The organism is Sulfuriflexus sp. (assembly GCF_032250955.1).
Taxonomy (GTDB): Bacteria; Pseudomonadota; Gammaproteobacteria; order AKS1; family AKS1; genus Sulfuriflexus.
The window spans coordinates 1-57,671 of record NZ_JAVVES010000006.1; the positions used below are offsets into that span (position 1 = coordinate 1).

The 57,671-nt window shown below is 56.1% G+C and carries 51 protein-coding genes (1 of these 51 running past the window's edge); 14 read left to right on the forward strand and 37 right to left on the reverse strand.

Going from position 1 to position 57,671, the window contains the following annotated elements; translation table 11 throughout:
• The first annotated feature begins 179 nt into the window (after positions 1-179).
• A complete protein-coding gene (locus RQ738_RS01625; RefSeq protein ID WP_314161636.1) occupies positions 180-2,264 on the forward strand; it encodes an EAL domain-containing protein in 2,085 nt (694 codons plus the stop codon).
• On the opposite strand, the gene RQ738_RS01630 is transcribed toward RQ738_RS01625, so the two are convergent.
• Entirely contained in the window at positions 2,265-3,506 is a 1,242-nt protein-coding gene (locus RQ738_RS01630; RefSeq protein WP_314161637.1) for a DUF1015 domain-containing protein, read from the reverse strand. It abuts the gene before it with no gap.
• Between the two features lie 517 nt (positions 3,507-4,023).
• On the opposite strand from RQ738_RS01630, the gene RQ738_RS01635 reads away from it, so the two are divergent.
• Positions 4,024-5,571, forward strand: a complete 1,548-nt coding sequence (locus RQ738_RS01635) for an adenylate/guanylate cyclase domain-containing protein (RefSeq protein ID WP_314161638.1) — start codon at positions 4,024-4,026, stop codon at positions 5,569-5,571.
• Positions 5,568-6,659, forward strand: a complete 1,092-nt coding sequence (locus RQ738_RS01640) for a hypothetical protein (RefSeq protein ID WP_314161639.1) — start codon at positions 5,568-5,570, stop codon at positions 6,657-6,659. Before RQ738_RS01635 ends, RQ738_RS01640 begins: the two co-directional genes overlap by 4 nt.
• Positions 6,660-6,909: 250 nt before the next feature.
• On the opposite strand, the gene parC is transcribed toward RQ738_RS01640, so the two are convergent.
• The 6 genes from parC to RQ738_RS01670 form a co-directional block, all read right to left on the reverse strand.
• Positions 6,910-9,123 (reverse strand): DNA topoisomerase IV subunit A, encoded by a 2,214-nt coding sequence (parC, locus tag RQ738_RS01645; protein WP_314161688.1) that lies wholly within the window; start codon positions 9,121-9,123, stop codon positions 6,910-6,912.
• Between the two features lie 107 nt (positions 9,124-9,230).
• On the reverse strand, positions 9,231-11,123 hold the full coding sequence (gene parE, locus RQ738_RS01650; protein WP_314161640.1) for a DNA topoisomerase IV subunit B: 1,893 nt from the start codon (positions 11,121-11,123) through the stop codon (positions 9,231-9,233).
• Positions 11,124-11,156: 33 nt separating this feature from the next.
• Positions 11,157-11,714 carry a CNP1-like family protein gene (locus tag RQ738_RS01655; protein ID WP_314161641.1) on the reverse strand — a complete coding sequence of 186 codons (558 nt, stop codon included), beginning with the start codon at positions 11,712-11,714 and terminating at the stop codon, positions 11,157-11,159.
• Positions 11,715-11,781: 67 nt separating this feature from the next.
• Positions 11,782-12,360 (reverse strand): DUF3501 family protein, encoded by a 579-nt coding sequence (locus tag RQ738_RS01660; protein WP_314161642.1) that lies wholly within the window; start codon positions 12,358-12,360, stop codon positions 11,782-11,784.
• A 22-nt stretch (positions 12,361-12,382) separates the two neighbouring features.
• Entirely contained in the window at positions 12,383-13,720 is a 1,338-nt protein-coding gene (locus RQ738_RS01665; protein ID WP_314161643.1) for a heterodisulfide reductase-related iron-sulfur binding cluster, read from the reverse strand.
• 91 nt (positions 13,721-13,811) lie between these two features.
• Positions 13,812-14,231, reverse strand: a complete 420-nt coding sequence (locus RQ738_RS01670) for a rubrerythrin family protein (protein ID WP_314161644.1) — start codon at positions 14,229-14,231, stop codon at positions 13,812-13,814.
• A 181-nt stretch (positions 14,232-14,412) separates the two neighbouring features.
• Between RQ738_RS01670 and xseB the strand changes: the two genes are divergently transcribed.
• From xseB to folE2, 5 genes are all read left to right on the forward strand, one after another.
• Positions 14,413-14,661, forward strand: a complete 249-nt coding sequence (gene xseB, locus RQ738_RS01675) for an exodeoxyribonuclease VII small subunit (RefSeq protein ID WP_314161645.1) — start codon at positions 14,413-14,415, stop codon at positions 14,659-14,661.
• Positions 14,645-15,553, forward strand: coding sequence for a (2E,6E)-farnesyl diphosphate synthase (ispA, locus tag RQ738_RS01680; protein WP_314161646.1), 909 nt, complete (start codon positions 14,645-14,647; stop codon positions 15,551-15,553). Before xseB ends, ispA begins: the two co-directional genes overlap by 17 nt.
• Before the next feature lie 91 nt (positions 15,554-15,644).
• On the forward strand, positions 15,645-17,540 hold the full coding sequence (gene dxs, locus RQ738_RS01685) for a 1-deoxy-D-xylulose-5-phosphate synthase (RefSeq protein ID WP_314161647.1): 1,896 nt from the start codon (positions 15,645-15,647) through the stop codon (positions 17,538-17,540).
• A 41-nt stretch (positions 17,541-17,581) separates the two neighbouring features.
• The gene (queD, locus tag RQ738_RS01690) at positions 17,582-17,962 is read left to right on the forward strand and encodes a 6-carboxytetrahydropterin synthase QueD (RefSeq protein ID WP_314161648.1); all 381 of its coding nucleotides are present in this window, start codon (positions 17,582-17,584) and stop codon (positions 17,960-17,962) included.
• A gap of 5 nt (positions 17,963-17,967) precedes the next feature.
• Entirely contained in the window at positions 17,968-18,768 is an 801-nt protein-coding gene (gene folE2, locus RQ738_RS01695; RefSeq protein WP_314161649.1) for a GTP cyclohydrolase FolE2, read from the forward strand.
• 173 nt (positions 18,769-18,941) lie between these two features.
• Here folE2 and RQ738_RS01700 read toward each other — a convergent pair whose 3' ends face one another.
• From RQ738_RS01700 to dapA, 23 genes are all read right to left on the reverse strand, one after another.
• Entirely contained in the window at positions 18,942-19,589 is a 648-nt protein-coding gene (locus RQ738_RS01700) for a TIGR02281 family clan AA aspartic protease (protein WP_314161650.1), read from the reverse strand.
• Complete coding sequence (locus tag RQ738_RS01705) at positions 19,589-19,999, reverse strand: hypothetical protein (protein WP_314161651.1); 411 nt, start codon at positions 19,997-19,999, stop codon at positions 19,589-19,591. The genes RQ738_RS01700 and RQ738_RS01705 overlap by 1 nt, the downstream gene beginning before the upstream one ends.
• A gap of 71 nt (positions 20,000-20,070) precedes the next feature.
• On the reverse strand, positions 20,071-20,559 hold the full coding sequence (locus tag RQ738_RS01710; protein WP_314161652.1) for a phosphatidylglycerophosphatase A: 489 nt from the start codon (positions 20,557-20,559) through the stop codon (positions 20,071-20,073).
• Positions 20,556-21,539 carry a thiamine-phosphate kinase gene (gene thiL, locus RQ738_RS01715; protein ID WP_314161653.1) on the reverse strand — a complete coding sequence of 328 codons (984 nt, stop codon included), beginning with the start codon at positions 21,537-21,539 and terminating at the stop codon, positions 20,556-20,558. Before thiL ends, RQ738_RS01710 begins: the two co-directional genes overlap by 4 nt.
• A gap of 37 nt (positions 21,540-21,576) precedes the next feature.
• A complete protein-coding gene (gene nusB, locus RQ738_RS01720) occupies positions 21,577-22,017 on the reverse strand; it encodes a transcription antitermination factor NusB (protein ID WP_314161654.1) in 441 nt (146 codons plus the stop codon).
• A 30-nt stretch (positions 22,018-22,047) separates the two neighbouring features.
• Complete coding sequence (gene ribE, locus RQ738_RS01725) at positions 22,048-22,527, reverse strand: 6,7-dimethyl-8-ribityllumazine synthase (protein ID WP_314161655.1); 480 nt, start codon at positions 22,525-22,527, stop codon at positions 22,048-22,050.
• 21 nt (positions 22,528-22,548) lie between these two features.
• Positions 22,549-23,661, reverse strand: a complete 1,113-nt coding sequence (ribBA, locus tag RQ738_RS01730; protein ID WP_314161656.1) for a bifunctional 3,4-dihydroxy-2-butanone-4-phosphate synthase/GTP cyclohydrolase II — start codon at positions 23,659-23,661, stop codon at positions 22,549-22,551.
• A 27-nt stretch (positions 23,662-23,688) separates the two neighbouring features.
• Entirely contained in the window at positions 23,689-24,360 is a 672-nt protein-coding gene (locus RQ738_RS01735; protein ID WP_314161657.1) for a riboflavin synthase, read from the reverse strand.
• 5 nt (positions 24,361-24,365) lie between these two features.
• A complete protein-coding gene (gene ribD, locus RQ738_RS01740) occupies positions 24,366-25,478 on the reverse strand; it encodes a bifunctional diaminohydroxyphosphoribosylaminopyrimidine deaminase/5-amino-6-(5-phosphoribosylamino)uracil reductase RibD (protein ID WP_314161658.1) in 1,113 nt (370 codons plus the stop codon).
• On the reverse strand, positions 25,478-26,008 hold the full coding sequence (nrdR, locus tag RQ738_RS01745) for a transcriptional regulator NrdR (RefSeq protein ID WP_314161659.1): 531 nt from the start codon (positions 26,006-26,008) through the stop codon (positions 25,478-25,480). The genes ribD and nrdR overlap by 1 nt, the downstream gene beginning before the upstream one ends.
• Positions 26,009-26,052: 44 nt before the next feature.
• A complete protein-coding gene (gene glyA, locus RQ738_RS01750) occupies positions 26,053-27,309 on the reverse strand; it encodes a serine hydroxymethyltransferase (protein WP_314161660.1) in 1,257 nt (418 codons plus the stop codon).
• A 161-nt stretch (positions 27,310-27,470) separates the two neighbouring features.
• Positions 27,471-30,014: a PAS domain S-box protein gene (locus RQ738_RS01755; protein WP_314161661.1), complete on the reverse strand. Its 2,544-nt coding sequence runs from the start codon at positions 30,012-30,014 to the stop codon at positions 27,471-27,473.
• A 159-nt stretch (positions 30,015-30,173) separates the two neighbouring features.
• Entirely contained in the window at positions 30,174-30,620 is a 447-nt protein-coding gene (locus RQ738_RS01760; protein ID WP_314161662.1) for a response regulator, read from the reverse strand.
• Positions 30,617-32,851, reverse strand: coding sequence for a PAS domain S-box protein (locus RQ738_RS01765; protein ID WP_314161663.1), 2,235 nt, complete (start codon positions 32,849-32,851; stop codon positions 30,617-30,619). The genes RQ738_RS01760 and RQ738_RS01765 overlap by 4 nt, the downstream gene beginning before the upstream one ends.
• Positions 32,852-32,871: 20 nt before the next feature.
• Complete coding sequence (locus tag RQ738_RS01770; RefSeq protein ID WP_314161664.1) at positions 32,872-33,735, reverse strand: phosphate/phosphite/phosphonate ABC transporter substrate-binding protein; 864 nt, start codon at positions 33,733-33,735, stop codon at positions 32,872-32,874.
• Between the two features lie 134 nt (positions 33,736-33,869).
• On the reverse strand, positions 33,870-34,436 hold the full coding sequence (locus RQ738_RS01775; RefSeq protein ID WP_314161689.1) for a protein-methionine-sulfoxide reductase heme-binding subunit MsrQ: 567 nt from the start codon (positions 34,434-34,436) through the stop codon (positions 33,870-33,872).
• Positions 34,437-34,480: 44 nt separating this feature from the next.
• Positions 34,481-35,461, reverse strand: a complete 981-nt coding sequence (gene msrP / locus RQ738_RS01780) for a protein-methionine-sulfoxide reductase catalytic subunit MsrP (RefSeq protein WP_314161665.1) — start codon at positions 35,459-35,461, stop codon at positions 34,481-34,483.
• A gap of 236 nt (positions 35,462-35,697) precedes the next feature.
• Positions 35,698-39,588: a phosphoribosylformylglycinamidine synthase gene (purL, locus tag RQ738_RS01785; RefSeq protein WP_314161690.1), complete on the reverse strand. Its 3,891-nt coding sequence runs from the start codon at positions 39,586-39,588 to the stop codon at positions 35,698-35,700.
• A gap of 180 nt (positions 39,589-39,768) precedes the next feature.
• Positions 39,769-41,343, reverse strand: coding sequence for a PAS domain-containing methyl-accepting chemotaxis protein (locus RQ738_RS01790; RefSeq protein WP_314161666.1), 1,575 nt, complete (start codon positions 41,341-41,343; stop codon positions 39,769-39,771).
• A 45-nt stretch (positions 41,344-41,388) separates the two neighbouring features.
• On the reverse strand, positions 41,389-43,440 hold the full coding sequence (locus tag RQ738_RS01795; protein WP_314161667.1) for a methyl-accepting chemotaxis protein: 2,052 nt from the start codon (positions 43,438-43,440) through the stop codon (positions 41,389-41,391).
• 198 nt (positions 43,441-43,638) lie between these two features.
• Positions 43,639-44,400, reverse strand: a complete 762-nt coding sequence (locus tag RQ738_RS01800) for an MBL fold metallo-hydrolase (RefSeq protein WP_314161668.1) — start codon at positions 44,398-44,400, stop codon at positions 43,639-43,641.
• A gap of 9 nt (positions 44,401-44,409) precedes the next feature.
• Positions 44,410-45,573, reverse strand: a complete 1,164-nt coding sequence (bamC, locus tag RQ738_RS01805; RefSeq protein WP_314161669.1) for an outer membrane protein assembly factor BamC — start codon at positions 45,571-45,573, stop codon at positions 44,410-44,412.
• A gap of 14 nt (positions 45,574-45,587) precedes the next feature.
• Positions 45,588-46,472: a 4-hydroxy-tetrahydrodipicolinate synthase gene (dapA, locus tag RQ738_RS01810; protein WP_314161691.1), complete on the reverse strand. Its 885-nt coding sequence runs from the start codon at positions 46,470-46,472 to the stop codon at positions 45,588-45,590.
• Between the two features lie 184 nt (positions 46,473-46,656).
• Here dapA and RQ738_RS01815 point away from each other — a divergent pair, with 184 nt between their 5' ends.
• From RQ738_RS01815 to RQ738_RS01835, 5 genes are read left to right on the forward strand one after another with little or no spacing between them, the layout of a single operon-like run.
• Positions 46,657-47,754, forward strand: a complete 1,098-nt coding sequence (locus RQ738_RS01815) for a DUF4931 domain-containing protein (RefSeq protein ID WP_314161670.1) — start codon at positions 46,657-46,659, stop codon at positions 47,752-47,754.
• 50 nt (positions 47,755-47,804) lie between these two features.
• The gene (locus RQ738_RS01820) at positions 47,805-48,335 is read left to right on the forward strand and encodes a glycine cleavage system protein R (protein ID WP_314161671.1); all 531 of its coding nucleotides are present in this window, start codon (positions 47,805-47,807) and stop codon (positions 48,333-48,335) included.
• Between the two features lie 31 nt (positions 48,336-48,366).
• The gene (locus RQ738_RS01825) at positions 48,367-48,846 is read left to right on the forward strand and encodes a peroxiredoxin (protein WP_314161672.1); all 480 of its coding nucleotides are present in this window, start codon (positions 48,367-48,369) and stop codon (positions 48,844-48,846) included.
• Positions 48,847-48,878: 32 nt separating this feature from the next.
• Positions 48,879-50,285, forward strand: coding sequence for a PhoH family protein (locus RQ738_RS01830; protein ID WP_314161673.1), 1,407 nt, complete (start codon positions 48,879-48,881; stop codon positions 50,283-50,285).
• A gap of 6 nt (positions 50,286-50,291) precedes the next feature.
• Positions 50,292-50,747, forward strand: coding sequence for a hypothetical protein (locus tag RQ738_RS01835; protein WP_314161674.1), 456 nt, complete (start codon positions 50,292-50,294; stop codon positions 50,745-50,747).
• 11 nt (positions 50,748-50,758) lie between these two features.
• Here the strand turns inward: RQ738_RS01835 and RQ738_RS01840 are convergent, their stop codons facing one another.
• From RQ738_RS01840 to RQ738_RS01850, 3 genes are read right to left on the reverse strand one after another with little or no spacing between them, the layout of a single operon-like run.
• On the reverse strand, positions 50,759-51,832 hold the full coding sequence (locus RQ738_RS01840) for an AI-2E family transporter (RefSeq protein ID WP_314161675.1): 1,074 nt from the start codon (positions 51,830-51,832) through the stop codon (positions 50,759-50,761).
• A gap of 18 nt (positions 51,833-51,850) precedes the next feature.
• Positions 51,851-52,198, reverse strand: a complete 348-nt coding sequence (locus RQ738_RS01845; protein ID WP_314161676.1) for a Crp/Fnr family transcriptional regulator — start codon at positions 52,196-52,198, stop codon at positions 51,851-51,853.
• A gap of 43 nt (positions 52,199-52,241) precedes the next feature.
• Positions 52,242-53,150 (reverse strand): LysR family transcriptional regulator, encoded by a 909-nt coding sequence (locus RQ738_RS01850; RefSeq protein ID WP_314161677.1) that lies wholly within the window; start codon positions 53,148-53,150, stop codon positions 52,242-52,244.
• A 145-nt stretch (positions 53,151-53,295) separates the two neighbouring features.
• On the opposite strand from RQ738_RS01850, the gene rnt reads away from it, so the two are divergent.
• Positions 53,296-53,925 (forward strand): ribonuclease T, encoded by a 630-nt coding sequence (rnt, locus tag RQ738_RS01855; RefSeq protein WP_314161678.1) that lies wholly within the window; start codon positions 53,296-53,298, stop codon positions 53,923-53,925.
• 94 nt (positions 53,926-54,019) lie between these two features.
• Here the strand turns inward: rnt and grxD are convergent, their stop codons facing one another.
• From grxD to RQ738_RS01875, 4 genes are all read right to left on the reverse strand, one after another.
• A complete protein-coding gene (gene grxD / locus RQ738_RS01860) occupies positions 54,020-54,361 on the reverse strand; it encodes a Grx4 family monothiol glutaredoxin (RefSeq protein WP_314161679.1) in 342 nt (113 codons plus the stop codon).
• A gap of 138 nt (positions 54,362-54,499) precedes the next feature.
• A complete protein-coding gene (locus RQ738_RS01865) occupies positions 54,500-56,281 on the reverse strand; it encodes an N-acetylglutaminylglutamine amidotransferase (protein WP_314161680.1) in 1,782 nt (593 codons plus the stop codon).
• Between the two features lie 54 nt (positions 56,282-56,335).
• Positions 56,336-56,683, reverse strand: coding sequence for a BON domain-containing protein (locus tag RQ738_RS01870; protein WP_314161681.1), 348 nt, complete (start codon positions 56,681-56,683; stop codon positions 56,336-56,338).
• Positions 56,677-57,671, reverse strand: partial view of a hydantoinase B/oxoprolinase family protein gene (locus tag RQ738_RS01875; protein WP_314161682.1) — the 3' portion only. 553 nt of this gene lie beyond the right edge of the window; the window shows 995 of its 1,548 coding nt (coding positions 554-1,548); the start codon falls outside the window, past its right edge; it ends in the stop codon at positions 56,677-56,679. The genes RQ738_RS01870 and RQ738_RS01875 overlap by 7 nt, the downstream gene beginning before the upstream one ends.

Here is a 57,671-nt window from a genome sequence, read left to right on the forward strand (position 1 = left end):
TCTCCCTCCGGGAGAAGGCCAGGATGAGGGAGTAAATAAAACAATGTGTTATCGAATCTAAATCCCCTCACCCTAACTCTCTCCCGAAGGGAGAGGGAATTAACGGGACAGCAGTGATAGAATTTAATGATTAGCCGGAAAATTATTTCAGAACAATAACAGTTCGCCCAGGGGTGGTAATGGAAAAGGACAATACGCTGCACCTACTCATCATCGATGAGTCATCCAACGATGCCGAGATGATCACAAACATCCTGCGCAATGCCGGGCATGCCGTTCGCGCTACCCGTGTGGAGGATGATGAAGACATGCAGGAGGCGCTGGATGCCCAGAACTGGGATCTGATTATCACCGCTGATAAACTGAGCTATATTGATGCCCACAAGGCTATCGAGTTACTGAGGAAAACCGAAAAAGACATTCCTCTCATTGTCGCGGCCAATGGCAGCGAAAACCTGACCGCCGGCGCGGCCCTGCAAGCAGGCGCCTGTGACTTCTTCAAGAAGGATGCCGAGCCGGAACACCTGCAATATATCGTCAGGCGTGAGATCAAGGCACTCAACGATCGCCGCCAGTTACGCAGGTTCAACAAGGCCGCCCGGGAAAGTGAGGTGCGCTGCCGCAATCTGCTGGACAGTTCCCGCGACGCCATTACCTATGTCCACGAGGGCATGCACCTGTATGCCAACCCCGTGTATATGGAATTATTCGGCTATGACGATCCGGAAGATATTGATGGTATGCCCATCATGGATATGGTCGCACCGGCTGATCACGATGTTTTCAAAAAATTTCTGCGCAAGTTCTCGAATAACCCGAATGAAATGAAGGGCGATATTGAAGTCAAGGGCATGCGTACCGACGGCACAGAATTCAATGCGGTAATGGAGTTTACCCCTGCCTCGGTGGATGGCGAGACCTGTACCCAGATCATTATTCGCAGCGCCTCTGACAAGGACCTCGAACAGCAACTTAACATCCTCAGCAAACAGGATCTGCTCACCAGCCTCTATAACAGGAATTATTTTATTGAGGCACTCGAACAGGGTATTTCAAAAGCGGCCACGGACTCCTCACGGACTGCCATGTTCTATATCGAAATAGATGATTTTGAGGACATCAAGGGAACCCTCGGCCTGGCAGCCAGCGATCTGGTTATCAGTGATGTTGCCAAGGAACTAAAAACCCATGTCGAGGAGCCTGACATCATTGCCCGTTTTGGCGATTACAGTTTTACCATTCTTCTCAAGGAAGCCTCACATGAAACCTCGCAGGATTATGCCCAGAAGTTATGCAAAACGATTGAAGATCATATTTCGGATGTCGGCGGTCAAACTGTTACAACCACGGTAAGCATCGGCGTCTGTCCTGTTGGTGAAAACTCAAGTAGCGCACAGGATGTGCTTACCCGCGCCAGCAGTGCCTGTAACGCAGCGTCAGCTGAAGGCGGTAACCGTGTGCATTTATTTAATCTTGTTGAAGTCGAACAGGCGGATAAGGAACGCAACGCTGCCTGGGTTGAAACGCTTCGTGATGCATTGGCTAACGACCAGTTCTTTCTTGCTTATCAACCGATAGTGAGTCTGCATGGCGACACCAGTGAAAACTACGAAGTCCTGCTGCGCATGCAAAACGCTAGTGGCGAAGCAGTCCTGCCGCATGAATTTATTCCCGCCGCAGAACAAACATCCCTCATGCCGGAGATTGATCGCTGGGTTATCAAACATGCCCTGCAACGACTGGCGGAAGAACACGCCCGCGACAAAAAAACCAGCTTCTTTATCAAGTTATCCGGTTACTCCCTGAATGAGCCCGGCTTGCTGCCCTGGTTGAGTGAGCAAATCAAGGAAAACCGTGTTGCCGGCGACTGCATCGTTTTCGAACTCGATGAATCCAGTGCCTTCATGCACCTGAATGAAGCCAAGGCCTTTATCACCGGCATGAAGCAGCTGCATTGCAAGGTCGTTCTCGATCACTTCGGCAGCAGCCTGAACTCCATCAAGAACCTCAAACACCTGGATGTCGATTTTCTGAAGATTGATGGTGATCTGATTAGCAGTCTGGCCGGCGACAGCCAGCATCAGGAAACCGTGAAGTCGATCATCCAGACTGCCCATTCCATGGGCAAGCTGACGATTGCCGAGTTTGTGCAGGACGCCAACTGTCTGGCCCTGCTCTGGCAGTACGGCGTCAACTACATCCAGGGTTACTTCCTGCAGGAACCCGGCACCGAACTCGACTACGATTTTTCCGGCGAATCCTGATCAATCAAGCACATGTGAAACCAGGCCGTCGGCCAGCTTCGGTTCAAACCAGGTCGACTTTGGCGGCATAACATTGCCTGCGTCGGCCACGGCCATGAGCTGCTCGATGCGGGTCGGGTACAATGAAAAGGCTACGGCCATTTCGCCACTATTAACGCGACGCTCAAGTTCGGCCAAACCACGGATCCCGCCAACGAAATCAATACGCTTATCACGGCGCGGGTCACTGATCCCCAGCACGGGTTCAATCAACTGATCAGCCAACAGGCTAACATCGAGGCTGCCCACGGGGTCATTTGCCAGAATACGGTCGGAATGGATATTGAGCCGATACCACTGACCATCCAGATACATGCCATACTCGCCGTTTTGGCCGGGTGAGACCGGGCTGTCACTCGTTTCCACATCAAAGGCTTCCTTGACCTTTACCAGGTAACTGTCACTATCCAGACCATTAAGATCGGTAACGACGCGGTTATAGTCCAGTATCTTCATCTGGTTATCCGGAAAAATCACCGACAGGAAATAGTTATAACTCTCGTCACCCGTGTGGTCGGGGTTGTTCGCCTTGCGACTGGCGCAAACCCGCGAGGCTGCCGCTGAACGATGGTGACCATCAGCGATATACAGGCATTCCATCGCCTCAAAGGTAGCGGTCAGTTGCTCAAGCAGGCCGGCGTCATTCACCGCCCACAAGGTATGTTTCACGCCATCATCGGCAGTAATGTCTACATCGGGCGCAGCCCGGGTAACCTGTAAGGCAATCTCATCGACCATGGCAGAGTGCCTGTAGGTCAAAAAAACCGGCCCGGTCTGTGCATTCAGGGCCTCGATATTGCGCACCCGATCATCTTCCTTATCCGGACGGGTAAACTCATGCTTGCGAATACGGTTGGTATCGTAGTCCGCCACCGAGGCCACGGCCACCAGCCCGGTCTGTTCATGTTCTCCCATAATGAGACGGTAGAAGTAGTAACAAGGCTGTGCATCGCGCGCCAGCACGCCTTCATCGATCATCCGTTGCAGGTTAGCCGCGCCCTTGGCATAAACCGCATCACTATAGGGATCTGTGCCTTCAGGGAGGTCGATTTCCGGCTTGGAGATGTGCAGGAAACTCCACGGGCGACCTTGTGCACGCTGGCGCGCCTCTTCGGTATTCAGTACATCATACGGTGGTGCAGCAACTTCAGCGGCGCGGCCAGCTACCGGGCGTAGCCCTGTGAAGGGGCGAATCAGGCTCATTCAATTCTCCAGATAGTTATTTCAAGCTCGCGTATTCTACACCTTCTCCGGCTGGCAAACATCTGGCAATCAATGGCTTATCTTAACAACCTGTTAATACTATGTTTTTGAAGGATAAGGGGTCGGAGTCGCGCGTGCGTAGTGATTCGCTGAAGATAAGGGGTCGGAGTCGCGCGTGCGTGGTGATTCGCTGGAACAACGGGCCGCGATGTTGGCGACCAGGTCAAATGCATCTGTCAACAGCGACTCCGACCCCGCTGCGGATTCAGGGGTCGGAGTCGCGCGTGCGTGGTGATTCGCTGGAACAACGGGCCGCGATGTTGGCGACCAGGTCAAATGTATCTGTCAACAGCGACTCCGACCCCGCTGGATTGTGAATATAATTCATGAAGGCTAAATGTGAACCTCTTCACATTTCCCACGATCGAGATGGGTGAATTTAGACGGATCTCGGCGAATTCATTCCAGCATGCTATTCTTTATGGTCACTGACCGAGATATTTCCGGAATTTGCGGCATGATCACAAAAAAACAAACAAGCAAAACAACCAGCTTTCCGGGGAATTTGACGTCATTTCGCCTGCCCGCAGTGGGCCTTCGCCTGCGCGGCTTCTTGCCGCGACAAATACCGATTGCCGTCAAGCTGTCCCTTGCCGTTTCCTTGCTGGTCACCCTGGGGATGGTCTTGCTCGGATCAGTAGTCATCAACAACCAGGAAAAGCTGCTGCGCAAGCAGATCAATGCCCACGGCAACACAGTCGCCATCCAGTTAGCTGAATCCGCCAAGGAGCTCATCCTTGCCGATGACCGGCTCAGCCTCGGCGTACTCACCAGAAACATGATCAATGATAAGAGTATTCTCGGTACCGGCGTATTTGATGACAAGGGTAATGCCCTCGCCAGCGCCGGAATCACTCCACTGGAAAATGGCAATGAACTGGTCAATGTCGCAAGTCCTGTGAATGGCACTACCCACAGTATGGAGTGGCAGTACGAGATAGACGGACAGGTTCAGGATAACCTGGTTTCGTTTCTGCACCCGGTCACCTTTCAGGATGTGCGTGCCGGCTATGTATTGATCACCTTCAGTCGCGCCAGCCTGGATACTGCCGTGCATGATTCTGTCCGCGCCATTACTGCGGCGACTATCCTGATGATCATCCTTGCCATCATCATCTCTTATGCTATGTCACGCAAGGTCTCGCAACCCATCAATTACCTCATGGATGCCAGCAAGGCCATTGACGAGGGTCGGTTGACCTACCGTATTTCAGAACGACGTAATGATGAAATTGGTAACCTGATCAATGCATTCAATTCCATGGCCGATGGTCTGCTCAAAAAAAGCCAGGTAGAAGATGCCTTTTCACGTTTTGTCTCCACCAATGTTGCCAAACAGATCATGAATGATCTCGATAATGTAGAAATTGGCGGCGAGCATGTACATGGAAGTGTACTGTTCGCGGACATTGTCGGCTATACCGATATTTCCGAGAATCTTCCCTCCGAAGAGATCGCTAAATTATTGAATGAATATTTTTCTTATATTGGTGAGGCTACCAAACTTTATTACGGCAACATTGACAAGTTCATGGGTGACTGTGCCATGGTGGTGTTCGGTATCCCGCAAAATGATCCGGACCATGCCTTTCATGCCATAGGTTGTGCCGTACTCATCCAGCGACTGGTTGAGCGTTTGAATACCATCCGTATCGAAAAAGGCCAGTTCCCGGTGCAGTTTCGTCTTGGTATTAATTCCGGTGACATGCTCGCCGGCAACATGGGTTATAACGACCGCATGGAATTCACCGTTGTTGGTGATTCCGTCAATCTTGCCTCACGACTTTGTACTTTTGCAGCGCCCGGTGAAATCGTTATTAACAAGGATACTTATGCCACTGCCGGGATCAGCCAGCAGATTGTTGCCCGGCAGCACAAACCTATCCAGCTGCGTAGCCGTAAACACCCCGTCGCTACCTATGTAGTTACCGGCCTCGCAGCCGAGCATGAGCTGCTTATGGAAAAGCAAATTGAACAAATACTCGCAGGCAAAGCCGCTGCATGAAAACACTCAACATTTTATTTCTGGCGACTCTCCTGCTCTCCCAGTCCGCCTGCAGTGTTCTTGAAGTACAAGGCGGGATTCCGAGCATGGCAAAGATTGATGCCTGGATTGCGGATGACGAGTACGGCCGCGCACTCACCTCCCTTGAGCACATCCCCGCGAATACGCCGGAGTTTGCCGCCTATGTCAGCAAGCGCAAGGAAGTTGAATCACTTGCCGACAAATACGAACAGCAGATCCTCAGGGAGTTGGCAGCGATAACCGACGTGGAAGACTCTGCCAGCAGGATCTCGCTGCTGGACAAGGCGCTGCAAAAATACCCGGGCAGTGATGTCCTGCGCCAACAGCACCGTGTTCATCTCAAGCAACATTTACGGCGTATTCGCAAACTTGATGCCGAGGCGTTACTGGTACGCGCGCAACAACTCTATAACAAGCTACCGCTGCATGAACAGGACGTACGTAAGTCACCGATAAACTTCTCCGCGCACTACAAATTAAAAAACATGCGCGATGAGATCGCGGACATGCATAATCGCCTGATGGCAATGGCCGGCCTGTTACTCGATGATAAAGAGCTGGCCCTGGCAAACCGTTGCGTGACGCAGGCACGACAATTCCCGGCCGATCAGGCCTCCCTTGATAAACTCAAGGTGTTGCAACAACAGATTAATGCCCAACTGCAAAACATTGCAGTACAAAATGTAAAACGCCAGTCCCGGAAGAAACAAAGCGACAGCAAGAAGTTGCAGCACAACATCAATCAGGCCATGGATACTGATGATCTTGCCAAGGCTGGCAAGCTCCTCGCGAGACTCGGCAAACTGGAGCCTGATAGCCCGGCCTATCTCAGACTCAAGCTACAACACCGCGATAAAGTCAGCGTAATCGTCAAGGAAAGCATCACGAGGGGAAATGCGCTATACCGGCAGGAAAATATCTCTCAGGCCAAGCGGGTATGGGAGGATGCGCTCAGGCTCGATCCCCGCAACAAGACGTTGCAGACGAGTATATTGCGGGCACAGCATGTCCTGGACAAACTGAAAAAACTCCGCCAACAACAAAATCAAAGTAGCGGTATCAATTAATATCGCACCCAGAAGTCAGGGGCGGAATGGCAAAGACAATTCTGTAATATCCTCTCCGACAGGATTTTTATAAAAATGATTGTCACTCATCAATCATCAATCATCAATTGCCCTGACTCCGGAGGAGTAGGGTTGCCCTGACGCTGGAAGCGTAGGGTACTAACAATGGAGCCGATAGGATCCTGTGAGACAGCACAACGAACCCGAAGGGTTCTGTGAGCCAGGAAATCATCAATCAGAGGATAGACCGTTATTTGTCGACGGCAATCAGGCTATCGACCTTCTGATAACCTTGCGGCAGCTTCCTGCCCCGGGTACCACGCTCATGCATATAATGCTCGAGATCAGTCTGGCTCAAGGTGACATGCCGCTTGCCCGCTTCGACGCGTAATTTCTGCTCGCCGGTAAGTACGGCCATGGCACTCGTGTATGCCTCACCCGCCTTCAGCTTCGCAGTCGGGATATTCAGCAGCTTGATCCCCTTGCCCTTTGCCATCACAGGTAGTTCAGCGACATCGAGCACCAACAGGTGCCCCTCGTTACTCACCAGGGCCAGCCAGTCAGACTCCATGTCGGATACCCTGGCGACGCCGAGCGCCCTGCCGAACTTGCCGGTGTTGAGTACACTCTTGCCATTCTTGTTCTTTGTATACAGGTCGCCCAGCCTGGTTACGAAACCGTAGCCGCTGGTACTGGCAACCACATACAGGTCATCGGCTTTGCCGATCATGACCCCTTCAAATGTCGCCCCGTCGGGTGGATTAACGCGTCCCGATAATGGTTCGCCCAGACCGCGCGCCGAGGGCAAGGTATGCGTAGTCACGGTATACACCCGACCGGTGGAATCGAGGAATACACTCGGTTCAGTGCTGCGCCCGCAGGCCGCGTCACGATAAGCATCCCCGGCCTTGTAATTCATTTGCAGCGGGTCAACTTCATGACCTTTGGCAGCACGGATCCAGCCCTTCTTCGAGAGCACCACAGTCACCGGCTCAGCAGCAAGCAAGGCGCTCTCATCGATAGCCTGGGCAGCCTCACGTATCACAATAGGTGAGCGGCGATCATCACCGTATTTTTCCGCGTCTTCCTTGAGCTCGGTCTTGATCAGGGTCTTCATTCGCTGTTTCGAACCCAGGGTCTTTTCAATCGCTTCGCGTTCCCGCGCCAGTTCCTTTTGTTCGCCGCGGATCTTCATTTCTTCGAGTTTGGCGAGGTGGCGCAGTTTCAGTTCCAGGATCGCTTCGGCCTGGCGATCGCTTATCCCGAAGCGCTTCATCAATACCGGCTTCGGCTCATCCTCGTGGCGGATAATCGCTATCACTTCATCGATGTTCAGGAAGGCGGCGAGCAGCCCTTCCAGGACATGCAGACGATCTCTCACCTTTTCCAGACGATATTCGAGACGGCGTCTTACGGTCGCGGTGCGGAAGCTCAACCATTCGGTCAGGATCTGTTGCAGATTACGAACCCGCGGCCGTCCATCGATACCGATCATATTCAGGTTAACGCGGTAGGTGCGTTCAAGATCAGTAGTCGCAAATAGATGTGCCATGAGTTCATCGGTATTAATACGATTGGAACGCGGCACAATGACCAGCCGCGTCGGGTTTTCGTGGTCTGATTCATCACGCAGGTCCTCGACCATCGGCAGTTTCTTCGCCGTCATCTGTCCGGCGATCTGTTCAAGGATCTTGCCCCCGGAAACCTGGTGCGGCAGGGCAGTAATCACGAGCTCATCATTTTCTTTCAGGTAGCGGGCGCGCATGCGGATACTGCCATGGCCGGTTTCGTACATGCTCTTGAGATCGGTCTTCGGACTGATGATCTCGGCATCGGTGGGGTAATCCGGGCCCGGGATATATTTGCTCAACTCGGCCATGTCGGCCTTGCTGTTATCCAGCAAGAAGATACAGGCCGCGACGACTTCGCGCAGATTATGCGGCGGAATGTCCGTGGCCATGCCCACGGCAATGCCGGTGGTCCCGTTGAGGAGAATATTCGGCACGCGGGCCGGCAACAGGGACGGCTCACGCAGGCTGCCATCAAAGTTCGGCACCCAGTCCACCGTACCCAGTTCCAGCTCGGACAGCAGCGCCTGGGCATAGGGGGTCAGTTTCGATTCCGTATAACGCATCGCCGCGAAGGACTTCGGGTCATCCTGCGAGCCCCAGTTACCCTGCCCGTCAATAATCGGGTAGCGGTAGGAGAAAGGCTGCGCCATCAGCACCATGGCCTCGTAACAGGCGCTGTCGCCATGGGGATGGAATTTGCCGAGTACGTCACCGACGGTTCGCGCCGATTTCTTGTACTTGGATGTGGCGGACAGGCCCAACTCGGACATGGCATAGGTGATGCGGCGCTGCACCGGCTTCAGGCCGTCACCAATATGCGGCAAGGCACGATCGAGAATGACATACATCGAGTAATCGAGGTAAGCCTTCTCTGTAAAATCCTTCAGGGGCATCTGTTCTATGGATTCAAAATCCGGCTCGTTGGCCTGTTCAACCCCGGCCCTGGACTTTTTCCTGGCCACTGTCTTTTTCTTACCTGCCATAATCTTTATTTAACTCTTTACGAGTGCACCTCTGCGATATCACCCTTTTGTTCCAGCCAGATCTTGCGGTCGCCCGCGCGTTTCTTGGAGAGCAGCATATCCATGATCTCGGAGGCCTGGTCTTTTGCATCAATGGTCAGACGAACCAGCCGCCGGGTATCCGGGGCGATCGAGGTTTCGCGCAGTTGCAAGGGGTTCATTTCCCCGAGGCCCTTGAAGCGCTGGACATTGACCTTGCCGCGCTTTTTCTCGGCAGTGATGCGGTCAAGAACACCCTGCTTTTCACTGTCATCAAGGGCGTAGAAGACCTCCTTGCCGACATCAATACGATACAGCGGTGGCATCGCCACATAAATATGCCCGGCCTCCACCAGCGGTCGGAAGTGCCGCAGAAACAAGGCGCATAACAAGGTGGCAATATGCGCGCCATCTGAATCCGCATCGGCGAGGATACAGATGCGCCCGTAGCGCAGCCCCGCCAGGTTATCGGAACCGGGGTCAACACCGATGGCGACACTGATGTCATGCACTTCCTGTGAGGCCAGAACCTGGGTTGACTCCACTTCCCAGGTATTCAGGATCTTGCCACGTAGCGGCATGACCGCCTGAAATTCGCGATTGCGCGCCTGCTTGGCGGAACCGCCCGCCGAGTCTCCCTCGACGAGAAACAACTCGCTGCGCCGCATATCCTGCAGGCTGCAGTCGGCCAGTTTGCCTGGCAAGGCCGGCCCCACCGTGACCTTCTTGCGTGCCACCTTTTTGCCTGCCGCCATGCGACTTTGGGCATTGGATACGGCCAGCATGGCAATCCGCTCGCCGGCCTCGGGGTGCTGGTTCAGCCACAGGCTGAAGGCGTCCTTGCTCACGCCGGACACAAACGCCGCACACTCCCGCGAGGACAGGCGCTCCTTGGTCTGGCCGGAGAACTGCGGGTCATGGTGTTTTAGAGAGAGGATATAACAGCAACGTTCCCAGACGTCTTCCGGCGAAATCTTCACCCCGCGCGGCAGCAATTTGCGGAACTCACAGAATTCACGGATCGCATCGGTCAGCCCGGTCCGCAAGCCGTTAACATGAGTGCCGCCCTGAACAGTCGGGATCAGGTTAACGTAACTTTCGGCGATCATCTCGCCGCCCTCCGGTAGCCAGACCACGGCCCAGTCAACCGCCTCGGCCTCCCCTTGCATCGCCCCCATGAAGGGTTCTTCAGGTTCTATTGGCTGTTCCCCGATCGCCTCCAGCAGATAATCCTTCAGGCCATCTGCATAGCACCAGCTGAACGTTTCCTTGCTCTTTTCATTTTTGAAGGTGACTTCCAGGCCCGGGCAGAGCACGGCCTTGGCGCGCAGCACATGCATGAGCCGCGGCAGGGAATAGTTGCTGGAGTCGAAATATTTCTCATCCGGCCAGAAGCGCAAGGTGGTACCGGTATTGCGCTGGCCAACCTTGCCGACCACCTTCAGCTTTGACGCGGTCTTGCCGTTTTTGAAGGCAATGTTGTATTCCTTACCGTCACGGCGAATCCAGACTTCCAGATGTCTGGATAGCGCATTCACCACCGAGACCCCGACACCGTGCAGACCGCCGGAGAATTGATAATTCGTATTCGAGAATTTGCCACCGGCATGTAGACGGGTCAGAATGACTTCGATACCCGGAATCTTTTCCTTCGGGTGCATGTCGACCGGCATGCCGCGACCATCATCGCTGACTTCCAGCGAGCCGTCCTTGAACAGGGTCACCTCGATCTTCGTGGCATGCCCGGCCATCGCTTCATCGACACTGTTATCGATCACTTCCTGGGCAAGGTGATTGGGGCGGGTGGTATCGGTATACATGCCAGGTCGCTTGCGTACCGGGTCGAGACCGCTCAGAACCTCGATTGAGGCCGCATCATACTTACTGCTCATGCAGACAACCTTCTGGCACTTAAACCGTGCTTTCTACCAGTCACTTCTTTCGCCACCTGAGCCAAAATTCTCGGGGTAGCGCATTCTTCGCAGGCTTTCACTTGTGGATAGCGGCCTGTCGATACCACTGCACAGGTAATAAGCCTTGAGGTTATAACGATGTGCCATTGCATCACTGCTGCTGATCCTTGTCCAGTTGCTGGTTTGCGCCTTGCTGAACTGGCCATCATGGGTGCCGTAGGCATAGGTACGGTACTCCTGTGTAGTGCAGCGAATGCCTTCATGCATGACATTACTGGCACCGGAATTTGATTCAATCACGATGGTGTAACGCGATACGCCATCCTTGCCGACATTGAGGGAGGCGGGATCGATATAGAAGCTGAACGGCATGTCGACACGATCGACCTCAAGCTTGAGCAGGTCATCGCGCTTCGGGAAGGGCGGCAGAATAACCTCCTCCTCTTCCCAGCTGGGTCCCTCGATGAAAGCACCGAGGTCCGGGTCGTCATCCTCGATCGCGGAAAGTGGGGCTGAGAGCAGCAGACTGCTACAGAATAATGCCAGATAGTACAGAGCGTTCTTGTTCATATGCATATGCGCACAGTGTACCCCAGCATGGCGCGGGGACAAAGCAGGAACATCCAGTCTCTGAGTCTCAGGCCAGATCGGCCGCGAGGCTGTCACGAATGTTGCCCGGCAGTGCCGCGATACTCACATTATATGCCTCGTGGTCGATGCCGGCACCGATGTCGGCCCCTGATTTTGCGGCCTCGACCATCGCCGGCGTCAATTCGAACCGCATAAAGTGTACCGCCGAGGTCTTTTCCGCGTTGTCGCGTTCAAGGTCTTCGTCAGCAATCGCATACACGCGCTCATGGCCGGCGACCTGCATCCAGACCCTGTCCTCGATACCGATCATTTTGGCCAGGGCCTCCTTGCGGGCCTTTTCATCCGTGAATTCGATCATGAAGGTTGCCTTCCAGTTACTGCCATCCGGGATCAGCGGGTTGTAGGTATCGAGTTCCTCCTGAATGCCCTCGGCATCAAAAATGCGCTCGATACGTAGCATTTCCTGTATCTGATACTGCATGGTCAGGCGATCCTCAAAATACAGGGTCGCATTCTCGCCCAGCATTACCTGGCGATCTTTTTTATGGGCAATAACCCTGGCACGAAATTCCGCGCGTTGCCCGGCATAGGTCTCAAGGTTCATTAAATCATCTCGGCTCAACATCGCGATAACTCCTTAATCTGCTTCAGATACCGTAGGCCTGGCGTAACAGGCTTAATGGATGTTCAGGTCTACTACCGTCATCCAGACCATTGGCAATCTGGTCAGCGGCCATCGGACAATCACTCGAGTAATGATCCGCACTGGCCTGCTTGACTTTGTTGACGACCGGTCTGGCAATCTTCATCGAGGTCGCGTGGAACTCTTTTTTCACGGCATAGGTGCCGTCATGCCCGGAACAACGTTCAATGGCATCCACTTCAGTATCCGGGATCAGGCGCAGCAGGTCGCGTGTCTTCATACCGATGTTCTGCACCCGCAAGTGACAGGCGACGTGGTAACTGATCTTGCCCATCGGTTTGCTGAAATCGGTGCGCAATTTGCCTGCCTTGTGGCGCAACATCAGGTATTCGAACGGGTCATATATGGCGGCGGCAACCTTCTGCACCTCGGCATCATCCGGGAACATCAGGCGTAACTCCTGCTTGAACATGAGCACACACGACGGTACCGGCGCGACGATATCCCAACCCGCATCGACGAGTTTCGCCAATACAGGGATATTCGCCTCTTTGGCCTTGCGCACGGCATCGAGGTCACCGAGCTCCAGTTTCGGCATACCACAACACTGTTCCTTTTCGGCCAGCTTCATGGGGATACCGTTGTGTTCAAAGATGGCCACCAGGTCTTCGCCTAATTCAGGGGCATTGCGGTTGCCATAACAAGTCGCAAACAGGGCCACCTTGCCACGGGTATCCGCTGTCGGCTCGGCCCCGCTCTCGTCGGTAATGTGGTCCGCGAGACGCTTGCGTGTGGTCTTGCTGTGATACGCCGGCACCACGGCATCGGCATGCACACCGAGTGTCGCCTCGAGGATCTTGCGAATCGGCCGGGCACGATTGGCGGCATTGACGATGCCGCTGACGACCGGGATCCCGGCGAGGTTGCCGACTTTATCGGTTGCCGTCAGGATCTTGTCGCGGGTACTCGCGCCCTGCTTGCGAAATTTCTGCGCCTTGGCACGCAACATCAGGTGTGGAAAATCGACGTTCCATTCGTGCGGCGGCACATAGGGGCACTTGGTCATGTAACACAGGTCGCACAGGAAACAGTGATCAATTACCTTCCAGTAGTCTTTTTTATCGACGCCATCGACCTCCATGGTGTCGGATTCATCCACCAGGTCAAAAAGCGTCGGGAAGGACTGGCACAGACTTACGCAACGACGACAACCATGACAAATGTCATAAACACGTTCGAGTTCAGTAAACAGATTATCTTCGTCCCAGAACGCCTCATTTTCCCAGTCGAGTGGATACCGGGTCGGTGCCTGCAGACTGCCTTCACGAGTGCCTGATGCCATGTTGAGTTACTCCCAGCCTGTTATTATTAACCTTGAAACATCACGGCCGGCATAAGAGCCGGCCGTGTGAATAAAACCAGAATAGCCGTTATTAATCGTCCAGGCTGTCCAGTGCCTTCTGGAAGCGATTGGCGTGCGAACGCTCAGCCTTGCCCAGTGTTTCAAACCAGTCTGCAATTTCATCAAAGCCTTCTTCACGCGCAGCCTTGGCCATACCCGGGTACATATCAGTGTACTCGTGAGTTTCGCCGGCCACCGCAGCCTTCAGGTTGTCGCCGGTTGGGCCGATTGGCAGACCTGTAGCCGGGTCACCGACTGCTTCCAGGTACTCGAGATGGCCGTGGGCGTGACCGGTTTCACCTTCAGCGGTGGAACGGAACACGGCGGCCACATCATTGTAGCCTTCAACATCGGCCTTTGATGCGAAGTACAGATAACGACGGTTGGCCTGTGACTCGCCGGCAAAGGCGTCTTTTAGATTCTGTTCTGTCTTGCTACCTTTCAGATCCATTTTCAATTCCTCCAAGTGGGTGGGTTAGTTTAGACTTAGTCTAAGCCTGTGAGGCCATTATGCCTGCACTACGCCCATTGTCAATAGGCCACCAAGACCAACAAGGCTAAACCAGCATAGCGTTTGACGCTACCCGTGGCGCTGCGGTAAGTTACGCGCGAACTGCTAGAGAAACCTTACTGTGGCCAAGAAAACCGGAAAAACCAGCCAGCCCGCCGATTTTGAGGGGGCTCTTGATGAGCTGGAAACACTCGTCGAACGTATGGAAAAGGGTGAAACCCGCCTGGAAGATGCCCTGCAAGACTTCGAGCGCGGCATCGCCCTGACCCGCACCTGCCAGAAAGCACTGGCCGATGCCGAGCAAAAAGTCCAGATCCTGCTCGAACAAAATGCCGACGCCGGCACCGAAAGCTTTGACCAGGACGATTGACAATTTGCCCCTGCAACGCCTGATGCATGATCTCCAGGGACAGGTCGAAACGGCCCTGGCCCACTGGTTACCGCCGCTCACCGTCCAGCCCGAAAACCTGCATGCGGCCATGCGCTACAGCGTGCTCGGCGGCGGCAAACGTGTACGGGCGATCCTCGTCTATTTAACCGGCCAGGCACTGGAGACCCCGCAGCGGGAACTGGATGGCCCGGCCAGCACCGTTGAATTAATCCATGCCTATTCACTCATCCATGACGACCTGCCGTCAATGGATGATGATGACCTGCGCCGGGGCAAACCAACCTGCCACAAGGCATTTGACGAGGCCGTCGCCGTGCTCGCCGGGGATGCGCTGCATTCGCTGGCTTTCCTTATCCTGGCCAGGGACCCCGCCATGGGCTGTGGCGCTGAAAAACGTCTGCAAATGGTCGACATTCTGGCCCGCTCGATTGGCTCACGGGGCATGGCCGGCGGCCAGGCCATTGACCTGGCCAGTGAAGGCAAAACCCTGACCCTGCCGGAACTCGAGAGCATGCATATCCACAAGACCGGTGCCCTGATCCGCGCCAGTGTGCAACTCGGCTGCCTGGCCAGTACCTGTAGCGATGAACAGTTCAAGGCCCTTGATCACTATGCCAAGTGTATCGGCCTGGCCTTCCAGATCCGCGACGATATCCTTGATGTCGAGGCCGATACAGAGACCCTCGGCAAGGCACAGGGCGCAGATATTGCCAGGGACAAATCCACCTATCCCTCCCTTCTGGGCATGGTCGAGGCCAAGCAAATGGCCGAACAGTGCCATTCCGATGCCCTGCAGGCCCTGGCAGGATTCGACGAAAAGGCCGACCCGCTGCGCTGGCTATCAGCCTATATCATCGAGCGCGGCCATTAAAGGTAATTTTTTATACCCATATTCCGTCTGCCGGCCTTGCATGTTTACGGTCAAACACCGATCATAACCGGCTCATTTTCGGACCTCCAAGATGGCTGACGCAGAGACATACCCAATACTGGTAAACATTGATGACCCCGCCGATCTGCGCAGCCTGCCCGAGCAGCAGCTGCCGCGGTTGGCCGATGAATTACGCCATTTTCTCATCGATACCGTCAGTCGCACCGGCGGCCACCTGGCCGCAAACCTCGGTACGGTCGAGCTTAGCGTCGCCCTGCACTATGTCTTTGCCACCCCGGAAGACCGCCTGGTCTGGGATGTCGGCCACCAGAGTTATATTCACAAAATCCTCACCGGCCGCCGCGAGGCCATGAGCACGATACGCCAGCAAGGTGGCATCGCCGGGTTCCCGAAGCGCGATGAAAGCGAATATGACTGCTTTGGTGTTGGTCATTCCAGCACCTCGATCAGCGCCGCCCTCGGCATGGCCATCGCGGCGACACATGAAGGCAAGGATCGGCGTGTCGCGGCCATAATCGGCGACGGCGCAATGACGGCCGGTATGGCCTTCGAGGCCCTGAATCATGCCGGCGATCTGGACGCAAATTTGCTGGTCATCCTCAACGACAATGACATGTCGATATCCAACAACGTTGGCGGTCTATCGAATTACCTCGCCCGCGTCCTCTCCGGCAAGCTTTACTCGAGCATGCGTGAAGGCAGTAAGAAGGTGCTTGGCACCATCCCGCCGGTCTGGGAACTGGCGCGCCGTGCCGAGGAACACATGAAGGGCATGGTCGTGCCCGGCACGCTATTCGAGGAGCTCGGTTTCAACTATATCGGTCCTATCGACGGCCATGACTTGCCCACTCTGATCAAAACCCTGCGTAACCTGCGCCAGCTGCCCGGCCCGCAGTTCCTGCATATCGTCACGCAAAAAGGCAAGGGTTACGCGCCGGCCGAGGACAATCCCTGTGGTTTCCACGGCGTCTCGAAGTTTGACCCGGAAAGTGGCGAGTCGCTGGCCGGGCCCGGTGCCGGCCCGACCTATACCCAGATTTTCAGTGACTGGCTGTGTGACATGGCCGCGGCTGATGAACGCCTGATGGGTATCACGCCGGCCATGTGTGAAGGCTCGGGTCTGGTTCAATTCTCAAAGGCATTTCCGGATCGTTACTACGATGTCGGTATTGCTGAACAACACAGTATCACGCTGGCCGCGGGGCTGGCCTGTGAAGGGCTAAAACCGGTGGTGGCGATTTATTCGACCTTCCTGCAGCGTGCCTACGATCAACTTATCCATGATGTCGCCCTGCAGAATCTGCCTGTCCTGCTCGCCATCGACAGGGCCGGGCTGGTGGGTGCCGATGGACCAACCCACGCCGGGGCGTTTGACCTGTCCTTCCTGCGCTGTATCCCGAATATGCTCATCATGGCCCCGAGTGACGAAAATGAATGTCGGCAGATGCTCAGCACCGGCTTCCGGCACGATGGGCCCGCCGCGGTTCGCTACCCGCGTGGTAGCGGCCCCGGGGTGGCCGTGACCGCAGACCTGCAGACCCTGCCGATAGGCAAGGGCCTGCTTCGCCGCCAGGGTCAAAAGGTCGCCATCCTCGCCTTTGGCAGCGTGCTGGCGGCCAGCCTTGAGGCTGCCGAATCACTGAATGCGACCGTTGCCGATATGCGCTTTGTCAAACCCCTCGACGACGACCTCATCGCCCGGCTTGCCGCAGATCATGACCTGCTGGTCACTGTCGAGGAAAATGCCTGTATGGGCGGGGCAGGCAGCGCCGTCCAGGAATCCCTCGCCGCCCAGGCGATCACTCTGCCGGTGCTGCAACTTGGCCTCCCTGACCGTTTTATCGAGCACGGCGAGACAAACAGCCTGCTGGCCGAGTGCGGGCTCGATTCCGGTGCTATAATCCGCGCCGTGGAAAATCGCTGCACAGATATGGATTGCATGGCACCATCGCGGCACGTAAAATAATTCCCTAGTATTTTGCTCAGTTATTTTGGATAATGATAGTTATGGCCGCACGCTATACCTTGAAAATAGTTACCGATTTTGCGTCGGCACATACCCTCCGGGATTACCCCGGCGCCTGCAGTCGCATGCATGGGCATAACTGGAAGCTAGAGGTAGAAGTCAGCGCCACGCAGCTTGATGACACCGGTATGGCCATCGACTTCAAGCATATCAAGCGGGCGGCACGCGAACTGGGAGATCAGCTGGATCACCGTTACCTGAACGAAATCCCGCCATTTGATCAGATTAACCCGACCGCGGAAAACATCGCTGCCCACTTATATAAAGGTATCGGCAACAAGATTAATAACGAACATATACAGGTCTGCGCTGTCACGTTGTGGGAAACCGAGCGCGCCTGTGTCAGGTATACAGAGGAATAAACGACATGACAAAGACTGTCCCGGAAATTGCTGATGTACAAAACGATGCCGATATGCGTCGAATCGCCATTGACAAGGTAGGTATCAAGGACATCCGCCACCCGGTTGTCATCAATGACCGCAGTGGCCAGGAACAACATGTTGTCGCCAACTTCAACATGTATGTAAACCTGCCGCACAACTTCAAGGGCACGCACATGTCCCGTTTTGTGGAGATCCTTAATCTGCACGAACGTGAACTGACCGTGAAGTCGTTCAAGGAAGTCCTGCACGAGATGGTCGAGCGCCTCGATGCCGAAGCCGGCCACATTGAAATGAGCTTTCCCTTCTTTATTAACAAGAAGGCACCGGTCTCCGGCGTTGAAAGCCTGCTCGACTATGACGTGACCTTCATCGGTGAGATCCACAACAACATCCCGATGGTAACCGTCAAGGTCGTGGTTCCGGTGACCAGTCTCTGCCCCTGCTCAAAGAAGATCTCCGACTACGGTGCACATAACCAGCGCTCACATGTCACCCTGACCGTATTACCAAACTGCTTTGTCTGGATCGAAGACCTCGTCGACATTGTTGAGAGCGAGGCCTCCTGCCAGCTTTATGGCCTGCTCAAGCGCCCGGATGAAAAATACGTTACTGAACATGCCTATGACAACCCGAAATTTGTCGAAGACATGGTACGTGATGTCGCCGCCCGTCTAAACAGTGACGAGCGCATCCTTAGCTACCAGGTAGAATCCGAAAACTTCGAGTCGATCCACAACCACTCGGCCTATGCCTTGATCAGCAAGGATAAACGCGAAGATTAAGAATTAATGATTTTATTCATTAATTCAAAAGCCCAACGCAGAGGCGCCAAGACGCAAAGATCGCAAAGAGATATTTAGCACGAACCTTTATTTCCATTTTGTTCTTCTCCGCGGTCTTTGCGTCTTGGCGCCTTTGCGTTGCAAGAAGTAATACAAGGCCTTTTAGTTTTTACTCAATATTTCTTCTTCAGGCGCATCGACGCGTTGCTGTTAATCATCTCGAGTCGCCCGAGGAAGGACATCCCCAGCAACACCCTCGCACCGCTGTGAGCATCAATCACGGTTCCTTCGACATTGCGCAGTTCCACATCACCGACCTGCACCTTATCCAGCTGAACCCGCCAGCCGCGAGCAAAACCCGAGGCAGTCGATACACCGATCGGTGTACCGTGCAGACGATAATCGATACCCAGGCGTTCAGCCTGCTTGCGATTCATTGCCACTGACGAGGCACCGGTATCAACAAGAAAGTTGACCGGGAAGCCGTTGATGCTGCCGACCGTGGTAAACATACCGCGTTCATTACGGTAGATAGAAACACTCGGTTGCTGATCACGCTTGAAGCTGGTGCTGATATGACTGCCGAGCAGATAGGTCTGGCGCTTGCCCTCAAACTCCAGCAGCACCTCGTTACTGTCCGAGGAGATTAACAACACCCCTTCCGGGCTTCGCTTGCCCGGTTTGAGGGTATGTTGTTTGCCGTCAATTTTGACAATGGCCTGGTTACGGAACAGGCCCATGACCATAATGTCTATCGCCAGGGCATTAGCCGCGAAGCCAGACAAGACGGTGAGGATAACCAGTAAGAGGCGGGAGGACATTACTCGCGACGAATGTGATAGCGTTCGCCGCTGGAGGTATTCAGATCTATTTTGACCCGTTGCGGGCTCCAGCCATGCTGCTTGTCATGTGCCTCGACAAAAATGACATCGGTTGCCGCCGGGATATCGATACCGTTCAGACTGCGGGTAAAGGGTTGCTCATTCACATGCGGGTGATACAGAACACGGTTACCGAGCTGCTTGCCATTGGCATCAACCAGCCGCCAGGCATCGGCATAATGCTCCCAGCCGGTATCGGCATGCAGAAGCGTTACTTGTGCCTGCCAGCTACTGCCCTGCTGATGTAGATAGACATCCTTGATCTCGACATCACCGGCCCGGGCCACCGCAGCGACCAGCATCAAACCCGGGATTGTCGCCCACAACATTACTGTCTTTGTCTGTTTCACGTGTATTCCCCTTCCTGAGTGTATTGGCTCTGATTAATCAGACCTGCGCCAACACGGAATGTTCATCGTTGTCACAGACTATAAAGGTAGACACCCAACTGTAACAAGCCCGCAGCATAGATACCGGCGAGCAGATCGTCGACCATAATCCCGAAACCGCCCGCCACGCGTTGATCGAGTAGCCGGATCGGCCAGGGTTTCCAGATATCAAACAGGCGAAACAGGGCAAATCCCGCCAGCATCCATTGCCAGCCACTCGGGGCCATGAACATGGTCACCAGGTAACCGACGACCTCGTCCCAGACGATACCGGGGTGGTCATGCACCTTCAGCTTGCTTGCGGCATGCGCGCACAGGCCGATGCCGATGATAAACAAGACCGCCACTACCGCCAGGTACAGCCACGCTGCCAGGGGTTGCAGGAAATAATAAAACGGCAGCGCGACCAGGGTACCAAAGGTGCCCGGGGCGAACCGCGCGGCGCCGGTGCCAAAGCCGCAGGCCAGCCACATAAGGGGGTCGCGCCATATTGTTATGGGTAAAGACGCTGGTTTGCTCATGCTGGTTTCCCGCCTGTATGCATCGCGAAATGCTCGTAACCCGTAGCCTGTGGCGTATAGCACGCGCCCCCGGCATCGAAACAACGCAGACCGGCCTCGGCTTCAATCTGGCCAATGCGGCTCACTGGCAGAGCCAGCCCGGCCAGTTTCGCCTGCAGGGCGGTTTCCTGTGCCGGCGGCACCGTAAAACACAGCTCATAATCATCGCCGGCGGCCAACGGCAGGCGCCAGTCTCCGCTGCGGGTGATCGCTTGCACAGCGGCTGATACCGGCAGGGCCGCCAGCTCGAGGCGGGTGCCGACATGACTGGCCTTGAGGATATGTCCCAGATCGGCGAGCAGGCCATCTGAGATATCAATCGCGGCACTGGCCAGGCCGCGCAGCGCCTGGCCCAGTTCGACACGTGGTGTCGGACGATGCAGTTTCGGCAGGAGGTCAGCCACCTCCGCAACCGTGCACTGGCCCAGTTCATGTTGCAGCGCCAGCCCCGCGTCACCCAGAGAACCGCTGACATAGATTGCATCCCCCACATTCGCGCCGTCGCGACGTAATGCCTGGCCGGCGGGGACGAGGCCCTGCAGGGTAATACTCAGGGTCAAGGGGCCGCGCGTGGTATCCCCACCAACCAGGGCGACGTTATGCTCGGCGGCGAGCGTAAACAGTCCCTGGCAAAACCCCTCCAGCCACTCATCGTCAACCTCGGGCAGGGTCAAGGCCAGCGAGGCCCAGCGCGGGATGGCACCCATCGCGGCGATATCACTCAGGTTTACGGCCAGGAGTTTGTGACCGATATCCCCGGCGGTGGCGCTGGCCGGGAAGTGCACACCGGCGACCATGGTATCCGTGGTGACGACCAGCTCCTGGCCGGCCGGGACTCGCAACACTGCCGCATCATCACCGATGCCGAGCACGACATCATCATGAACCTGTGCATGCCGGGCAAAGTAATGATTGATAAGGCTGAATTCGGTAGCAGGCATGGGCCTTTCCCGTCAGAGACTCAGTTGTGGGGCCGGTTCATTTTTTCTTCTGCGCCGCGGCCTGGATCTCGGTACTGCGCAGCTTGCGCGCCACCCGGTCGAGAATGCCGTTGACATACTTGTGGCCGTGTTCGGCGCCGAAGATCTTCGCCATTTCCACACCTTCGTTAATCACCGCCTTATAAGGTACATCAAGGCGGAACTCAAGCTCGTAGGTACTCATACGCAGAATGGCACGTTCCACCGGGTCAACCTCATTAATCGGCCGATCCAGATACTCGATGAGGTGATCATCGAGCTCGTGCAGATGCAGGGGAACCTCGCGCAACAGTTCACGGAAATACTCGACATCGACATTTTGCATATCGTGTTCAATAAGGAACTGTTCTTCGATAACACTGACGTCCGCGCCGGTCAATTGCCACTGGTAGAGGGCCTGAACAGCGTTACGTCGTGCCTTGCTCCGTGCCTTGCTCAAGACCTTCTCCTCATGAAGAGAACCGGCATATCAAACTTCAAACTCGCGCAACAGGTTAACCATCTCAATCGCAGACAGGGCCGCTTCGCCGCCCTTGTTACCGGCTTTGGTACCGGCACGTTCAATAGCCTGTTCAATACTGTCGACTGTCAACACGCCGAAGGCAACCGGCATACCGAATTGCATACCAACATTGGCCAATCCCTTCGAGCACTCACCCGCGACATAATCAAAGTGCGGTGTGGCGCCGCGAATCACGGCACCGAGTGCCACAATCGCATCATAACGACCACTCGCCGCCATCTTCTGGGCAGCCAACGGGATCTCGTGCGCCCCCGGCACCCAGACGATCTCCATGTCTTTGTCGGCGGCACCGTGCTGCTTCAGCGCATGGGTCGCACCGCTGACCAGCGCGTTAACAATAAAATCGTTAAAGCGGCTGGCGAGGATACCAAAGCGTGCGCCGCGGACGGACAGATCGGCTTCAATGGTTTTAATCGTAGACATCATTCATACCCCTGCTAAAAATTCTTATTCGAAATTCACGTAATCGTTGACCTCAAGACCAAAGCCGGACAGGCCATGCAACTTGAGACGGGAACCGAGGATATTCATCTTGCGCACGCCGAGGTCCAGCAGGATCTGGGCGCCAAGACCGTAGGTTCGCAAGTCATCACTATGCGCCGATGCCGATGATTCTACACTCTTCTCCTTGAGCTGATAATTCCTGATTTGCTGGAGGATGACCTCGTTGTCATCGGTATTGCGCAATACCAGGATAACGCCTGCCCCCGCCGCGGCGACATGCTGCATAGCCTTGTGCAAGGGATGCGAACAACTCTCGAAGCGGGCACCAAGTACATCGCACAAGGTGTTTTGTATATGCACACGCACCAGTACCGGTTGACTCATGTCCGGTTCACCATAAATCATGGCCAGGTGCAGGCGTTGGTCATAGGCATCGAGATAGGAAACCAGCTTGAAGTCACCGTACTCGGTCGGCATGGGACAATCATCCATGCGCTCGATGGTCTTCTCGTTCTCAATACGGTAATGAATCAGGTCGGCAATGGTACCGATCTTCAAACCATGCTCCTCGGCAAATATCTCAAGGTCGTCACGGCGGGCCATGCTGCCATCTTCGTTCAGTATCTCGACAATCACACTGGCGGCTTCGTAACCGGCCAGGCGGGCCAGGTCACAACCGGCTTCGGTATGCCCGGCGCGGATCAACACACCACCCGCCTGCGCCATGAGCGGAAAGATATGCCCCGGCATGACGATATCATCAGCCTTCGCCCCCTTGGTGACGGCGGCCTGTACGGTCACGGCGCGGTCGGCGGCGGAAATCCCCGTGGTCACGCCCCTGGCCGCCTCGATGGATACGGTAAAGTTGGTGCCGTGCAAATCATTCGTATCGGTCACCATCAATGGCAGACGCAACTGCTGACAACGCTCCCGCGTCAGGGTCAGGCAGATCAGGCCACGACCATACTTGGCCATGAAATTGATGGCTTCCGGGGTCACGCACTGCGCAGGGATAATCAGGTCGCCTTCATTCTCGCGGTCCTCGTCATCCATGAGGATCACCATCTTGCCCTGGCGCATGTCTTCTACGATGTCTTCAATCTTGCTTAATGGCATAAAGTATTACTTCTTGATTGCAATTGTTCAGGCGTCACCGGCAAAACCGTGTTCGGCCAAAAAAGCGCGGCTCAGGCCGGCACCACTTACTCCCGGTTGTGCGGCCCTGTCACCGAGCAGCATACGCTCGAGATAACGGGCGATCACATCAACCTCTATATTCACGCGCCGCCCGACCTTGAACTCATGCATGGTCGTTTCACTCAGGGTATGCGGCACGATATTCAGGTCAAATACATTGCCGTCGACGGCGTTCACGGTCAGGCTGATGCCGTCCACGCAAACCGAGCCCTTCCCGGCGATATAGCGCGCCAGTTGATCCGGCACGCGCAGCCTGAAACGCACCGAGCGCGCATCCTGGCGGCGGTCAATAACCTCGGCGATACCATCGACGTGCCCGCTGACCAGGTGTCCGCCCAGCGGGGTCGTCGGCGTCAGGGCCTTTTCCAGGTTCACGGTGTCAGCGGGCTCGAGTTCGCCGATAATGGTGCACGACAGGGTTTCAGCGGAGACATCGGCACTGAAACCGTCAGCATGCTTCTCGATCACAGTCAGGCAAACACCACTGACCGCGATACTGTCACCCGGTTGTACATCCGCCAACGGTAACTTGCCGGTAGCGATACGCAAGAGGACATCGCCACCCTTGTCGCGGGTGCTGGCGATCGTGCCAACGGCCTGAATAATTCCTGTAAACATAATCTCTATCTGCTTCTCTCAAGCAAGCGTGCCGTGATGCGCCAGTCACGGCCCACGGCACGGGTATCCGTTATTTCCAGCTCAATGCGATCCGCCATCTTCTCCAGCCCCGGCAAGTGCATCAGGCCGCAGGCACTGTCACCCATGAGCAGTGGTGCCATGTAGATCACCAGCTCGTCAACCAGACCCGCCTGCAACATGGCACCGGACAAGGTCGCCCCGGCCTCGAGCAGTACCTCGTTGCGCTCATCGGCAGCGAGCTGCCTGAGCATTGCCGCCAGATCAATCCTGCCGTCCCTGACGGTCACCTGTACCACCTCGGCACCGGCCGTGCGCAAGATCTCAGCCTTGGGCATCTCTGCGTCCAGTGTCATAACCCGTACAGGCCCCGGCTGACTTAACATCTTTGCCTGCGGCGACATCTGTAATTGCGAGTCCAGTACCACACGGAGTGGCAGCTCGCCATACTGCCCGGCATCGTCCGGCAGACGTACTGTCAGCGACGGGTCATCATGCAACACCGTGCCAATGCCCGTGACAATGGCCGAACTGCGTGCCCGCAGACGATGCACGTCATGCCGCGCTGCGGCAGCGGTGATCCACTGGCTCTCACCCGAGGCCATCGCTGTGCGACCATCCAGGCTCATGGCCAGTTTGGCGCGCACATAGGGACGACCCTCGCGCATGCGCATTAAAAAGCCGGGGTTGAGCGCCTCGGCCTGCGCCTGCAGCAGGCCGCTCTCGACCGTAATCCCCGCCGCCTTCAATCGTGCCAGGCCCTGCCCGGCAACGCGTGGATTCGGATCCGGCATCGCGACCACCACACGGCTCACGCCCGCCTCGATCAGGGCCTCACAGCACGGTGGCGTCCGCCCATGATGTGAACAGGGCTCCAGGGTCACATACGCCGTTGCCCCCTTTGCCCTGTCTGCGGCTGCCTGCAGGGCATGCACCTCGGCATGGCCTGCGCCTGCCCGCACGTGCCAACCCTCGCCCACCACCTCGTGGCCTTGCACCAGCACGCAGCCCACGCGCGGATTCGGGTCCGTCGTATAGAGGCCTTTGTCCGCCAGGCGTATGGCCTGTGCCATGTAACGATGGTCGTCGGCACCAGACATCAATCGCTCGATTTCTTGCTTTTGGTTTTATTCGCCGCGGGCAACAGGGATAACTGCTGACGCCGCACTGCCGCCGAAGGTTCCCGCTCCAGACGTTCGATCTCCTCGCGAAAGGCATTCACATCTTCAAAACTGCGATACACCGAGGCAAACCGCACATAGGCGACATGATCCAGTTCACGCAATTCTTCCATGACATATTCGCCCAGCAGCCTTGACGAGACTTCACGGTCACCCGTGGCACGCAGGCGCTGCTTGATGTGATTTATCGCGGCATCGATCTGTTCGGTCTTTACCGGCCGTTTTTCCAGCGCCCGCATCATGCCGGCACTGAGTTTTGCCTCGTCAAAGGGCACGCGGTTGCCATTGCTCTTGATAATACGCGGCATCACCAGTTCGGCAATTTCATAGGTTGTAAAGCGTTCCGCGCAGCTCAGACACTCACGCCGACGCCGTACCGCATCGCCTTCATTGGCCAGGCGTGAATCGATAACCCTGGTTTCCTCGGCACCACAAAACGGGCAGCGCATGTCAGGACTCCTTTGGCGTCATGACGTATTGCCCATCATCAGAACTAGTCGCCATAAACCGGCAGACGCTGACAGATGTCCAGGACCTGGCCTTTCACACGCTCGATGACTGCCGTGTCGTCGAGGTTTTCAAGGATATCGCACATCCAGCCCGCCAGTTGACTGACATCGGCCTCGGTAAAACCGCGCGTGGTGATCGCCGGGGTTCCGAGACGAATACCGCTGGTGACAAAGGGTGACTGCGGGTCATTTGGCACCGAGTTCTTGTTGGTGGTGATGTTGGCGGCACCGAGTGCGGCCTCGGCCGCCTTACCGGTAATACCCTTGTCGATAAAGCTGACCAGGAACAGGTGATTGTCAGTGCCCTTGGAAACCACATCAAAGCCGCGTTCCATAAACACCTCGGCCATGGCACGGGCGTTATCCACCACTTGCTGCTGGTAGACCTTGAACTCCGGTTGCAGGGCCTCGAGGAAGGAAACAGCCTTGGCGGCGATCACGTGCATGAGTGGGCCACCCTGGATTCCCGGGAAGACCACTGAATTGAGTTTCTTTTCGATCTCGGGATTGGCCTTGGCCAGGATCATGCCGCCGCGCGGGCCACGCAGGGTCTTGTGTGTGGTCGTGGTCGTGACGTCGGCGATCTGGGTCGGGTTCGGATAGACTCCCGCAGCGATGAGCCCGGCGACATGGGCCATATCCACCATCAGGTAGGCGCCCACACTGTCGGCGATGTCGCGGAAACGTTGCCAGTCGACGATGCGGGAATAAGCACTGAAGCCGGCGATGATCATCTTCGGTTTATGCTCCCTGGCCAGCGCCTCGACCTGCTCGTAGTCAATCTCACCGGTGGACTCGTCAAGGCCATACTGCACGGCGTGGTAGATTTTCCCGGAGAAATTGACCTTGGCACCGTGAGTCAAATGGCCGCCATGGGCGAGGCTCATGCCCAGTACCGTATCGCCCGGCTCGAGCAGGGCCATGTACACAGCGGTATTGGCCTGCGAGCCCGAGTGCGGCTGAACATTCGCATAATCAGCGCCGAAGAGCTGCCTGGCGCGGTCGATGGCGAGTTGCTCGGCGACATCGACATATTCACAACCACCATAGTAACGGCGACCCGGGTAACCCTCAGCGTATTTGTTGGTGAGCACCGATCCCTGGGCCTCCATTACACGCGGGCTGGCGTGGTTTTCCGAGGCGATCAGCTCGATGTGTTCTTCCTGGCGGGTACGCTCAGACTCCATCGCAGCCCATAATTCATCATCAAACCCAGCAATCGTCATGCTTTTGTCAAACATTCATCCTACCTCTGTTTCTCGTGAGAGACCATAACCCACTGTTTAATATAAATAATCCAGCCCTGCGATAAACGGGCACGCGTGCCGGGCCCGCCTTTGAAAAAGGCGCTTAAGGATACCCGATCTGGCTCCCCGTTGCATGGGTCCACAGCGGAGAAATTTCAGTCGCGGGGGGCGCTGGGGATAATGAAACTGAAGCTACTGCCCTTGCCTGGCTCGCTCTCCACCCAGATACAACCGCCATGCAGTCCGACCAGCTGGCGGCTCAGGTGCAGGCCGAGTCCACTACCATCATAATGGCGAGTCAGGGAGGCATCCAGCTGCACGAAGGGTTTGAAGAGCGTACCGATATCGCTGGCGTCAATCCCGATGCCTTCATCGTCAACACTAAAGCAAACGAATTCGTCGCGCGTAGAGATATATGCTTCGGATGCACCACAATGGGTATTGAATGCCAGTAGATCGCTCACGGCAACCCGTACCCGTATATGGCCCTGGGGGTTGGAGAACTTGATGGCATTGCCGACAAGGTTGCAGAGAACCTGTTTGAGCTTACGCTCATCGGCAATGATCTTTTCGATGCCGGCATCGAACTCCGCACTCATACTGACCCCGGCCTTGCGCGCCTTCTCACCTAACATCACCATAGTCGCTTCGACCATGCTGCGGACATTCACGGTACGGGGCTCAAAGACAAGCTTACCCGCCTCAATCTTGCTCAAATCCAGAATATCGTTAATCAGGCTGAGCAGATGCCAGCCACTGTCCAGAATGTAGCCTAGCTTGTGGCGGCTTTCCTTGTTAATCACTTCCTCGGGCTCGATCATGAGCAGTTCGGCAAAGCCGATAATCGAGTTGAGAGGGGTGCGAAGTTCATGCGACATATTGGCGAGGAAGTCAGTCTTGGCGAGATTGGCCTGTTCAGCCTGGCAATTGGCCTCAATCAATGCCACTTCCATCTGCCGGCGTTGGGCATTTTCCGCTTCCAGGTCTGCAACCAGCGCCGTCAGGTCCTGCGTGCGCGCGGCCACCTGTTCTTCCAGTCTCTCGCGGTGACGGGCCAGTTCCTCATTGGCATGTTTTCTTTCCGTAATATCCTGACAGACAACCAGAAGACAGGGCGTCGCATAGACATCCAGTAACTCGATACTGCCCAGTGCAAAACGTGTCTCGCCAGTGCGGGTGCGAAACGGTAACTCAATTTCATTGACCCGCCCGTGTTCACGCAGTAACGCCAGTATTTCCTCACGCTGCTTTTCATAAGCAAACAGCCCCATCTCGGCAAACGAATGACCAATTACCTGTTCCCGCGAATAGTCAATGGCCCGCAAAAAACTGTCGTTGATTTTGAGGAACCGCCCGCTCGCCAGATCGTCCGATAACTTACTGATACTGATCATCGCCGGACTACAATGAAATGCCTTGCTGAACAACTCCTCGGATTCACACAATGCCTGCTCGGTCTGTTTACGCGCTGTAATGTTCCGGGTAATACCTTCAACACCCGCCACTTCATCGCTATCCGCAACATGGAAATAATGTGCATTCGTCGACACCCAGACGGCACTACCATCCCGATGCATTAACGCAGCTTCATAATTGAGAACATTGCCGCAACCCTCATCCATTGCCTGGAGAAAGGCCTCACGACCATTTTTATCTACATACAAATCTGACAAGCGTGTGCCCAACAGTTCGTTCGGGCTATATCCCAGCAGATTGCCGACTGAAGGCGAAATATAGCTGAGGCGACCTTCCCTGTCCGTCCGGTAAATAACATCCTGAAGGTTGTCCAGAATCCCGCGCAGGTATTGTTCTGAACTTCGCAACCGGGATTCGACTCTTGCCCTTTCAATCTCAGCCCCCGCGCGGACGGCTGAAAACTGTAAAACGTATTCGAACAGGTTACTTCTCTCGAATGCCACATCATTCATGGCGACAATCAACCCGGTCACGTCGCCCTTTGTGTTCAGCAACGGAAAGCTCATATAACCATGAACGTCCATCTCGATCGGCATTCTCAGCCGTGAACGAATTGCAGGTGTCAGCCCCTGCAGAAATACAGCTTCACCTTTAGCCGTCGCCGCGCAAGGCAGTTCATTTATTAAACACCTGAAGTTGTCGAGAAAAACACCGTCATGCCACACACTCAGGGTCTGTACCGAGGTCGACCCGGTGTCGGCAAATTCACCGATATGCACATAACGCAGCCCCAGCGATTTACCCAATGCCTCGCTCAAGGCATAAAAAAACCTTTCCCCGGTGACACCATAAGTGGCCTGGGCAAGGCTGTCCATAATCGTCCGGGTTGCATCCTGCTGGCGGCGTAATTCGGCTTCTTTAAGTTCGCGTTCAATTGCCGGCACCAGGCGCGCCAGGTTATCCTTCATCACATAATCATGGGCACCGGCGACCATCGCCGCCGCGGCAATATCTTCGCCAACATTTCCGGAAACAATAATAAAGGGAATACCAGAAGCATCCTGTTGGGCAATCTCCAGCGCCTCCATGCCGCCAAAACCTGGCATCGTGTAATCAGAAATAATCAGATCCCATTTTCCTGTCCGCAGAGCCGCCCGCATTACGCGACCATTATCAACGCGCTCGTAGTCGATTACGTAATTGTGATCACGCAAATGCCGCAATAATAACTCGGCATCATGTTCCGAATCTTCAACAAGCAACAAATGTAATGTTCGGGTCATGCCGCGCGCCTTGAGAAAATTATCCGAAGTGAGTTTGTCGCAGGATAAGCTTTGCCTGATTCGTTATTCCGACGAGCCGGAAGCCGGCATATGCCGGCAATATACAGTGCAATCCCGGTTCATCCGGGAACCCCGGCAGTGACATAGATCAGTGTTTTTCTAAATATCCACCGGGCTTTGATTCAGCACCAGCCAGTACATGCCGAGTTGTTCCGCCGCGGCAATAAACTGTACAAAGTCCACTGGCTTGCGCACATAACTATTGGCCCCGAAGTTATAACTGTCAACAATATCCTTTTCCTCATTGGATGAGGTCAGCACAACCACCGGCAGGCACTTGGTGCGCTCATCTGCACGCATCTTTTTCAGCACTTCAAGACCATCTATTTTCGGCAACTTTAAATCCAGCAGGACAACCTGCGGGAATTCATCCGGGTCCTTATCCGCATATTTACCCGTGGTGAACAGATAGTCCAGGGCCTCGACACCGTCCCTGGCAATAACAAGATCATTGGCTATATTATGATGCCGTAATGCACGCAGTGTCAGCTCCTCGTCATCCGGATTATCCTCCACCAGCAGAATCTTTGTATTTGTTATACTCATTCATTTCCTCCAAGCGTGAAAAAAACAGTTGCCCCATGATCAATTTTACCCGCGGCCCAGACGTCGCCACCATGCCGGCGTATAATTCTCTGCACGGTAGCCAGGCCGACGCCGGTACCTTCATATTCCTGCATTGAGTGCAGCCGCTGAAAGGGCTCGAACAGCTTATGCACATAGGTCTCGTCAAAACCGGCACCGTTATCCTTGATATAGTATACCTTACGCCCGTCTTCCTGCGCCGTTTCACCCAGTTCAATCCGGGCACTGTCCTTGTTCGCAGTAAACTTCCAGGCGTTGCCAAGCAGATTTTCCAGCATCGTCAGCAAAAGACGCTCATCGCCCTGAACACATAAATCACCGCTTACAACAAATTCGATATTTCTGCCCGGTTCCCTTTCGCGCAAGCGTATCTCAACATCCCTTGCCAGGGCGGCCAGATCCACGTTCAGCATGTTCATATCCGAACGCACAACCCGCGACAGCTTCAGCAAGTCATCGATCAATTGCCCCATACGCTGGGTCGATGCGCGGACGCGGGACAGGTAACTCTGGGCGTCTTCTTCGAGCCTGTTGCCATAGTCTTCCAGCAAGGCCTGGCTGAAACCGTCAATGCTCCGCAAGGGGGCGCGCAGGTCATGTGAAACTGAATAACAAAAAGACTCCAGTTCCCGATTCACGGCCACCAGGTTATGGGTTCGCTGTTCCACCATTTCCTCAAGGTGCTCCTGGTATTCCTGCAGCTTGCGCTCCGCCTCTTTACGCTCGGTGATATCGAGGATAATTGCCACGAAGACAAACGGCTGCTCCGCACGCGAGAGCTGTAAATGGATATCGACGGGATAAGTGGAACCATCCTTGCGCTGGTGAAGGCTTTCAAAATTCAGTTCCTCGCATTCACCACGCAACAGCGGCGCAACAAATTCCGAGAATCGCTGTTTGTCAAACTCCGGCTTGATGTCACAGGCGGTCTTGTTATGTAACTCCTCCCGGTTATAGCCGAGGTTTTTCTCGGCACCACGGTTAACCCTGAGGAACCTGAAATCAGTAGTGTCGAAAACATATATTTCATTTAATGATTCATCGAGTATGCGTCCGAGCCGGGCATTAACCTCTTCGGCATACTTACGTTCAGTGATATCCGTCTGAATGCCGATATACTGATAGGGTAAACCACGATCATCCACGAAAGGAACTATCGTGGTATCAACCCAGTACAGGCTGCCATCCTTGTTTCTGTCCTGAATCTCTCCGTGCCAGACCCTGCCGCTACTGATAGTGTTCCATAAATTATTATAAAAAATCTCCGAGTGCGCCCCTGAACGCAGCTTGCTATAACTGCTACCCAGTAGTTCATCACGCGGATAACCGGATATTTCACAGAAATTATCATTCACATAGTGAAGCGTGCCGTGCTGGTCACTAATGCCAACAATCGCGTGGGCATCAAGCGCAAACTTGAAGTCGTTGAGATCCTTGTTGGTATCGTAAAGCCTGCGCGCAGCAAAATTAAGCGCGTGCTCGAGCTGCTCAACCTCATAGGCGCTTTTCTCAACGGCCATGATTTGGCCGCGTGTCTTATACAATTCACGGGCAAAATCAGTCGCCCTGCTGATTGAACGCATGGGCCGCCTGAGCAAAATCACAAGAAAACCAAGACTGAACATAATCGCCAGCAACGCAGTAATAATGCCGTTGCGCCATATGCTTTGTTGTACCGATTCGATCGTTGCCAGGCTGTAATCAAGCTGCATCCAGCCGAGGCTGGCGTTTTCTATCGGTACCCAGGTGGTCAATATGTTCTTGTCAACCAGCTTCCGGGTCGTGGCTACCGAAGGTGGGACCAGTGTAAGCTGTTCATAAACCGGCCTGGGTTTGCCATTGCCGAGACGTTGCACGTGACCGAAAACGGTGCCGTTTTTATCAACTACCTTTATGGCCAGTACCTCGCGATAAGCCGCCGACTGAAGCAACAATTGCTCTAGGGCGCCAAAATCTTCCGAGACGATATAATTCCCTGAAGCAGAGGCTATATTAGCGGCCAGTGTTTCCGCCTGGCTCTTTATTGACTCATAAGCAAAATTTGATTGTTCATGCACCGTCTTCCAGGTGAACAGGAAAATTGCCAGCACCAGGGTGATGCCGCCGAGCAGGGTCAGCTGTACATAGAGTCGTCTGAAGAAAGGCGGTTTACGACTTGCTGTTATTATTTTATCTGTTGCTCTGGATGTCACTTGCCGCTCACCTGTTGTGATTACTGTTGTTCGAACCCCATGTTCTCAAGGTGCGCATAATCACGCTGATAATCCGCCGCGACCGGCTCGTTAACCTGTACAGTATTCAACAACTGCCGGCCGGCTGCGGTATTCCTGAGTTCCAGCACCGCAGCCTGAACCTGTTTTTGTATCTTTTCCGGCACCCGCGGGTGGGCAGCGAGCGGATGCGCCACCACGCCTGGAACGTCATACAGGATACGCAGACGCTGTTTCAGTGCCTCGGGCTGGCTGGAAAACGTAGTATTGACGCCGCTACCGGCATGAACCTTGCCCCTGACAATATGACGATACACATTATCATGGGTGCCTACATAACGGGGCGTGAAATCAATCCCGACCGTTTTACGCAACCAGTGGCGCATATACAGTGATGCAGCGAAGGCATTCGGCGAAGGGAAAGCGATGGTCTTGCCATCCAGTTCATGTACCGATTTCAGTGGCGAATCCTTGCGGACCAGCAACAGCCCCACCAGTTGCCTGGAATCATCCCTCAACAGCGGCTGATACCCCTGGGCACGATGTGCCAGCACCAGGTGATAAGGGGCAAGATAACTGAAATCAGGTTCCCCACGATGCAATGCAGCGAGAAACTGGCGGAACTCATTGTAGGTTTTGAGCCTGAACTGCAGTCCCGTATCCTGCTGCAGACGCTTCAGCAGCGGCTGCCAGTTTCGATGGATAATCAACGGCGGGTGCTGGGGGACGACCGCCAGGGTATAGACCCTGGCTTCGGCATGCAGTGCACCTGCCTGCAACCCACCCAACAGAACCAACAAGAGCAGGCAGCCCACGTTTTTGGCGAGTCGTTGATTTAGTCTGGCTTTCTCCACCCCGTTCTGCATCGGGCACCAATCCTGTTTTTTTTATAATTATTCAATCAACTATAGCCGCTGATTCATGCCTTATCTCAGGAGGCAGCGCTATGTATACCACAAAGAATAACATGATTTTTGTCAGATAATAGGGGGAAACAATCTCAGCCTGCCGCGGGCCTGCCATCGCGTCGCTGCCACCAGGCCCGGATACCGAGCAGGGCGAGCAGAATCAGGCCGTAAACGAGCGGTTCCCGGCTATCGGCCTTAACCAGCCACAGATAGTGCAATACCCCGAAGGCGGCAATAACATAGATGCTACGGTGCAGCGTCTGCCAGCGCCGCCCAAGCCGGCGCATGGCATAACGGTTCGAGGTCGCCGCCAGGGGGATCAGCAGGATGAAGGCCGTGAAGCCAACCGTGATATACGGCCGCTTGCCGATATCAACGAGGATCTCGGCGAACAGGAATTGCTGGTCGAGCCACAGGTAAGTGAGAAAGTGTAACAGGGCATAGAAAAAGGCATACAGGCCGAGCATGCGTCGCAGGCGCAGCAGCCAGGTCTTGCCACTGAGGCGTTTGAGAGGCGTGACGGCGAGTGTAATGAGCAGGAAGCGTAGCGCCCAGTCGCCGGTGCGGTGGGTAATATCCTCGATCGGATTGGCGCTGAGCTGTCCCTGGATAAGGTCCCAGACCAGCCAGAAAAACGGGACCAGGCAAAGCAAAAACACCTCCGGTTTAATCCCCCGGCGCAGGTTGCGTTCGCTGACCACGCTTAAAAGTTTTTGCGCAGATCCATGCCCGTATACAGGTGCGCTACCTGCTCGGCATAACCGTTGAACATTTTCGTTTTATCCTTTGGGGCGAAAAAACCGGCGCCAAGGCGGCGCTCACGGGCCTGGCTCCAGCGTGGGTGGTCGACGGTCGGGTTAACGTTGGCGTAGAACCCGTATTCACGCGGCCCTGAACGCTCCCACGAGGACACCGGCCGTTGTTCGGTGAAACGTATTTTGGCAATCGACTTGATGCTCTTGAAGCCGTACTTCCATGGCACTATCAGGCGCAAGGGCGCGCCATTCTGGTTGGGCAAAACCTCGCCATAGAGGCCGACCACCATCAGGGTTAATGGGTTCATGGCCTCGTCCATGCGCAGGCCTTCCGTATATGGCCAGTCGAGGATAGCGCGACGCTGCCCGGGCATCTGTTCAGGGTCATAGAGGGTCGTAAACTCTACATATTTCGCCTTCGAGGTCGGTTGAAAACGCTTGATCAGATCAGCGAGCGGGAAGCCCACCCAGGGCACCACCATTGACCAGGCCTCGACACAGCGGAAACGGTAGATACGTTCCTCGAGGGCGTGCGGCTTGAGAATATCCTCCAGGTCATAGGCCCCCGGCTTTTCAACCTCTCCTTCAACGCGCACCTGCCACGGCCGCGTCTTCAGCGTATGGGCATGGCGTTCCGGATCCCGCTTGCCGGTGCCGAACTCGTAAAAGTTGCAATAGCTGGTGATGTCCTGATAAGTGTTTGGAGTCGTGGTACTGCTGAACCTGCCCGGCTTTACCCCCGGGATTTTTGCTCGCGGCGCCGGCTGCGGCAAGGTAGCGGCAATGAGTCCGGGAGCGGCCAGCGAGGCCGCCGCAGCCAGTGCAAACCGGCCAGTCTGGCGAATAAAGTCACGACGCTGCGCATAGACCTCCCGGTCTGTGATCTCCGAGGGGAGGATAATGTTACGGTCTTTGCGTTTAATCAGCATCGGGTTTACTTTTTTATATTACTTAATAAGGAGGACAGGCATACCGACAAAAAGTTCTGGGCGTGCCGAATACCTAAGGGGGCTGGTCGAAATAATGTTGTCAACACCGAGTGCGTGCCTGGGCCATCAATGCAAGGCGCGTTTCGCAGGTAATGGCAGGGTCCTTGCCAGGAAACGCAACACAGCAGTGATGGGCCAGGCGCGGCCGAATGTAAATATTATTTTGACCAGCCCCCTTAGTCCAGTGCCGCCCGGGCATTGCGGAACATGCGCAACCAGGGCCCCTCTTCACCCCACTCGTCCGGATGCCAGGAGTACTGCAAGCTGCGAATGACCCGCTCGGGGTGCGGCATCATGACGGTGAAGCGACCGTCGGTCGTGGTCAGGCCAGTGATGCCGCCGGGAGAGCCGTTCGGGTTATACGGGTACTGCTCGGTGGCGCGCCCGTAATTATCCACATAGCGCAAGGCGACCAGCCCCATCTGCACGGCACGGTCTTCACTGCTGCGCACAAATTCGGCACGGCCCTCGCCGTGCGCGACCACAATCGGCAGACGGGAACCCGACATGCCCTTCAGCAACAATGACGGCGAGCCCAGTACCTCGACCATCGTATAACGTGCCTCGAACTGCTCGGACTGGTTACGCTCGAACCGCGGCCAGTGCTCGGCACCGGGGATCAGCTCGTGCAGGGAGGACATCATCTGGCAACCGTTACACACGCCAAGACCCAGCGTATCGGTGCGCGCAAAGAAGCTGGCGAACTCGTCGCGGGCCCGCGCATTGAACAGGATCGACTTTGCCCAGCCCTGCCCGGCACCGAGCACGTCACCGTAAGAGAAACCGCCACAGGCGACCAGTCCCTGGAATTCGGTCAGATCGGCCCGACCCTCGATGATATCGCTCATGTGCACATCGACTGCGGCAAAACCGGCCCGGTCAAAGGCCGCGGCCATCTCGAGCTGGCCATTCACGCCCTGCTCTCGCAGGACCGCCAGGCGTGGCCGTTGGCCACTGGCGATATAGGGCGCGGCAATATCTTCACTGGCATCAAAACTTATAAAAGGCTGAATACCCGGGTCACTGGCATCGAGCAGACGATCATATTCCTGCTTCGCGCAATCCGGGTTATCCCGCAGGGCCTGCATGCGCCAGGTGGTTTCTGACCAGGCCCGCTGGAAGGCCTGGCGAGTATCGCTCAACACGACTTCATGGTCGTAGGTAAATTCGATCGTGTCCTTGTCATTCAGGCTACCGATGACATGACTGTAGTGACCGAGACCGGCCCGGTGCAGGACTTCCAGCACCTCGTCGGCATCACTATGCCGCACCTGGATAACCGCGCCAAGTTCCTCGCTGAAGAGGGCGGCAGTAAAATCATCGCCAAGCGCATCGAGCTGAATGGAGACCCCGGTGTGGCCGGCAAAGGCCATTTCCGTGATCGTTGCAAACAGGCCACCATCAGAGCGGTCATGATAGGCAAGCAGTTTGTCTTCGCCATTGAGCTGCTGGATGGTCTCGAAAAAATGTTTCAGTGCCTGCGGGTCATCGAGGTCGGCCGGATGATGACCAACCTGCTTGTATACCTGGGCGAGTGCCGAACCGCCAAGACGATTACTGCCCTTGCCGAGGTCGATCAGGATCAAGTCCGTATCGCCTTTATTGGTGCGCAATTGCGGGGTCAGGGTGGTCCGACAATCAGTAACCGGCGCAAAGGCCGAGATAATCAGTGACAAGGGTGCGGTCACGCTGCGGGCCTCGCCATCCTCTTCCCAGACCGTCTTCATTGACATGGAATCCTTGCCGACCGGAATACAGATCCCCAGCTGCGGACACAGTTCCATGCCCACGGCGTGGACCGTGTCATAGAGGCCGGCATCCTCGCCCGGGTGGCCTGCCGGGGCCATCCAGTTCGCGGAGAGCTTGATATCGCCTGGCCTGGCAATACGTGCCGCGGCGATATTGGTTATGGCCTCGCCAATCGCCATACGCCCGGAGGCGGCATGATGCAGCAAGGCCACTGGCGTGCGTTCACCCATGGCCATCGCCTCACCGACATAATGCTCGTAACCACTGGCCGTCACGGCGACATCGGCCACCGGCACCTGCCACGGTCCAACCATCTGGTCGCGTGCCACCAGGCCGGTGATGCTGCGGTCCCCTATCGTAATCAGGAAGCTCTTGTCGGCCACGCTTGGCAGGTGCAGCACGCGCAGGGCCGCCTCATGCAGATCGAGGCCGGCTGTCGAGAATTCCTGTTTCCGGAACGGGTGGTGTTTCACCTCCCGCAGCATCTTTGGTGGCTTGCCGAGCAGGACATTCAGCGACAAATCAATGGGAGTATTGTCAAAATAGCCATCGCCGAGCACGAGCTGCTGCTCCTCGGTGACCTCACCGATCACGGCATACAGGCAGCGTTCGCGTTGACAGAGGGCCTCGAATTCCACCAATCGTGGCGGGTCGATGACCAGCACGTAGCGTTCCTGGGACTCGTTACACCAGATCTCCATCGGCGACATGCCCGGCTCGTCATTCGGTATCGTACGTAATTCGAACTTGCCGCCGCGCTGGCAGTCATTAACGATTTCCGGCACGGCGTTGGATAGTCCACCGGCACCCACATCATGGATACTCAGGATCGGGTTGTCGTGCATGGTCGTGCACTGATCGATGACCTCCTGGCAACGGCGCTCCATCTCCGGGTTATCGCGCTGCACCGAGGCAAAATCCAGATCCTCGGCACTCGTGCCGCTGGCCATTGACGAGGCGGCCCCGCCACCGAGACCGATCAACATGGCCGGGCCACCCAGAACGATGACCGGCGCGCCGGCCGGCAGGTCCAGCTTGTCGATATGTTCTTCGCGGATATTCCCCAGGCCACCGGCAAGCATAATCGGCTTGTGATAACCCCGGACTTCGTCACCCTCCGGTCCCGGTACCTTTTCTTCAAAGGTACGGAAATAGCCGCACAGGTTCGGGCGACCAAATTCATTATTGAACCCGGCTGCGCCGATGGGACCGTCGAGCATGATCTCGAGTGCGGAGACAATGCGCCCCGGCTTGCCGAAATCGGTTTCCCAGGGCTGCTCGCCACCCGGCAATTTCAGGTTGGAGACCGAGAAACCGGTCAGGCCGGCCTTGAAACGGGAACCACGGCCGGTGGCGCCCTCGTCACGGATCTCGCCACCGGCACCCGTGGCCGCCCCCGCCGCGGGGGAGATCGCCGTGGGGTGATTATGCGTCTCCACCTTCATGAGGATGGGCAACTCACCGGCCTCGTAACGGTAGTCGTGGCTTACCGGATCCGGCTGGAAACGGCTCGCAGCCGACCCACGCATGACGGCGGCATTGTCGTGGTAGGCCGACAACACACCTTCGGAATGCAGCTCATGGGTATTGCGGATCATGGCAAACAGGGAACGGTCCTGCTGCTCGCCATCAATGATCCAGTCGGCATTAAATATCTTGTGGCGACAGTGTTCAGAGTTGGCCTGCGCAAACATCATCAGTTCGACATCGGTCGGATTGCGTTGCAGGGTGGTGAAATTCTCGACCAGGTAATCGATCTCGTCCCCGGATAAGGCCAGCCCCAGGGCGGTATTTGCGTTCAACAGCGCGTCGCGGCCACCGCCCAGCACATCCACACTCGTCAGGGGGGCCGGTTTGGCCTGGCTGAACAAGGTCACGGCATCATCGAGTGAGCGGAATACCGCCTCGGTCATGCGGTCATGCAGCAGCATGGCGACCTTGTTCAATTCCGCCTCGGTCAGGGATTGATCGGCGGTCTGAATATAAAAGGCCTTGCCACGCTCCAGTCGCTGTACCCGGCCGAGGCCACAGTTGTGGGCGATATCAGTGGCCTTGCTCGACCAGGGTGAAATCGTGCCGGGGCGCGGCACCACCAGCAACAACTGGCCGCTCGGCGAATCGGCATCGACAGGCGGGCCGTACGTCAGCAAGCGCTCCAGTACCCCCGTCTGGGTGGCAGAGAGTTTTTGCTCAAGCCAGGCAAAATGCATGAACTCGGAGTGGATGGCAGTCACTGCCGGCACCTGTTCACATACACTGGCGAGTAACTTATTGAGCCGGAAGGCTGATAGGGCAGGACAACCACGCAAACGCAGCATGAGAACTCTCTTCAATAAAGGGGAAATTCCAGGTCCGCTATGATACTGAAAGCGCTCCTCTCTAGCCAGCTGCGCGGCATCCCCTCGCGCGAAAAGATCCTCAGGGGGCTGGTAAATAATGTTGTCAACACCGAGGGCCTGCCTGGGCCATCAATGTAAATATTATTTTGACCCGTCCCCTTAGCGGAACTGGCGCACCATGGTCGACATCTGCGCCGCCAGGCTGGCCAGCTCGATACTGGCCGCGGCGACCTGGCTGGTACTCGCCACGGTCTGCGCCGAGACATCATTGATCGAGGTGATATTGCGGTTCGCCTCCTCGGTCACGACGGTCTGTTCCCTGGCCGCATTGGCGATCTGGATATTCATATCGTTAATCCGCTCAACCGAGCGGGTGATCGCATTCAGGGCCGCCTCGGCCTCGGCGGCCTTTTCGACACCGGTCTGAGCCTGCTCGCGACCGCTGACCATCACCGACACGGCGTTATCGGCAGCTGCCTGCAGGCGTCCAATCATGTCGCGAATTTCCTCGGTAGACGCCTGGGTCCGGCTGGCCAGGGTGCGCACCTCGTCGGCAACCACGGCAAACCCGCGTCCCTGTTCACCGGCGCGCGCCGCCTCGATGGCTGCATTCAGGGCCAACAGGTTGGTCTGCTCGGCGATGCTGCTGATCACCTCGACCACGCTGTTTATGTTTTCGCTGTCCTGCTTGAGGGCTTCAATCGCCTCGGCAACCCGGTTAACCTCGTCGGCGACCGTGCGCATAACCGAGATCGTGACCTGCATGACCTGCTGTCCCGCCGCCGTTTCGGCATTCGCCGTGCCCGCGGCCTCGGAGGCCTGCTCGGTATTACGCGCGACCTCGTGTACCGAGGCACTCATCTCGTTCATTGCCGTGGCGACCTGATCGGTTTCATTCTGTTGCTGGGTGACACCCAGCAGGGACTGCTGCATGACCTCCGCCGTTTCATTCGCGGTCGCTTCAAGCTGCGCCGCTGAAAATGCCGTACGCTGTAAAATCGTAATACAGCGCTGCTGCAGAAAGTGCTGAACAAGCTGTAACTGGCCGATCTCATCCGTCCGCCCGCTATAGACAAACCGCATCAGCGGATTATTGAAGATAGCCTCTGACTCCGCCGCCGCCCTGACGAGGGGGCCGAGTAACCAGCGTGAAAGTCCCCAGCCGGCTACACTCATACCGGCAAAGCCACCCAGGGCCGTCAGCCAGGGCAGATTGTTTGTGCTCACCAGGACGGCAAATACCACCGCCGACAGAACCGCAATGCCGGTACTGAATCGCCCCACCATGCCGATCTGCTTCCAGCCTTGCAAGACCGCCTTACCTGCATTGATCCGGGCATAAAGCTTTTCCGCACGTTCAACATGTTCCCGTGCCGGCACCACGCGCACGGATTCGTAACCGGTGATCTCTTCCTGCTTGTCGAGAAGCGGCGTCACATAGGCATCCACCCAGTAATGGTCACCATTCTTGGCTCGATTCTTGACAATCCCCATCCATGGATGATGACCGTTCTTGACCGTCGTCCACAGGTCATCGAAGGCCGCTGGCGGCATATCCGGGTGACGCACAATATTATGGCTGGTGCCGAGCAGTTCTTCCTTGCTAAAGCCGCTCAGCTCGACAAAGGCGTCATTCGCGGCGGTAATAATACCTTTCAGATCTGTTGATGACACCAGTCGGTCATGTTCATTAAAGCTTTTTTCATTGCCTGTGACAGGGAAGTTCTTTTTCATCGTTCTACACCTTGCTTCTTACTCAATTAAATTACCGGCCGTCAGTTACTGGAGCCTGAACTGCGCCAGCAGGTCCTGCAACTGTTGGGCGAGCCTTGCCTGTTGCTCACTGGAGGCGGCCGTTTGCTGCGATTTCTCCATGCTCTCATGACCGATGCGGCTGATGTTCATGATATTGCGGTCAACATCCTGCGCCACGTTACTCTGCTGTTCCGAGGCATGGGCGATTTGTGCATTCATCTCGCTGATGCTGGAAACGGCCCGGGTAATCGCTTCCAGTGACTGACCGGCCTTGGCTGCCTGCTCGACACTGCTGCTGGCCTGGCTTCGTCCTGACTCCATCGCCGTGACTGCCTGGCGGGCGCCGCCCTGAACACGGCCGATGATCTCCATAATTTCTTCGGTTGACTGTTGGGTGCGGCTCGCCAGGGTGCGCACCTCGTCGGCAACCACGGCAAAACCGCGTCCCTGTTCACCGGCGCGCGCGGCCTCGATGGCCGCATTCAGGGCAAGCAGGTTGGTCTGTTCGGCGATGCCTTTAATCACATCGATTACCTTGCCGATGTTTTCACTGTCGGCCTCGAGTTGATCAATGACAGTAGCTGCCTGCTCGACTTCATCAGCGAGCGATTTGATTGAAGAAACGGTGGCTGTTACCACATCCCGACCATTACTTGCTTCGTCATCCGCTTCCTGGGCCGATGCGGCCGCGGCGGTGGCGTTATTGGCCACTTCCTGAACCGTGGCCACCATCTCGTTAATCGCGGTTGCCACCTGGTCAGTTTCACTTTGCTGTTCGGTAATACCGGCATTGGTCTGTTCCGCAGTCAGGGACATCTGCGCTGCCGCAGCAGACAGCTCACTGGTTACACCGTTGACGACACTCAGCAAGTCAGTCATCTTGCCGACGAAAGTATTAAAGGCCTTACCCAGTTGCGAGATTTCATCACCGCCCTTTTCATTCAGGCGCCGGGTAAGATCGCCCTCCCCTTCGGCGATGTCCTTCATCGCCACCACGGCATCACGCAAGCGGCCAGTGATACTTGCGCAGGTGGCCCAGGCGCTACCGAGGCCGAGAATAAGGCCGAAGACAAGCATCGCCACGGTCAGGTTATGCATGGATGACAGGTCGCCGGACATCGATTGCACCGAACTATTGACGCGCCCTTGCTGCAACTCAACGAGTTCATCAAGATTCTTTTTCAGTTGTCTTAACAGCGGCCCGATCTCACTGCGTACGAGCCAGGCATCCGTTCGCCACTGCTCACTGCCGTGCATGGCAATCAGTTCTTTCATGTTGCTCATGAAGCTGTCGACCAGACCCTTGACCTGCTCGAGCGAATCAAACTGATCCAGGGTCAGGCTATCGCCGTAGGTATCCAGTTTTTTAATCAGGTTAGCCGTGCTTTCGGAATACAGCTTGACCTCATTTAGCGAGGACTCGGCGCGGAAGGCCATGTAGGCACGCACGCCATTCATAACATTGGCCCAGGCATAGCGCAGATTATTAATATCCGTAAGGATGGCCTTGCGCTGGGGCGTGGATTCTTCTTCCTGTTCCGCCATCAGCATCTGGCCGAGGTTTTGCAATATCTGCTGACTGAGCGGGTTCAGGTTCGCGCCGGCATACTGCATGCCCGGAATATTCTTGACCTCATTCTGGCTCAGTTCGATCATCTGTTCCTGGTAATCACGGTAGGTTGCTACATCTTTTGCAATCTTTTCCACCAGTGCCGCGGACTCGGCATCGGCCTGCAAACTCGGCATCGCCTGCAATCTGCCGACAGTCGTTTCGACCTCCTGCAAGCCTTGCTTATAGGCGCTGCGGTGTGCATCTTCGTGGCTCAGCAAGAAAAACCCCATGCTCTGCGCGCTGCTGTTGATTTGCTCGCTCAATTGCATCGACAACAGCATGGTCGGCTGGTTTTCCTCGACAATCCCGGTAAAGGATTTCCGTATGCCGGTTTCATTAATCAGCACGGTCGCCGAGGTCACCGCCAGGATAAGCAGGATCGCGATAAAACTCGCCCATAGCTTTTGGCGTATGGAAAAACGCGATAAAACGCGGTTAAAAGTTTCGAACATAACGATTTTCATGCGACTAACCCCAATATATTGGTTTCAGTATGATTTATGTCGAGCGATACAATGCCGGCCTGCCACGGGCTGCCCCGTATGGCTGTTTGCGCTGCCTTCATTGCTGGCTCCTGCGAGTGCTATCGGCAGGGGAGGGGGAAACTTTATAGCCGGGACGGAAAAGACCTTGCCCGAAACATCCTGAAAAATAACCGCTTATTAGTCGAGATCACGCCAATCGAGTCCGGCTACCTGTTCGGCAACCTGGATGTCATCATCGTCACAGGCCAGTCCCGCAGCGAGGGCTGAACAGGCCATATAAGGCGTATTGTTTTTGTCACTGATATGGGCGGCAACAAGGTGTCGCAGCCGCGAGGTGTCCAGGGCGGTGATGATATCACGGGCCTGGACATTGCTGAGGTGGCCGTAACAGCCCCCCACCCGTGCCTTGAGCGAGGCCGGGTAGGGGCCCGCGGCCAGCATGTCGAGATCATGATTGCACTCCATGATCAGGGCCTCGCAGCCACCGAGCATGTTAAGGATATGTTGTGTGCAACTGCCCGTATCGGTCAGAACGCCGAGACGCAGGTTGCCATCGGAAAAGACAAACTGTGCCGGTTCACGGGCGTCATGAGGAACGGGAAACGGGTGTAATTCGATATCGCCAATCGCGAAGGTATCATGGCCATGGAACAGGTGTCGCCGGGGCACGCTGCCAAGCTTGTCGGCCGCGGCCGTGCCGTGGGTCAGGTAAACAGGGAGTTGATGTTTGCGGGCCAGTGCGCCGACACCGTTGATATGGTCACTGTGTTCATGGGTGACGACTATCGCCTGCAGATCGGTGGGGTGCAGACCGAAACGACCGAGACGCTTGCGCGTCTCGGTTTCGGAAAAGCCGCAGTCGAGCAGGATGCGGGTCTGGCCCGCCTCGATCAGCGTGGCATTCCCGCGGCTGCCGCTGCCCAGCGAGGCAAAGCGCAAGGGCCTGGCTTACTTGAGTTGCTCGTGCAGCAGCGTCAGGATGCGAAGCGCCGTGCCCGATTTTTCGGACTCTCCCTTGTCGTTCAAGATCACGACCTGGGTCTGCTGATCCTGCTCCTGCAGACGAACCAGGTAGGTACTCTTGTCCTGTACATCGTCATCACCGCTGAAGATATTGAAGGTCAGCTTGTCGAGCAGGCCCTTCTCCTTCTTCGCATTACTGTCCTTGAGCGGGTCGATATAACGCACATAGTACAGGCCGCGTGAACGATCACGGTCTTCAACCGTGAAACCGACCCGGTCCAGGGCCAGGCCGGTACGGCGCCAGGCGCGGGCGAAGTCATCCTTCACGGTGAGGCTGGCAGCGCCATCCACACCCTGAGTTAGCACCGCGCGCTCGATGCGATTCTGGCGGCTGGCAAACTGGTTACGGGCCTTGTCTTCCTCGACACCGAAGAACACCATCATGCGACGCAGCATTTCCACTTCGAGTTCCGGGTCAGAAGGCCGTGGCTTCCAGATGGTGCTGCTGCCGGTAGACTGGTCGATCACTTCTTCGGCACCGCGGTGGGTCAGGTACAGTTCGGTGGTACCCGCTTCACTGCCCTGCTCAAGGCGCACGCGGTATTTGTCCCGGGTGGCGGCAGAATAAATGGAGTCAAACAGTTTGCTGATATTGCGGGTAATGAAGTCCTGCGGGATATCGGCGCGGTTTTCCGCCCAGTCGGTTTCGAGGATACCGATACGCGGGTCTTCGCGCTTGATCAGCAGGCCGCTCTGCAACCAGAACTCGCGCATACGCGGCCAGACTTGCTGGGGGCTACCCTGAATAACGAGCCAGCGCGTGCTTTTGTCGCGCATGACGCGGACATTATCCTGTTTCGGTAACACAGCCGAGGTACGGATGGTCTGGGTGTTGACGCGCTCACGGCTGTAGTCAGACAGCCGGGCTGTACCCGTCGCCGGGGCGATGTCCGGTACGACCAGACCATCGTCAATGCTCGACGAGGTCAGATCCGGCGGGACTTCCAGAGTCGGGGCCTCGGAGGCTTCGCGGTAGTCGGTTTTCTTCTCGTCCGGCAGAAACTCTTTTTTAACATTATTAATGGTTTCACAACCGCTCATCCATGCCAGCGCGATGCTGACAACTACAATTCTTACTACGGCGTTCATTGCGTTACCCCGGTTTACGTTACATCCAGTACACCCGCCTTTCTCAGCGCGGCTCGTACTGACTCATGATACGGTTCTGACAACAAGGTCATCGGCAGGCGTATGCCGGTCTCTATCTTGCCCATTTCCATCAATGCCCATTTTACGGGAATCGGGTTTGCCTCCAGAAACAGGTCCCGGTGCAGCGCTTCCAGCGGCGCGTTGATCCGGGCCGCTTTTTCCGCCTCGCCTGCCAGTGCCGCGGCGCACATCTCATGCATGGCGCGGGGTGCGACGTTTGCAGTCACGGAAATATTCCCTCTCGCCCCGGCAAGAATGCAGTCGAGCGCGGTCGCATCATCACCGGTATACAGGTCAATCTTATCACCGCAGAGGGCAAGAATCTCGCGGGCGCGCTCGATACTGCCGGTGGCCTCCTTGATGCCGACAATATTCGGGATGCCGGCAAGCCTCGCCACCGTCTCGGGCAGTATGTCACAGGCTGTCCGTCCCGGCACATTATAGAGGATTTGTGGCACCGGCACGGCCTCGGCCACGGCCTTGAAGTGCAGGTACAGACCTTCCTGGGTCGGCTTGTTGTAATAAGGCGTCACCAGCAGACAGGCATCGGCCCCGGCCTGCATGGCACAGCGGGTCAGTTCGATGGCCTCGCTGGTGGAGTTGGCGCCGGTACCGGCGATGACCGGAATCCGGCCTGCAGCGTGCGCCACGGCCAGACGGATAATGTGGCAATGCTCCTCGGGGTCGACTGTCGCCGACTCGCCGGTCGTCCCCACAACGACAATGGCATCGGTGCCCTGCTCAATGTGCCAATCGATCAATCCTCGCAGGGAATCCTCATCGATCGCACCATCAGGGTGCATCGGCGTGACCAGCGCGACCATACTGCCATGAAACATCATTCAATCTCCGCAAAATACTTAGCAGGCGCATGGTACTTTCGCCTCCGCCTGAACACAAGCCAAAGCGTATGGGCAGGCGATAAACTGTCACTATAGCCGTATTCAGCAATTCAGCGTGTCTTGGCGGAAACAGGCGTGTTTAATGGCGTACACGACCATCACAGCCATTTTGGAACAGCACATGAGCAAAACAGCCCCTAAAGCCCCTGCCGGCGTCCGCGAGATCCGCATCAACCCCGTTATGCCCAGTGAATCGGTACTGGTTGCCACCGCTCGCGGTATGCGCCCGCGCAAGGAAGAGGAGCGCGTCGCGCGCCAGGCCGAGGCCCATGTCGAGCGCTGCCCGTTTTGTACCGGCAACGAAGACAAGACCCCACCGACCCTCGCCGCCTGGCCCAATGAACAGGACTGGGTAGTGCGGGTGGTGGAAAACCTCTTCCCGGTACTCGGTGAAGACACCCCCGACAGCAACCTCGTCTTTGGCCTGCAACAGGTAGTGGTTGGCTATGGCCGCCACGAGGTCATCATCGACCATAACAACCACGGCATCAGCATGCACGACATGAGCGAGGCGCACCTTGTTACCCTGCTCACGGCATACCGCGAGCGTATGGCCACGCTTTACGAAACCGACAAGCGTATTCGTTATGTGCTGGTCTTCAAGAACTTCGGCCCGGCTGCCGGCGCGAGTATCCCGCATACCCACAGCCAGGTCATCGCCATGCCGGTGGTGCCGGAGAACGTTCTCAACGAGGTGCAATATGCCCGTCTGCACCATGACAAGCATCACCAGTGCATCTACTGCTCCCTGATCAATGAAGCCATGACCTTCGAGGCGACTATCTATGATCGTGAGTCAGGGGAAATCCGCCGCAAGATCAATGTCGGCCAGTACATCATCGAACGCGGTGAAAAATTTATCGCCATCAAGCCTTTTGCCAGCCGTTATGAATGGGAAGTGCATATCCTGCCCCTGCAGCACGAGGCCGATTTCGTCAATGTCGATGCGGCTGATCTGGCGGACATGGCGCGAGTCCTGAAGCGCACCATGGCCCGGCTTGATGCTGTCATTGGCGGTGCCCAGTACAACTTCTTCCTGCATTCGCTACCCCGGGGAGAGGAGTTCGCCAGCGGCACACCGAGTTATCACTGGCACCTGGAGATCTGTCCGCGCACCAGCATCCCGACCGGTTTTGAACTGGGTTCCGGCCTGTTTGTCAGCACCATCAGTCCGGAAGATGCCGCCGAACAACTTCGTGCAGTACAACTTGATGACTGACGTGGTAGACTTGAGTGCATGACACCGATTACCTGTGACCAAAGACCGACATGAATAATTATCTCGTTATATCGGCTATTGGTGCCGACCGCCCCGGTATCGTCAATGCCCTGTCCTCAAGTATCCTTGAACACAATTGCAATATCGTCGACAGCCGTATGACGGTGCTCGGTGGCGAGTTTGCGATTATCATCATGGTCTCCGGAAACTGGGACAAGGTGGCCAAGCTGGAGACTGCCCTGCCGACACTGGAAGGCAAGCTCGGCCTGACCATCATTGCCAAGCGTACCGAGCAACGCGATACACAAGGTCGGATGCTGCCCTACATGGTCGAAGTGATCTCCATGGATCACGAGGGTATTGTGTATAACGTTGCCGAGTTTTTTTCCAGTCGTAACATCAACATCGAAGACCTCTCGACCGGCAGTTATTCCGCTGCCCATACCGGCACACCAATGTTTAACATGAACATGATCATCAGTGTTCCCGCTGATATCCAGCTAGGTGAATTGCGCGAACAGTTCACCGAATTTTGTGATGCACTGAACCTTGATGCGGTAATGGAGCCGGTCAAGGTCTGATCAGGCTCTGAATATAAGGCACGAGGCTCACATGGCTAAGGCAAAACCAGGCAAGCAGGTCACAGACATCCCAATAGCGGCCACCGGCGAACAGACGATCAAACTCTCCGATTACCGGGGCAAAAACATTGTCCTGTATTTTTACCCCAAAGACAGTACTTCCGGCTGTACCCGTGAAGGCCAGGACTTTCGCGACAACATTGCCAAATTCCGCCGGGCCAACACGGTAATCCTTGGAGTCTCGCGTGACAGTATCAAGTCACATGAAAACTTCCGCGCCAGGCAGGAATTTCCCTTCGATCTTCTCTCTGACAAGGAAGAAAAACTCTGCAATCAATTCGATGTCATCAAAGAGAAAAATATGTATGGTAAAAAGGTCATGGGTATTGAACGCAGCACCTTCCTGCTCGACAAGCAAGGCGTGCTCCGCGAAGAATGGCGCAAGGTAAAGGTCGATGGTCACGTCGATGAGGTTCTCGCCCGCGTCAAGGAATTGAACAAGAACCAGTAACCGTACCCGCCTATAACATCGGAGTAAGCGCCTTGGAATACACAGAGAACGGTGAAAAACGCACCTTTGTGCTCGATACGAACGTCCTCATACATGACCCCACCGCGATCTTTCGTTTCAAGGAACATGACGTCTATATCCCCATGATCGTGCTCGAAGAGCTCGATGACAATAAACGCGGTGCCTCGGAAGTTGCCCGCAATGCCCGCCAGGCCAGCCGCTTTCTGGATGACTTGCTCTGTAATATGAGCAGTGAACAAATCGAACAGGGTATCGAACTCCCGCATACGCACAACGCTGACAATGGCAATGCCGCCGGCCACCTGTTTCTGCAGACCCGCCTGTTACACGAGGAACTACCGGACACACTGCCCGGCGACAAGCCGGATAACCATATCCTCGGCATGGCATTGGCCCTGCAACATACGCAGCCCGAGCTGGCGATCACGCTGGTTTCAAAGGACATCAACCTGCGTATCAAGGCCTCGATCCTCGGCATTCATAACGAGGATTATTACAATGACCAGGTACTCGATGATGTGAGCCTGCTGTATTCCGGTCATCATGAGCTGCCGGATGAATTCTGGCAGGAACATGACAAGGATATGGAGTCCTGGCAGGAAGAAGGCCGCACCTTTTACCGTATCACCGGCCCCCAGGTCGCCGACTGGTATCCAAACCAGTGTCTGTCTATCGGCCATGAGCCGTTCGAGGCCATCGTCCGTGAAGTCGAGGAAGACAGCGCGGTTATCGAGCGCAGTCATAATTACCAGCAATCCACCAACGCCGTCTGGGGTATCACCGCGCGCAACCGTGAACAGAGTTTTGCCCTGAACCTGCTCATGGATCCGGAGATTGATTTTGTCAGCCTGCTCGGCATGGCCGGCACCGGCAAGACCCTGCTGACGCTCGCGGCCGGTCTTGCCCAGACACTCGACAAGAATCTCTATAACGAAATCATCATGACCCGGGTCACTATCCCCATGGGTGAAGACATCGGCTTCTTGCCGGGTACCGAAGAGGAGAAGATGACACCCTGGATGGGCGCGCTGATGGATAATCTCGAAGTGCTTACCGGGGTTGAAGAAGAGGGCGAGTGGGAGCGCGCCGCCACCGACGCCCTGTTGCAAAACCGCATCAAGATCCGCTCCATGAACTTTATGCGCGGCCGGACCTTCTTGAACAAGTACATCATTATCGACGAGGCGCAGAACCTGACCTCAAAGCAAATGAAGTCGCTCATCACCCGCGCCGGCCCGGGCACCAAGGTTGTCTGCCTCGGTAACGTGGCCCAGATCGACACCCCTTATTTAACCGAAACCAATTCTGGCCTGACTTACGTTGTTGACCGGTTCAAAAACTGGCCACATAGCGGGCATATCACCCTGATGCGCGGGGAACGCTCACGCCTGGCCGATTTTGCCTCGGATAACCTTTAACAAACCATGATGTTGCTAACCGACAGAAACAGGACCGCACGATTATTCCTTACCGGCGTGCTCCTCCTTGGTTTGTCGGTACAGCCCGTTGCCGCCGAAGAAAGTTATATCTCCGAGTCACAGAAAATATTCGACGTCATTGATCGCTGGGCAGAGGCCTGGATTAATCTGGATGCCTATACCTATACAAGTTATTACAGCAAAGACTACCGACCGGATAGCAATACCTCGCATCGTGCCTGGGTGGCCGGGCGCAAGGATCGATTTGCCCGACAGAAGTGGATAAAACTCGGCATCACCGGTCTGGTAATCAGCAAGGAAGCTAACGGTAACTACAAGGCCAGCTTCAGGCAGCGCTACAAGTCCGATAGCTTTCGCGACCTGGTGAAGAAGGAGATTGTTTTCATAAAGGAAGATTCACAGTGGCGAATTCAATCCGAGAACACCGTCGCCTTGCACTAACGTCCGGCAGACTACTCGGGCGATGCCGCCATATCGGCAGTTGCCCTTGGCCAGGCCGTCAATACCGCCTTGACCAGCGTCGCCAGCGGGATAGCAAAGAACACGCCCCAGATACCCCATAACCCACCAAACACCAGCACCGCAACGATGATCGCGATCGGGTGCAGATTCACCGCTTCAGAGAACAACAAGGGTACCAGCACGTTACCGTCCAGTGCCTGGATGACACCGTACGCCACCATCAGGTAAATGAATTCATTACCGGTGCCCCACTGGAAAAAAGCGATAATTGCGACCGGGAAGGTCACGACCGCCGCGCCGATGTACGGCACGATCACGGACAGGCCGACCAGTGCGCCAAGTAACATCGCGTACTGCAGCCCCATGGTCTCGAAGGTGATATAGCTGATCAGCCCGACAACCAGTATCTCCCAGAACTTGCCGCGCACGTAATTGCTTAACTGACCGTTTACCTCGTCCCAGACACTACTGGCCAGGCGTCGGTCCTGCGGCAGGTAACTGCTGGCCCAGTCGAGGATAAGCTGCTTGTCCTTGAGAAAGAAGAATACCAGCAGGGGTAACAGCACCAGGTACACGACCAGGGTCACAATATTGGTGATCGATGACAGCGAGAAGGCCAGCAGGCCTTGCGCCGCAGTCGCGATCTCGGCACGCAGGCTGTTCAACAAATCGGCGAGTTGTTGCTGGTTGATAAAGTCGGGGTAACGTTCCGGCAGGCGCATGATGGCTTCCTGCCCGGTGGTGATCATACGCGGCAGTTCATGCACAAACTGTGCGACCTGCGCCGAAAGCAGCGGCACCATACCCAGCAACAGGAACAGCAGAGCAATGATAAATAACAGGAAGGCTGCCCATACAGCAACCAGGCGCGGTACCCCGTGCCGTTGCATCATACCGATCAGGCCTTCGAGAAGGTAAGCAATCACGAGGCTGGCCAGTACCGGCGTGAGCATCTCGCCAAAATAAATGACCACAAGAAAACCGACCAGCAACAACACCGCCAGCATGACCACCTGTGGGTCAGAGAAGTGTCGTTTGAACCAGTTACCTATCACTTCAAACATTCCAGGCGGCCTTTGGTTTTAATCTTCTTTGCAGAGGGCTTCGTAGTGACGATGAAACAAGACCTGTAAGTCATCGATAACCACATTTGCAGCCCGCCCCTGCATAACATGTTCTGACATCAGGCCCGCGGCCTCGTGCAACAACTTGTCTTTATTCAGCATCGGGTAAGTCTCGGTCAGGCGGCGCATCGCGGCAACCACCGATTCGTCGTCGGGACGGGGAATATCGAGCGGTTCGCGAATCGAGAGAGTACGGGCATGCTCGGAACGAGAGAGCATAAACTCCGCATAGTCGAGGAGAGCCGCCTGCTCAGCGCGGCTCAATTGCCCGAGGATCTCAATCAACCTGTTTTTTACCGCTGTCATAATGAGTTAACCGGCCCGGGCAGAAAGGTATGCCTACTGATATTCAGAGGGTATTGTCACGATGAGTCTTGCAATAATGCCGGGCAAATTCAAGCAACTCATCCATTGCACGCAAACGGAACTTCTGCTTCTGATGAACAAAAGAGAACGGCCGTTCCAGGGACGGCTCCAGGGGCAAGGCCACCAGCGTGCCGAGTTGCAGTTCCTTGCTCACCGTGGCCAGTGATACCACCGAGATACCCATGCCGGCCTCTACGGCACCCTTTACCGCTTCCGGGCTGCCCAGTTCCATGTTGATACTCAAGGAACCCTTGATACCCTGTGTCTGCATGTACTCGGCAATCACGTCACGGGTCCCGGAACCTTCCTCGCGACAGATATACGGATAATCGACCAGCTTGGCGATCTCGACACTTTTCTCCGCCGACAGCTCATGATCCGGGGGCACAATCAGAACAAGTTGATCCTTCCGACAGACTTCTACGGCGAGATTCTTGTTACCGACCGGGGCCTCGACCACGCCAAGGTCGATAATGTTGTTCTCGACCATCTGCACGATGCCCTCGGTGTTCGACACCTTCAGACGCACATTCACATCCGGGTACTTGGCCTTGAAGTCACCTAGCAAGGCCGGCAACATGTATTCGGCGATCGTGGTACTCGCACCGATAATCACCAGGCCGCTGATCTCGCCGGTCAGTTCACGTACCGCATTTTCCATTTCGCCGTATAGCTCAAAAATCCGGTCCGCATATCCATAGACGCGACGCCCCGCATCCGTCAGACTGATGCGATTATGCGTACGATCGAACAAACGGGTATTAAAATACTCTTCCAGTTGTCGCACCTGGAATGTCACCGCCGGCTGCGTCATGTGCAGGGCCTCTGCGGCCTTGGTAAAACTCAGGTGACGAGCAACGGTATGAAAAACTTGTAGTCTACGATCAGCCATGGTGATCCTGTCGTGTATTTATCGGTTATAGTCGTCCCGCTCAATCCTTGCTGGTGACGTCGCTGCCATTCAGAACAGGCCGGCTTGCGATTATATGCCATTTGGCATTCATTAGAACAGTTTATACAGAACCAACTTATATAGTATGAGAGAAAATTCAGCTTCGGGTAGCAAAAAAACCCTTATACATCAGCGTTTCCGGGGCTTTCTGCCCGTCGTCGTCGATGTCGAGACTGGCGGCTTTAACCCGGAAACGGATGCCTTGCTTGAAGTCGCTGCCATCACTATCGGCATGGACAAGGACGGCATGCTCTATCAGCGCGAGAGTGTCTCGGTGCATGTTGAACCTTTTCCGGGAGCCAACCTCGAGCAGAAATCCCTCGATTTTACCGGTATCGATCCCTATCACCCGTTCCGCCTCGCCAAACGCGAAGACGAGGCACTGGACAAGATCTTCACGCCCATCCGCGCCGAGCTGAAACAGAGCAACTGCAGCCGCGCCATCCTGGTTGGCCATAACCCGTTCTTTGACCTCGGCTTTCTCAACGCCGCCGTCAAGCGCGCCAAACTGAAAAGCCCCTTTCACGCCTTCAGCAGCTTTGACACCGCTACCCTTGGCGCACTTGCCTATGGCCAGACAGTGCTGGCGCGCTCGGTACAGGCCGCCGGCCTGGAATGGGACGACAATGAGGCGCACTCGGCACTCTACGATACCGAGCGCACCGCCGCGTTATTCTGCAAGATCATGAATACCTGGAATCACCTGCAACGGTGACCGCGGTGAGATGCGTCCTGTAAGCCTTGCCTGTTAACAAAAAACGGTGTCCCGTTACCGGGACACCGTTCTTCTCCAGAATACTGACCTGAATTTATTCTGCTGCAGGTTTGGCTTCCGCACTGGCCGTGGCGGCCTCGGCCATTTTCTGCAATTCACCGCTCTGGAACAGCTCGAGGGTGATATCACAACCACCCACCAGCTCACCATTGATGTAAAGCTGCGGGAAGGTTGGCCAATTAGCGAAGTTCGGCAGGTTTTCATAGACTTCCTGATCGGCGAGGACGTTTACATAACCAAACTCAACACCACAACCCTGTACCGCCTGGGCGGTACGACCGGAAAATCCGCACTGCGGAAATTGTGGCGTGCCTTTCATATACAACACGATCGGGGTGCTCTCGACCTGCTGCTTGATGCGTTCTAATGGATCCATAATAAATACAACCTCATGTTTTTACTGTCAATAATCAGGTGGTGATGGCGTAGATATGGGGACGCAAACCCGTATTTCAAATACCTGACTGTTTTACCCTGAATATACCGTTAGTCTACAGGTTTTGCAGCCGGGGTTCTAGCCCACCCCATCGACATTACGCTGCAGCCAGAACTCAAGCAGTGCCAGGTGCCAGAGCTTGCTGCCCATAATAGGTGTCAGGTATTGCTCCGGGGCGGCCAGCAATCGCTCGACATAGGCCTGCTGGAACAGGCCGCGCTCGCGGCAGGCCCGCGAGTGCAGGATATCGCGCATGAAATCGAGGAACTCGCCGCGCACATACTTGAGGGCCGGCATCGGGAAGTAGCCCTTGGGGCGATCAATGACCGCGTCCGGGATGCGGCCACGCGAGATGGCCTTGAGCGGATACTTGCCGCCCTCGCGCATGCGCATTTCCGGTGGCATCTGCATGGCCAGCTCGACCAGTTCATGATCAAGGAACGGCACACGGGCCTCCAGGCCCCAGGCCATGGTCATGTTGTCGACGCGTTTGACGGGGTCATCCGTGATGAGCATGGTCGTGTCCATGCGAAACACCTGGTCCATGAAGCTGTCCGCGCCCTCGCGGTGCAAACGTTCACCGATCAGGCCGCTGGTGTAATCGAGACCATGCCAGGCCGGTTCGAGTGCGGTGAGCAGTTCATCATGGGGACGGTCGAAATAATGCTTGCGGAAGCGCTCGAGGTAGTCACCTTGCTCGGCGGCCATGCGCGGGTACCAGAAATAGCCGCCAAAGACCTCGTCGGCACCCTGCCCGCTTTGCACGACCTTGACCTCTTGCGAGACCCGTTCGGAAAGTAAATAGAAGGCCACGGCATCCTGGCCAACCATCGGTTCGGCCATGTGATCGACGGCCTCGGGCAGGCGCGTCAGCACCTGGTCATTCGGGATCAGGAATTTGTGATGCTCGGTACCGTAGCGCGCCACGACCTGGTCAGAGAATTCAAATTCACTGCCCTTCTCTTCAGGCTGGTCTTCGAAGCCGATGGAAAAGGTCTTCAGGTCTTGCTGACCGGCCTCGCAGAGCATGGCCACCAGCAGGCTCGAGTCCAGGCCGCCGGAAAGCAATACGCCGACAGGCACATCGGCGGCCAGGCGACGGCGGTCAACCGCAGTTCGCAGGGCAACGTGGATTGCCTCGACCCATTCCTCTTCTGACATCGCCTGCGCCGGGCGTTGGGCATTCAACGTCCAGTAACGGCGTTGTTGCTTGTTGCCATCGACCTGCATCGACAGGGTCGTGCCCGGCTCCAGCTTGCGGATGCCGCTCAACACGGTGCGCGGTGCGGGTACCACGGCGTGCAGGGTTAGCTGATGATGCAGGGCCACCGCGTCTAGCGAGGTATCGATGCCGCCACTGGCAAGCAACGCCTGCGGGTTGGAGGCGAAGCACAGGCGACCGCGTTGATGTGAATAGTAAAGCGGTTTGATGCCCAGCCGGTCACGGGCCATGAATAACTGCCGGTGCTGCACGTCCCAGATGGCAAAGGCAAACATGCCGTGAAAATGCTCGACACACTGCTCGCCCCACTCGGCATAGCTTTTCAGGATAACTTCACTATCACCGTCACTGACAAAACTGTGCCCGCGCGCGCTCAGCTCGCTACGCAACTCGCGGTAGTTATAAATCGTGCCGTTAAAGACCAGGCGGTTGCCGGTCTCGGTATCGAGCAGTGGCTGGTTGGCGCGTGCCGAGAGATCGATGATCGCCAGGCGACGGTGACCGAGTGCCAGCGGGCCATCGAGGTAATGGTCCCCCGAATCCGGGCCACGTGGCGCCAGCACCTTGAGCATGCGGTCCATCGCCGCCTGCTCCGGATGCGAGCCATCAAAACGTAATTCACCACAAATACCGCACACAAGGACGTTCCTGAAGTTGGATCAAAGAGACATAGAAATCGCTACACCGGCAAACTACGGTGCCACGGACAGTTTCGAAACGACGCGACTGACGCCGTCCACACTACGGGCAATGCGCACGGCGCGATCCACCATATAGCGACTCGCGACCTGCCCGTACAGGGTAACAACATTCTGATAAGTACTCACCTGGATCTGCACACCCTTGAGCACACTGTCAGCCTGGTAATGTGACTTGATTGTCGAGGTGATCGCACCGTCAGCAATGATCCGGTCGTGACTGCGATTGCTGTGCGTGCCCTGATAATCCCCTGACGGCGGGTTACCAACAAGGGCCCCGGCACAGCCGGCCAGTCCCGTTACCATAATAAAACCACTTGCCATGAGTAATTGCCTTAGCATTTTCTGCTTGCCTCCTTCCCCCAGCCGCCGCCGCCGGGCGTGCTGATACAAAGCCTGTCACCAGCCTCGACCTGCAGGCTGACCTTACCGGCCACCGGTTTGTCATTGTACCGGTTTTCGCCGGCCTGCCCGGCCCCGCCACCCGCCACACCCCAGGCGGAATGCCGCCGCCGCTCGGTAAGCAGTGTCACCGATGCCGGGGCCAGAAATTCATATTCACGCACCAGGCCATCACCACCCCGGCGCTGCCCGGCACCACCTGAATTATCCCGGATCGCGTAGCGATTGATACGCAAGGGGTAGTGCATTTCCAGCACCTCGATGGGCGTGTTCAGGGTATTGGTCATATGAGTTTGCACCGCACTCAGGCCCCCGCCCTCTGCACCGGCGCCCATGCCACCGCCGAGGGTTTCGTAATAATCCCAGGAGCGCGCGCCGCGCGCGCCCATGGCAACATTATTCATGCTGCCGTGACTGGCGGCGGGGATGCGCTGCGGGATCGCCTGTGCCAGCGCGCCCATGACCACGTCAACCACGCGCGTGCTGGTCTCGACATTACCGGCGGCGACAGCGGCCGGGCGCTTCGCATTCAGCAAACAACCCTCCGGCGCGCTGAACCGGATGCTGCGAAACGTGCCGGCACACGCCGGGGTATGCGCCGGCATCAGGCAACGGAAGACGTAATAGACGCCTGCGGCAGCCACCGACAGGGGACAGTTGATATTGCCGGGGGTCTGCGCGACCGTGCCGCTAAAATCCACCGCGATATTGTCACCGCTGACAGTAACCGTCGCCACGATCGGCAAATCGAAATGGCCAAGGCCATCATCATCCATCACATCCTCGAAGCGGTATTCCCCATCGGGGATGTCGCGCAAGGCCGTGCGCGCCAGGCGCTCGGCATAATCATTCAGTTCCAGCAGGCCCTGCGCGAAGGCCTCACGCCCCAGAGCCGTGACGAGTGACTGCAGGCGGGTCAGACCGGCCT

Excerpts from the sequence above, each read along its gene's own strand:
- RQ738_RS01670 (WP_314161644.1), bottom strand. The coding sequence starts at position 14,231 with ATGGATCTGAAAGGTAGCAAGACAGAACAGAATCTAAAAGACGCCTTT.
- RQ738_RS01700 (WP_314161650.1), bottom strand. The coding sequence starts at position 19,589 with ATGTCCTCCCGCCTCTTACTGGTTATCCTCACCGTCTTGTCTGGCTTC.
- RQ738_RS01755 (WP_314161661.1), bottom strand. The coding sequence starts at position 30,014 with ATGACCCGAACATTACATTTGTTGCTTGTTGAAGATTCGGAACATGAT.
- queD (WP_314161648.1), top strand. The coding sequence starts at position 17,582 with ATGGCCGCACGCTATACCTTGAAAATAGTTACCGATTTTGCGTCGGCA.
- rnt (WP_314161678.1), top strand. The coding sequence starts at position 53,296 with ATGAGAGAAAATTCAGCTTCGGGTAGCAAAAAAACCCTTATACATCAG.
- RQ738_RS01850 (WP_314161677.1), bottom strand. The coding sequence starts at position 53,150 with ATGGCTGATCGTAGACTACAAGTTTTTCATACCGTTGCTCGTCACCTG.
- RQ738_RS01770 (WP_314161664.1), bottom strand. The coding sequence starts at position 33,735 with ATGCAGAACGGGGTGGAGAAAGCCAGACTAAATCAACGACTCGCCAAA.
- grxD (WP_314161679.1), bottom strand. The coding sequence starts at position 54,361 with ATGGATCCATTAGAACGCATCAAGCAGCAGGTCGAGAGCACCCCGATC.
- thiL (WP_314161653.1), bottom strand. The coding sequence starts at position 21,539 with ATGCCTGCTACCGAATTCAGCCTTATCAATCATTACTTTGCCCGGCAT.
- parE (WP_314161640.1), bottom strand. The coding sequence starts at position 11,123 with ATGAGCAGTAAGTATGATGCGGCCTCAATCGAGGTTCTGAGCGGTCTC.
- RQ738_RS01640 (WP_314161639.1), top strand. The coding sequence starts at position 5,568 with ATGAAAACACTCAACATTTTATTTCTGGCGACTCTCCTGCTCTCCCAG.
- RQ738_RS01660 (WP_314161642.1), bottom strand. The coding sequence starts at position 12,360 with ATGTTGAGCCGAGATGATTTAATGAACCTTGAGACCTATGCCGGGCAA.
- RQ738_RS01630 (WP_314161637.1), bottom strand. The coding sequence starts at position 3,506 with ATGAGCCTGATTCGCCCCTTCACAGGGCTACGCCCGGTAGCTGGCCGC.
- RQ738_RS01815 (WP_314161670.1), top strand. The coding sequence starts at position 46,657 with ATGAGCAAAACAGCCCCTAAAGCCCCTGCCGGCGTCCGCGAGATCCGC.
- bamC (WP_314161669.1), bottom strand. The coding sequence starts at position 45,573 with ATGAACGCCGTAGTAAGAATTGTAGTTGTCAGCATCGCGCTGGCATGG.
- RQ738_RS01665 (WP_314161643.1), bottom strand. The coding sequence starts at position 13,720 with ATGGCATCAGGCACTCGTGAAGGCAGTCTGCAGGCACCGACCCGGTAT.
- ribE (WP_314161655.1), bottom strand. The coding sequence starts at position 22,527 with ATGATGTCTACGATTAAAACCATTGAAGCCGATCTGTCCGTCCGCGGC.
- RQ738_RS01845 (WP_314161676.1), bottom strand. The coding sequence starts at position 52,198 with ATGACAGCGGTAAAAAACAGGTTGATTGAGATCCTCGGGCAATTGAGC.
- RQ738_RS01735 (WP_314161657.1), bottom strand. The coding sequence starts at position 24,360 with ATGTTTACAGGAATTATTCAGGCCGTTGGCACGATCGCCAGCACCCGC.
- RQ738_RS01840 (WP_314161675.1), bottom strand. The coding sequence starts at position 51,832 with ATGTTTGAAGTGATAGGTAACTGGTTCAAACGACACTTCTCTGACCCA.
- folE2 (WP_314161649.1), top strand. The coding sequence starts at position 17,968 with ATGACAAAGACTGTCCCGGAAATTGCTGATGTACAAAACGATGCCGAT.
- parC (WP_314161688.1), bottom strand. The coding sequence starts at position 9,123 with ATGCCCCTGAAGGATTTTACAGAGAAGGCTTACCTCGATTACTCGATG.
- purL (WP_314161690.1), bottom strand. The coding sequence starts at position 39,588 with ATGCTGCGTTTGCGTGGTTGTCCTGCCCTATCAGCCTTCCGGCTCAAT.
- RQ738_RS01795 (WP_314161667.1), bottom strand. The coding sequence starts at position 43,440 with ATGAAAATCGTTATGTTCGAAACTTTTAACCGCGTTTTATCGCGTTTT.
- glyA (WP_314161660.1), bottom strand. The coding sequence starts at position 27,309 with ATGTTTGACAAAAGCATGACGATTGCTGGGTTTGATGATGAATTATGG.
- ribD (WP_314161658.1), bottom strand. The coding sequence starts at position 25,478 with ATGTCTGGTGCCGACGACCATCGTTACATGGCACAGGCCATACGCCTG.
- dapA (WP_314161691.1), bottom strand. The coding sequence starts at position 46,472 with ATGTTTCATGGCAGTATGGTCGCGCTGGTCACGCCGATGCACCCTGAT.
- RQ738_RS01635 (WP_314161638.1), top strand. The coding sequence starts at position 4,024 with ATGATCACAAAAAAACAAACAAGCAAAACAACCAGCTTTCCGGGGAAT.
- RQ738_RS01625 (WP_314161636.1), top strand. The coding sequence starts at position 180 with ATGGAAAAGGACAATACGCTGCACCTACTCATCATCGATGAGTCATCC.
- nrdR (WP_314161659.1), bottom strand. The coding sequence starts at position 26,008 with ATGCGCTGCCCGTTTTGTGGTGCCGAGGAAACCAGGGTTATCGATTCA.
- dxs (WP_314161647.1), top strand. The coding sequence starts at position 15,645 with ATGGCTGACGCAGAGACATACCCAATACTGGTAAACATTGATGACCCC.
- RQ738_RS01820 (WP_314161671.1), top strand. The coding sequence starts at position 47,805 with ATGAATAATTATCTCGTTATATCGGCTATTGGTGCCGACCGCCCCGGT.
- RQ738_RS01710 (WP_314161652.1), bottom strand. The coding sequence starts at position 20,559 with ATGAGCAAACCAGCGTCTTTACCCATAACAATATGGCGCGACCCCCTT.
- RQ738_RS01760 (WP_314161662.1), bottom strand. The coding sequence starts at position 30,620 with ATGAGTATAACAAATACAAAGATTCTGCTGGTGGAGGATAATCCGGAT.
- RQ738_RS01870 (WP_314161681.1), bottom strand. The coding sequence starts at position 56,683 with ATGCTAAGGCAATTACTCATGGCAAGTGGTTTTATTATGGTAACGGGA.
- ribBA (WP_314161656.1), bottom strand. The coding sequence starts at position 23,661 with ATGCCATTAAGCAAGATTGAAGACATCGTAGAAGACATGCGCCAGGGC.
- RQ738_RS01790 (WP_314161666.1), bottom strand. The coding sequence starts at position 41,343 with ATGAAAAAGAACTTCCCTGTCACAGGCAATGAAAAAAGCTTTAATGAA.
- RQ738_RS01835 (WP_314161674.1), top strand. The coding sequence starts at position 50,292 with ATGATGTTGCTAACCGACAGAAACAGGACCGCACGATTATTCCTTACC.
- RQ738_RS01825 (WP_314161672.1), top strand. The coding sequence starts at position 48,367 with ATGGCTAAGGCAAAACCAGGCAAGCAGGTCACAGACATCCCAATAGCG.
- msrP (WP_314161665.1), bottom strand. The coding sequence starts at position 35,461 with ATGCTGATTAAACGCAAAGACCGTAACATTATCCTCCCCTCGGAGATC.
- RQ738_RS01655 (WP_314161641.1), bottom strand. The coding sequence starts at position 11,714 with ATGAACAAGAACGCTCTGTACTATCTGGCATTATTCTGTAGCAGTCTG.